At 66.8% G+C, this 57,435-nt stretch carries 50 protein-coding genes and 1 tRNA gene (2 of these 51 running past the window's edge); 17 read left to right on the top strand and 34 right to left on the bottom strand.

The features are described from left to right. Positions 1–608: the 3' portion of a threonine ammonia-lyase gene (locus AB7M35_RS00470; protein ID WP_453956337.1), read on the top strand. The gene continues 403 nt to the left of window position 1, outside the view; only the last 608 of its 1,011 coding nucleotides appear in the window; the start codon falls outside the window, past its left edge; its stop codon occupies positions 606–608. 115 nt (positions 609–723) lie between these two features. On the opposite strand, the gene dgcA is transcribed toward AB7M35_RS00470, so the two are convergent. Further along, complete coding sequence (dgcA, locus tag AB7M35_RS00465) at positions 724–1,707, bottom strand: N-acetyl-D-Glu racemase DgcA (protein WP_453956335.1); 984 nt, start codon at positions 1,705–1,707, stop codon at positions 724–726. Next, entirely contained in the window at positions 1,704–2,717 is a 1,014-nt protein-coding gene (dgcN, locus tag AB7M35_RS00460) for an N-acetyltransferase DgcN (RefSeq protein WP_453956333.1), read from the bottom strand. Before dgcN ends, dgcA begins: the two co-directional genes overlap by 4 nt. Before the next feature lie 148 nt (positions 2,718–2,865). On the opposite strand from dgcN, the gene AB7M35_RS00455 reads away from it, so the two are divergent. The 4 genes from AB7M35_RS00455 to AB7M35_RS00440 are packed head-to-tail and all read left to right on the top strand — an operon-like array spanning position 2,866 to position 7,437. Beyond that, complete coding sequence (locus tag AB7M35_RS00455) at positions 2,866–4,014, top strand: MlaE family lipid ABC transporter permease subunit (protein ID WP_453956331.1); 1,149 nt, start codon at positions 2,866–2,868, stop codon at positions 4,012–4,014. A gap of 2 nt (positions 4,015–4,016) precedes the next feature. Further along, positions 4,017–4,859, top strand: coding sequence for an ABC transporter ATP-binding protein (locus tag AB7M35_RS00450; protein WP_453956330.1), 843 nt, complete (start codon positions 4,017–4,019; stop codon positions 4,857–4,859). 5 nt (positions 4,860–4,864) lie between these two features. Next, positions 4,865–6,793: an MlaD family protein gene (locus AB7M35_RS00445; RefSeq protein ID WP_453956329.1), complete on the top strand. Its 1,929-nt coding sequence runs from the start codon at positions 4,865–4,867 to the stop codon at positions 6,791–6,793. A gap of 11 nt (positions 6,794–6,804) precedes the next feature. Further along, a complete protein-coding gene (locus AB7M35_RS00440) occupies positions 6,805–7,437 on the top strand; it encodes an ABC-type transport auxiliary lipoprotein family protein (protein ID WP_453956328.1) in 633 nt (210 codons plus the stop codon). Between the two features lie 69 nt (positions 7,438–7,506). Here the strand turns inward: AB7M35_RS00440 and AB7M35_RS00435 are convergent, their stop codons facing one another. Beyond that, complete coding sequence (locus AB7M35_RS00435; protein ID WP_453956327.1) at positions 7,507–8,583, bottom strand: imelysin family protein; 1,077 nt, start codon at positions 8,581–8,583, stop codon at positions 7,507–7,509. A 241-nt stretch (positions 8,584–8,824) separates the two neighbouring features. Between AB7M35_RS00435 and AB7M35_RS00430 the strand changes: the two genes are divergently transcribed. Both AB7M35_RS00430 and AB7M35_RS00425 read left to right on the top strand, forming a co-directional pair. Beyond that, positions 8,825–8,900, top strand: a tRNA-Lys gene (locus tag AB7M35_RS00430). A gap of 508 nt (positions 8,901–9,408) precedes the next feature. Beyond that, positions 9,409–11,067 (top strand): GGDEF domain-containing protein, encoded by a 1,659-nt coding sequence (locus AB7M35_RS00425; RefSeq protein WP_453956325.1) that lies wholly within the window; start codon positions 9,409–9,411, stop codon positions 11,065–11,067. Between the two features lie 51 nt (positions 11,068–11,118). Here AB7M35_RS00425 and AB7M35_RS00420 read toward each other — a convergent pair whose 3' ends face one another. Then, entirely contained in the window at positions 11,119–12,162 is a 1,044-nt protein-coding gene (locus tag AB7M35_RS00420) for a MerR family transcriptional regulator (RefSeq protein ID WP_453956324.1), read from the bottom strand. Positions 12,163–12,447: 285 nt separating this feature from the next. On the opposite strand from AB7M35_RS00420, the gene mprF reads away from it, so the two are divergent. Further along, positions 12,448–15,042, top strand: a complete 2,595-nt coding sequence (gene mprF, locus AB7M35_RS00415; protein ID WP_453956322.1) for a bifunctional lysylphosphatidylglycerol flippase/synthetase MprF — start codon at positions 12,448–12,450, stop codon at positions 15,040–15,042. 134 nt (positions 15,043–15,176) lie between these two features. After that, positions 15,177–16,379 (top strand): AcvB/VirJ family lysyl-phosphatidylglycerol hydrolase, encoded by a 1,203-nt coding sequence (locus AB7M35_RS00410; protein ID WP_453956321.1) that lies wholly within the window; start codon positions 15,177–15,179, stop codon positions 16,377–16,379. A 104-nt stretch (positions 16,380–16,483) separates the two neighbouring features. On the opposite strand, the gene AB7M35_RS00405 is transcribed toward AB7M35_RS00410, so the two are convergent. Further along, entirely contained in the window at positions 16,484–17,827 is a 1,344-nt protein-coding gene (locus AB7M35_RS00405; RefSeq protein WP_453956318.1) for a porin, read from the bottom strand. Between the two features lie 309 nt (positions 17,828–18,136). Between AB7M35_RS00405 and aroQ the strand changes: the two genes are divergently transcribed. Together aroQ and AB7M35_RS00395 are read left to right on the top strand one after the other, a co-directional pair. Continuing rightward, positions 18,137–18,577, top strand: coding sequence for a type II 3-dehydroquinate dehydratase (gene aroQ, locus AB7M35_RS00400; RefSeq protein WP_453956317.1), 441 nt, complete (start codon positions 18,137–18,139; stop codon positions 18,575–18,577). 119 nt (positions 18,578–18,696) lie between these two features. Further along, positions 18,697–19,866, top strand: a complete 1,170-nt coding sequence (locus AB7M35_RS00395) for a Gfo/Idh/MocA family protein (protein WP_453956314.1) — start codon at positions 18,697–18,699, stop codon at positions 19,864–19,866. A gap of 114 nt (positions 19,867–19,980) precedes the next feature. Here the strand turns inward: AB7M35_RS00395 and AB7M35_RS00390 are convergent, their stop codons facing one another. Further along, positions 19,981–20,145 carry a DUF1328 domain-containing protein gene (locus tag AB7M35_RS00390; RefSeq protein ID WP_453956312.1) on the bottom strand — a complete coding sequence of 55 codons (165 nt, stop codon included), beginning with the start codon at positions 20,143–20,145 and terminating at the stop codon, positions 19,981–19,983. A 115-nt stretch (positions 20,146–20,260) separates the two neighbouring features. Next, complete coding sequence (locus AB7M35_RS00385; RefSeq protein ID WP_453956309.1) at positions 20,261–21,067, bottom strand: response regulator; 807 nt, start codon at positions 21,065–21,067, stop codon at positions 20,261–20,263. Between the two features lie 171 nt (positions 21,068–21,238). On the opposite strand from AB7M35_RS00385, the gene AB7M35_RS00380 reads away from it, so the two are divergent. Next, positions 21,239–21,493 carry a hypothetical protein gene (locus tag AB7M35_RS00380; protein WP_453956308.1) on the top strand — a complete coding sequence of 85 codons (255 nt, stop codon included), beginning with the start codon at positions 21,239–21,241 and terminating at the stop codon, positions 21,491–21,493. Between the two features lie 54 nt (positions 21,494–21,547). Here the strand turns inward: AB7M35_RS00380 and AB7M35_RS00375 are convergent, their stop codons facing one another. From AB7M35_RS00375 to AB7M35_RS00365, 3 genes are all read right to left on the bottom strand, one after another. Continuing rightward, entirely contained in the window at positions 21,548–23,239 is a 1,692-nt protein-coding gene (locus tag AB7M35_RS00375) for a phospholipase D family protein (RefSeq protein ID WP_453956306.1), read from the bottom strand. Positions 23,240–23,593: 354 nt separating this feature from the next. After that, positions 23,594–25,474, bottom strand: coding sequence for an HWE histidine kinase domain-containing protein (locus AB7M35_RS00370; RefSeq protein ID WP_453956303.1), 1,881 nt, complete (start codon positions 25,472–25,474; stop codon positions 23,594–23,596). A 259-nt stretch (positions 25,475–25,733) separates the two neighbouring features. Next, the gene (locus AB7M35_RS00365; protein WP_453956302.1) at positions 25,734–26,063 is read right to left on the bottom strand and encodes a hypothetical protein; all 330 of its coding nucleotides are present in this window, start codon (positions 26,061–26,063) and stop codon (positions 25,734–25,736) included. Positions 26,064–26,259: 196 nt separating this feature from the next. On the opposite strand from AB7M35_RS00365, the gene AB7M35_RS00360 reads away from it, so the two are divergent. Further along, on the top strand, positions 26,260–27,030 hold the full coding sequence (locus AB7M35_RS00360; RefSeq protein ID WP_453956299.1) for a Crp/Fnr family transcriptional regulator: 771 nt from the start codon (positions 26,260–26,262) through the stop codon (positions 27,028–27,030). A gap of 78 nt (positions 27,031–27,108) precedes the next feature. Here AB7M35_RS00360 and AB7M35_RS00355 read toward each other — a convergent pair whose 3' ends face one another. From AB7M35_RS00355 to AB7M35_RS00340, 4 genes are all read right to left on the bottom strand, one after another. Next, the gene (locus tag AB7M35_RS00355; protein ID WP_453960544.1) at positions 27,109–27,591 is read right to left on the bottom strand and encodes a YciE/YciF ferroxidase family protein; all 483 of its coding nucleotides are present in this window, start codon (positions 27,589–27,591) and stop codon (positions 27,109–27,111) included. Between the two features lie 64 nt (positions 27,592–27,655). Beyond that, the gene (locus AB7M35_RS00350) at positions 27,656–27,814 is read right to left on the bottom strand and encodes a DUF3309 family protein (RefSeq protein WP_453956298.1); all 159 of its coding nucleotides are present in this window, start codon (positions 27,812–27,814) and stop codon (positions 27,656–27,658) included. A 159-nt stretch (positions 27,815–27,973) separates the two neighbouring features. After that, positions 27,974–28,171, bottom strand: coding sequence for a CsbD family protein (locus AB7M35_RS00345; RefSeq protein ID WP_453956295.1), 198 nt, complete (start codon positions 28,169–28,171; stop codon positions 27,974–27,976). Positions 28,172–28,370: 199 nt separating this feature from the next. Next, on the bottom strand, positions 28,371–29,414 hold the full coding sequence (locus AB7M35_RS00340) for a YihY/virulence factor BrkB family protein (RefSeq protein WP_453956292.1): 1,044 nt from the start codon (positions 29,412–29,414) through the stop codon (positions 28,371–28,373). Positions 29,415–29,611: 197 nt separating this feature from the next. Here AB7M35_RS00340 and AB7M35_RS00335 point away from each other — a divergent pair, with 197 nt between their 5' ends. Then, the gene (locus tag AB7M35_RS00335; protein ID WP_453956289.1) at positions 29,612–29,872 is read left to right on the top strand and encodes a DUF7218 family protein; all 261 of its coding nucleotides are present in this window, start codon (positions 29,612–29,614) and stop codon (positions 29,870–29,872) included. Positions 29,873–29,961: 89 nt separating this feature from the next. Here AB7M35_RS00335 and AB7M35_RS00330 read toward each other — a convergent pair whose 3' ends face one another. Beyond that, positions 29,962–30,522 carry a type 1 glutamine amidotransferase domain-containing protein gene (locus AB7M35_RS00330; protein ID WP_453956286.1) on the bottom strand — a complete coding sequence of 187 codons (561 nt, stop codon included), beginning with the start codon at positions 30,520–30,522 and terminating at the stop codon, positions 29,962–29,964. 229 nt (positions 30,523–30,751) lie between these two features. Here AB7M35_RS00330 and ku point away from each other — a divergent pair, with 229 nt between their 5' ends. Together ku and ligD are read left to right on the top strand one after the other, a co-directional pair. After that, positions 30,752–31,666 (top strand): non-homologous end joining protein Ku, encoded by a 915-nt coding sequence (gene ku / locus AB7M35_RS00325; protein ID WP_453956284.1) that lies wholly within the window; start codon positions 30,752–30,754, stop codon positions 31,664–31,666. 6 nt (positions 31,667–31,672) lie between these two features. Further along, positions 31,673–34,276, top strand: a complete 2,604-nt coding sequence (ligD, locus tag AB7M35_RS00320; RefSeq protein ID WP_453956281.1) for a DNA ligase D — start codon at positions 31,673–31,675, stop codon at positions 34,274–34,276. 22 nt (positions 34,277–34,298) lie between these two features. On the opposite strand, the gene AB7M35_RS00315 is transcribed toward ligD, so the two are convergent. Beyond that, positions 34,299–35,294, bottom strand: a complete 996-nt coding sequence (locus AB7M35_RS00315) for a phosphotransferase enzyme family protein (protein ID WP_453956279.1) — start codon at positions 35,292–35,294, stop codon at positions 34,299–34,301. A gap of 283 nt (positions 35,295–35,577) precedes the next feature. On the opposite strand from AB7M35_RS00315, the gene AB7M35_RS00310 reads away from it, so the two are divergent. After that, positions 35,578–36,858, top strand: coding sequence for a glycerate kinase type-2 family protein (locus tag AB7M35_RS00310; RefSeq protein WP_453960543.1), 1,281 nt, complete (start codon positions 35,578–35,580; stop codon positions 36,856–36,858). On the opposite strand, the gene AB7M35_RS00305 is transcribed toward AB7M35_RS00310, so the two are convergent. The 18 genes from AB7M35_RS00305 to AB7M35_RS00220 all read right to left on the bottom strand — a co-directional run. Beyond that, positions 36,845–38,029: a YbfB/YjiJ family MFS transporter gene (locus AB7M35_RS00305; RefSeq protein ID WP_453956277.1), complete on the bottom strand. Its 1,185-nt coding sequence runs from the start codon at positions 38,027–38,029 to the stop codon at positions 36,845–36,847. The two genes, AB7M35_RS00310 and AB7M35_RS00305, sit on opposite strands and share 14 nt — an antisense overlap. A gap of 288 nt (positions 38,030–38,317) precedes the next feature. Then, positions 38,318–39,166: an ABC transporter permease gene (locus tag AB7M35_RS00300; protein WP_453956274.1), complete on the bottom strand. Its 849-nt coding sequence runs from the start codon at positions 39,164–39,166 to the stop codon at positions 38,318–38,320. A 15-nt stretch (positions 39,167–39,181) separates the two neighbouring features. Beyond that, positions 39,182–40,477, bottom strand: coding sequence for an ABC transporter permease (locus tag AB7M35_RS00295; protein WP_453956271.1), 1,296 nt, complete (start codon positions 40,475–40,477; stop codon positions 39,182–39,184). A 220-nt stretch (positions 40,478–40,697) separates the two neighbouring features. Then, positions 40,698–41,795, bottom strand: coding sequence for an extracellular solute-binding protein (locus AB7M35_RS00290; RefSeq protein WP_453956268.1), 1,098 nt, complete (start codon positions 41,793–41,795; stop codon positions 40,698–40,700). A gap of 85 nt (positions 41,796–41,880) precedes the next feature. Further along, positions 41,881–43,014 carry an ABC transporter ATP-binding protein gene (locus AB7M35_RS00285; protein ID WP_453956266.1) on the bottom strand — a complete coding sequence of 378 codons (1,134 nt, stop codon included), beginning with the start codon at positions 43,012–43,014 and terminating at the stop codon, positions 41,881–41,883. A 238-nt stretch (positions 43,015–43,252) separates the two neighbouring features. Further along, complete coding sequence (locus AB7M35_RS00280) at positions 43,253–44,545, bottom strand: peptidoglycan DD-metalloendopeptidase family protein (protein WP_453956264.1); 1,293 nt, start codon at positions 44,543–44,545, stop codon at positions 43,253–43,255. A 166-nt stretch (positions 44,546–44,711) separates the two neighbouring features. Then, a complete protein-coding gene (locus AB7M35_RS00275) occupies positions 44,712–45,392 on the bottom strand; it encodes a protein-L-isoaspartate(D-aspartate) O-methyltransferase (RefSeq protein ID WP_453956262.1) in 681 nt (226 codons plus the stop codon). Between the two features lie 34 nt (positions 45,393–45,426). After that, entirely contained in the window at positions 45,427–46,191 is a 765-nt protein-coding gene (gene surE, locus AB7M35_RS00270) for a 5'/3'-nucleotidase SurE (protein WP_453960542.1), read from the bottom strand. Between the two features lie 7 nt (positions 46,192–46,198). After that, positions 46,199–47,479 carry a serine--tRNA ligase gene (serS, locus tag AB7M35_RS00265; RefSeq protein WP_453956260.1) on the bottom strand — a complete coding sequence of 427 codons (1,281 nt, stop codon included), beginning with the start codon at positions 47,477–47,479 and terminating at the stop codon, positions 46,199–46,201. Positions 47,480–47,525: 46 nt separating this feature from the next. After that, positions 47,526–48,335 carry a twin-arginine translocase subunit TatC gene (gene tatC / locus AB7M35_RS00260; RefSeq protein WP_453956258.1) on the bottom strand — a complete coding sequence of 270 codons (810 nt, stop codon included), beginning with the start codon at positions 48,333–48,335 and terminating at the stop codon, positions 47,526–47,528. Beyond that, complete coding sequence (gene tatB, locus AB7M35_RS00255; RefSeq protein ID WP_453956256.1) at positions 48,332–48,865, bottom strand: Sec-independent protein translocase protein TatB; 534 nt, start codon at positions 48,863–48,865, stop codon at positions 48,332–48,334. Before tatB ends, tatC begins: the two co-directional genes overlap by 4 nt. A 47-nt stretch (positions 48,866–48,912) precedes the next feature. Then, positions 48,913–49,152: a twin-arginine translocase TatA/TatE family subunit gene (locus AB7M35_RS00250; protein ID WP_453956254.1), complete on the bottom strand. Its 240-nt coding sequence runs from the start codon at positions 49,150–49,152 to the stop codon at positions 48,913–48,915. A 161-nt stretch (positions 49,153–49,313) separates the two neighbouring features. Continuing rightward, complete coding sequence (locus AB7M35_RS00245) at positions 49,314–50,432, bottom strand: ABC transporter ATP-binding protein (RefSeq protein WP_453956252.1); 1,119 nt, start codon at positions 50,430–50,432, stop codon at positions 49,314–49,316. 120 nt (positions 50,433–50,552) lie between these two features. Next, positions 50,553–52,094 carry a putative bifunctional diguanylate cyclase/phosphodiesterase gene (locus AB7M35_RS00240; protein WP_453956250.1) on the bottom strand — a complete coding sequence of 514 codons (1,542 nt, stop codon included), beginning with the start codon at positions 52,092–52,094 and terminating at the stop codon, positions 50,553–50,555. A 200-nt stretch (positions 52,095–52,294) separates the two neighbouring features. After that, positions 52,295–52,930: an SMC-Scp complex subunit ScpB gene (gene scpB, locus AB7M35_RS00235; protein ID WP_453960541.1), complete on the bottom strand. Its 636-nt coding sequence runs from the start codon at positions 52,928–52,930 to the stop codon at positions 52,295–52,297. Positions 52,931–52,965: 35 nt separating this feature from the next. Further along, on the bottom strand, positions 52,966–53,769 hold the full coding sequence (locus AB7M35_RS00230; protein WP_453956247.1) for a segregation and condensation protein A: 804 nt from the start codon (positions 53,767–53,769) through the stop codon (positions 52,966–52,968). A 4-nt stretch (positions 53,770–53,773) separates the two neighbouring features. Beyond that, a complete protein-coding gene (gene nagZ / locus AB7M35_RS00225; RefSeq protein WP_453956245.1) occupies positions 53,774–54,805 on the bottom strand; it encodes a beta-N-acetylhexosaminidase in 1,032 nt (343 codons plus the stop codon). A 201-nt stretch (positions 54,806–55,006) separates the two neighbouring features. Then, positions 55,007–57,435: the 3' portion of an SPOR domain-containing protein gene (locus AB7M35_RS00220; protein ID WP_453956243.1), read on the bottom strand. The gene runs 1,216 nt beyond the window's last position; 2,429 of the gene's 3,645 nt are visible here — the last part of the coding sequence; the start codon falls outside the window, past its right edge; it ends in the stop codon at positions 55,007–55,009.

Below are 57,435 nucleotides of genomic sequence, written 5' to 3'. Positions count from 1 at the left end.
GCGCCACCCAGGACCGCGACGCCGTGACCCGGGCGCTGGCCGACGAACTGGGTGCCACGCTGGTCCACCCTTACGACGATGCCGGCGTGATCGCCGGACAGGGAACGATCGGGCTGGAAATCGCCGAAGACTGCGCCGCCGCCGGCATCCGCCCGGACGTGGTGATTGTACCGGCGGGAGGTGGAGGACTGGCCGCCGGCACCGGTCTTGCGATCAGCCATGCCATGCCGGGGGTGACCCTGGTCACGGCCGAGCCAGAAGGGTTCGACGACTATGCGCGATCGCTCGCCGCCGGCAGGCATGTCGCCAACGAGCGGATGTCCGGTTCGCTCGCCGACGCCATCCTGACGCAGACGCCCGGCAAGCGGTCGTTCGCGATGAACCATGGGCGCTACGCCTACGGCACGGCGGTGAGCGACGACGACATGCTGGCGGCGGTCGCCGTTGCGGCGAACGAGCTGAAGCTGATCGTGGAGCCCGGAGGCGCGGCCGCGCTTGCCGCCGTGCTGACCCGCAAGGTCGACCTGCAGGGGCGGACCGCGGTCGTGGTCGCCTCCGGCGGAAACATCGACCCGGCGATGCTTGCCCGCGCCCTCGGCGTTGGCTGACACCGCGTGAACCGCCAGCCTCTCCGATCACTGATCGGCGACCGAAAGGCCAGCCAGGTCAATTGGTTGAGATGACTTCCTCGCAAAAAGCCACCGAGGCCGCGTGCCCCATTCGTCAGCCCCAGAGCTCCGGCTCGGGCGGATGGAGAAGCGACCCCTCGAAGCGCAGGCCCGGTTCCCGGTCGCGCGCGAGAAGCAGCGGCCCGTCGAGATCGACGAAGGCCGCCTTCTGGGCGCAGAGCACCGCCGGGGCCATCGCCAGCGACGTAGCCAGCATGCAGCCGACCATGACGGTCAGCCCGAGCCGCTCCGCCTCCTGGACCATCGCGAGCGCTTCGGTCAGGCCGCCGGCCTTGTCGAGCTTGATGTTCACGGCGTCATAGCGCGCCGTCAGCCCTTCGAGCTCCGAGGTCACGTGGACGCTCTCGTCCGCGCACACCGGCACCGGACGGCGCACCGTCGCCAGCAGGCCGTCCCGATCCGCCGGCAGCGGCTGTTCCACCAATTCGACGCCCGCATCGGCACACGCGGTCATCGCATCGAAGTAGGTGTCCCGGCTCCACGCCTCGTTGGCGTCGACGATCAGGCGCGCGTTCGGCGCACCGGCGCGCACCGCCTTGATGCGGGCGACGTCTCCGGGACCACCGAGCTTGACCTTGAGCAGCGGACGATCGGCAGCGGCTTCCGCCGCGGCGCGCATGGAGTCCGGATCGCCGAGGCTCAGCGTGTAGGCAGTCGTTAACGGCTGCAGCGATGACAGGCCGGCCGCCTCGAACGCACGGATGCCGGTCACCTTCGCCTCGACATCGAACAGCGCACAGTCGATGGCGTTGCGCGCGGCGCCGGCGGGCATGGTCTTGCGCAGTGTTTCCCGGTCGAGACCGGCCGCGATGCGTTCAGCCATCACCTCGATGTCGGCGACGACGCCCGCCACGCTTTCGGCGTAGCGGGAATAGGGAACAGCCTCCCCCCGCCCGCGGTGCTCGCCATCGGTAATCTCGGCAACGACCACCGTCGCTTCGGTCCGACTTTCCCGCGAGATCCGGAATTCGCCGGCGATCGGGAAGGTCTCGACCTTGACTGTCAGGGATCGGGTCATGAGGTCGGGAATCTCGCCTTGATCTCTTCGACGATGTCGTCGACGCCGAAGCGGACCGGGTCGGTCGCGGGAAGATTGTACTCGGCGGCGGTCGCATCGAGAACCGAGCGCGCTTCGGCCTCGCTCAGCGCCGCCGTGTTGATGGCGATGCCAACGCAGCGGATTGCCGGATTGGTCAGGCTGCCGCAGCGCACGGTGAGATCGATGACGTCCCGGATCGACGGCAGCGGATGCTGCACGCCCCGCATCTTGGTGCGTGTCGGCTCGTGGCAGACGACGAACGCATCGGGCTGCGCCCCGTGCAGCAGCCCGAGAGACACCCCCGCGAACGACGGGTGGAACAGCGAGCCCTGCCCTTCGATGAGATCCCAGTGTGCCGGATCGTTGGCCGGCGAGATCCACTCGGCGGCGCCGGAGATGAAGTCGGCGACGACCGCATCGATCGCGGCCCCCCGGCCGGAGATGAAGACGCCCGTCTGACCGGTCGCGCGGAAATCGGCGTCGAAGCCGGCCTCCCGCATGCCACGCTCGAGCGCTAGCGACGTATACTTCTTGCCCACCGAGCAATCGGTTCCGACGGTCAGCAGGCGGCGGCCCGGCCGCTTGGTCCCTTTGCCGGTGGCAAAGCGCTCGGTCGAGTGGCGCACGTCGACCAGCCGGCGCCCCAAGCGCTCCGCGGTCTCGCGAATTTCCGGCACGTCGGCCAGCTTCTGGTGAAGCCCGGTGGCAACATCGAGCCCCGCTTCGAGCGCCGCGACGATCGACGACACCCAGTGCTCGGGCAGAACGCCACCGGCATTGACGGCACCGACGACCATCGTCTTGGCACCTGCGCGCGCGGCGGCGGCGGCGTCCATTTCCGGCAGCCCGGCATCGGCCTGGCAGCCGGGAAGCCGCCACTGGCCGACGCACCATTCGCGTCGCCAGTCGACGATGCCCAGGCCGGTCTTGGCGGCCAGCGCGTCGGGGACATCCCCCAGAAACAGAAGGTACGGGTTTTCGAGTTCCATGAAGCGAACCAGGTTTGGGAGGAGACACTGTGTCCTTGCGCCTCTCGACGCAACGCGTGCGAAACACTAACACTTCGCAGAGGGTTTGCCAGAGGTCGGAGCACGCTGCGTTTCCGTCCGACGGTCGGCTGACCAACAAAGGCGAATGATGAACGTTCAGTCCGTCCCGGAGACAGCACGGCTTCGTGTCGAGAGCGGCAACGCGGACATGCCGGACATCTTCGTCGCCGGTCCGTGGACGCTGTATCACGCCCGCCATGCGGAGGATCTGATCGAGGGCGTCGAGCTTGAGGGCGCCCAGTCCGTATCGATCGACCTCGACGGTGTCACCGAGCTGGACACCGCCGGCGCCTGGCTGATCCACCGGATGCGGGCCGGACTGGAATTCCGCGGCGCCCGGGTCGAACTCGTGAACGTCGACGAGCGCTTCGCGCCGCTGTTCACCGAAATCGAGAACCACGTGCCGCGCCAGTGGCAGCCGCGCCGCGCCCGCTACTCGATCCTCAACACGCTGGAAGCGATCGGCCGCCAGGCCGAAACAATCTTCAAGGATTCCGTCGCCGTCGTCAGCATCCTCGGGGCGTTCGGGATCGGGCTGGCCGCGGCGCTGTTCAATCCGTCGCGCCTGCGCGGCACGTCCATCCTCGCGAACTTTGACCGCGCCTGCCGCGGTGCCGTTCCGATCGTGGCGCTGATGTCGTTCCTGATCGGTCTGATCATTGCCCAGCAGGGCGGCTTCTATCTGCGGCAGTTCGGCGCGGAGACCTTCGTCGTCGATCTGGTCGGCGTGCTGGTGCTGCGCGAAATGGGCGTGCTGCTGACCGCCATCATGGTCGCGGGCCGGTCGGGCAGCGCCTACACGGCCGAAATCGGCTCCATGAAGATGCGCGAGGAGATCGATGCGCTGAAGGTGCTCGGCCTCGAACCCGTCGAGATCCTGATCATCCCGCGGCTGATCGCGCTGATGCTCGCCCTTCCCCTGCTCACCTTCGTGGCCGATATCGCCGCACTGGCCGGTGCCGCGCTCGTCTCCTGGGTCTACATGGCGATCCCGCCGGAGACCTTCCTGCAGCGCCTGCACGAGGCCGTCAGCATGGAAGAGCTCATGGTGGGGCTCGCCAAGGCACCGTTCATGGCGTTGATCGTCGGCCTGATCGCCTGTGTCGAAGGCCTGAAGGTCGGCGGCAGCGCGGAATCGCTGGGCCAGCAGACGACCAATTCGGTGGTGAAGGCCATCTTCATGGTCATCGTGGTCGATGGCCTGTTCGCGATCTTCTACTCGGCATTGGGGATCTAGGCATGGTTGGACAGACCCCGGCGCCGGACCAGTCCGAGGAGCCCCAGGCGCCCCCGCAAAGCCCAGATCCGGCCGAAGGCGGAAACGGCCGCGACATCATCCTGAAGGCCCGGGGAGTAACGGTCGGATTCGGCGACTCCCTGATTCTCAAGGATCTGGATCTGGACGTCTATCGCGGCGAAATCCTCGGATTCGTCGGCGGTTCGGGGACCGGCAAGTCGGTGCTGATGCGCACCATCCTGCGGCTGATGCCCAAGCGGGCCGGAACGATCGAGGTGTTCGGCAAGGACCTCGACAAGCTGTCGGCGACCGACCTGTCAGAAGTCGAGCAGCGCTGGGGCGTCCTGTTCCAGATGGGCGCCCTGTTCTCGTCCCTGACGGTGAAGCAGAACATCCAGGTACCGATGCGCGAACACCTGGACCTCAGCCAGCGCCTGATGGACGAGCTGGCCCTCCTCAAGCTGGAGCTTGTTGGCCTTCCACGCGAATCGGCGGAAAAGTTTCCCTCCGAACTTTCCGGAGGCATGATCAAGCGTGCCAGCCTCGCCCGGGCCCTCGCGCTCGATCCGCAACTGGTATTCCTCGACGAACCGACGTCGGGACTGGACCCCATCGGCGCCGGTGATTTCGACGCCCTCATCGGGAATTTACGCGACACACTGGGACTTACGGTCTACATGGTCACTCATGATCTCGACAGCCTCTACACGGTGTGCGACCGCATTGCGGTGCTCGGGGAGAAGCGCGTCTTGTTAACGGGAACGATCGACGACATGCTGAAGTCTGATCATCCCTGGGTCCGCTCCTATTTCCACGGCGTCCGTGGACGGAAGCTCGCAGGTTGAGCTGAATGGAAACACGGGCCAATTACGTCGCTGTCGGACTGTTCGTATTGCTGGTGCTCACCGGCGCGCTCGGTTTCGTCTACTGGCTCTATTCGGCCGGGAACACCACCCAGCGCACGGCGATCGAAATCCTCTTCCACGATCCGGTGACCGGCCTCGCCGTCGGCAGCCCCGTGGTGTTCAACGGCATCCGCATCGGTGAAGTCAGCCAGCTGGGGTTCGTCAGCGCGGATTCCCCGACGGTGCTGGCGCGCGCCCAGGTCGACCGGAACGCCCCGATCAAGAAGGACACCAAGGCCGAACTCGGTGTCCAGGGCCTGACCGGCGTCTCCTACGTGTCGCTGTCGGGCGGCGATTCGAACTCCCCCTCGATCTTCGTCGGTGACACCGTGCCTGAGATCACCGCTCAGCGGTCGGCCATCCAGGATCTGCTCCAGGGCGCCCGCGACATCCTGGTGAAGACCGATTCCACGATCGGCCAGATCAACGCGCTGATCGAGGAGAACAAGGACAAGATCTCGCGCACCGTGTCGAACGTCGAGACGTTCTCCAACGCGCTTGCCGAGAACTCCGACAACATCGACCGGCTCCTGACGGACATCAGTGACGCTGGCGCGGCCATCGCGAAGGTCGCCCCGCACGTGGAATCGCTCGTCGAGCGCGCCGACAGCCTGGTCGCCGAAGTGAAGCCGGAAGACGTCCGGCGCATCACGTCCAACGTCGTCGACTTCACCGACCGTCTCGGCGAATTCAGCGGTCAGCTGACGCAGGTGGTCCAAAGCGTCACCTCGGCCGCCACCGACCTGCAGCAGTTCGCCGCGGGACTGAACACCTCGCTCGAAGACGTGAACGCGCTCATTACGGCGGTCGATCCGGCGACCATCCGGTCGATCCTGGAGCAGGTGAACAACGTTGCGACGGCCGTCGGCCAGCGGCGCGACGACATCGACAGCTTCATCGCCGCCGCGAAGACGAGCGCCGAGAACATCAGCTCGATCTCCCAGTCGATCAAAGGGCAGAACGGCGATATCGAGGCGATCATCGCCTCCACGCGCAGCGCCACCGAGCGGGCCAATGCCATCGTCGGCAGTCTCCAGCCCGCCGCCGATCAGGTTGGCCGTGTGATTGCCGCCGTGAACCCAGAGTCCGTGGAAACCATCGTCAGCCAGCTTCGCTCGCTGTCGACGGTGCTGGGCGGACGCAGCCAGGATATCGACCGCTTCATCACGGACGCCACGGCCAGCGCCGACAATGTCCGCGCGGTGACCCAGTCGTTCGCCGACCAGAACGGCGACATCCAGGCGATCATCGCTTCAACCCGAAGCATCACCGAACGCGCCGACACGTTCGTCGCCAGCCTGCAGCCGAGCGTCGACCGGCTGGACGGCCTGCTGGCAGCCATCGATCCCGCGGAGGTCCGCACGATCGTCGCCAACGTCCGCGAGGTGACGCAGGCGATCGCAGGACGCACCGAGGACATCACGGCCATCATCGCCAATGCCAAGGAGACCTCCGCGAGTGCGCGGGCCTTCGCAGACAGGCTTGATGCCCAGAAGGATACGATCGATCAGGTTGCGAGCAACGCACGCGAGATCACCGACAAGCTGAACGCGGCGTCGACGCGGGTGAACTCGATCGTCGACAACGTCGGCAACATGGTCGAAGGCGATGGCCAGGGCCTGATCAAGGAAGCCACCGAAGCGGCCCGCGCGATCAAGGTCGTCGCCCAGGCGTTCGAGGGCCGCGCCGGCACGATCTCTTCCGGGCTCGAGCGGTTCTCGACCACCGGAGTGGATGATTTCCGCGGCGTCATGACCCAAGCCCGCCAGACGCTTCTGGAAATCGAGCGCGCCTTCTCCAACATCGACCGCGACCCGAGCCGCGTCATTTTCGGCGGGCCGAACGGTCCCCGCTACCAGCCGCAGAGACGCTAGGATTGAGCACGATGGCTGAGTTTCCGTCCGCCCGTCCGAGTTCGCGCGCCATCCGACGCGCCCTGCTCGCGCCGTTCCTGGCCGCCGGCCTTGCGGCCTGCGCTACGTTCGGCGGCGGCAATACGGTCAAGGCGATCTACACGCTGTCGGCGCCGGACGAGATCGCCAACCTGCGTGGCAGCTCCAGCGCACAGATCCTGATCGCCACGCCGATGGCGCTGGACGCGCTGAACACCAATCTGATCGCCGTGCGCCCTGGCCCCTCCACCCTCTCCTACTATCCCGACGTTCAGTGGGCCGACCGGCTGCCGAACGTCTTCCAGGCCATCCTCTCGAATGCGTTCGAGAACACGGGACGCGTGAAGGCCGTCGGTCTGCCGGGCCAGAGCTTGCTGATCAACTATCAGATCGTCACCGAGATCCGCGCCTTCCAGGCAGAGACGGCAGGCAGTGACACCGCGCTTGTGGAAGTGTCGGTGAAAATCCTCGACGACCGGACCGGCCGCGTACTGTCGAGCCGGATCTTCCGCGGCGAGCAGCCGATCTCGGGCGATTCGGTCGGGACGGCAGTCAACGGTTTGGATACCGCCAACAAGGCGGTGGTCGACCAGATCGTACGCTGGACGCTCGACACCATCGGCTGACGCCGCCCCCGGTCGCCGATACGGCGGCCGCTGCCTCTTCCACACAGGCTGCGGCCAAGACAGAAAGCGTTACTGCGGCGCCCCGTCGGCCGGATCGGGTGCGATCTTGAGGCGCTCCAAGAGGTCCTTGGCGGCAAGCCGCGCGGCTTCCAGTTCCGATTTTGCCTGCCCGATCGCCTCCAGATCCTTGTCGGAAAGATTGTCGCCGTCCTCGGCCTTTATCGAGGCGATGGCCGTGCCGGCCGCCGCGATCGACGTGGAGACGCTTTCGGCGGCCTCCTTGGCGGGCGGGTCGATCGCGTTGGCGAGATCCGTTGCCTGGAAGAATTGCGAAAGGCCTCTGATCTCCGCCTGAAGATAGAGAAGCACCATCGGCTGGCGATCGAAGGGCCCCGACACGACGGCCGCCTGGTCGGTGGTCTTGACCAGCGCCGTGGCGAGGCGATCCTCCGCCGTGCCCGCGCCGCGAACGAACGTATCGAGGATCTCTGCGAGGGCAGCATCGGCCCGCCGGTAGGCCGGATTGTCGGCGGCCGGCGTGGCGAGCCAGTCGCCGTAGCCGCCATCCTTCGCCCACTCCGAATCAAGCGCGGTCGAAATGGCCTTCACGTTCGCGGCGACGAGCCCTGCGAACCGGCATGATTCGACGAATCGATCGCTTCCGGGTTCGGCGGGCGCGGCGACGAGCAGGCGTTCGAATGCCGGCAACCCCTGGATCTGCGGCGATTCCTGAGCAAGCGCGCCCACGTCTTCCGGACCGGACTGGGATCCGTCCTGGCCGGTGATCGGTGTCGGATCAGCCTTCGATTCGGTCGAGGCATCGATCGGAACCGGCGTCTTCAGCCGCTCGAGCCGTCGGTTCACATCGGCCGGTCCGAAATCCAGGAAGGCGACGGCGCCGAGGGCCTGGACGGTGCGCTGGAAGCTCTCGTCCACAGCCCCACGCGTCGTGTCCGACGGATTGGCGCAGTAGCGCACGGTGGCCGTCTGCAGGGCGTTGGCAGCGTCCGCAAGGGCGCCGTAGCCCGGCCGGATGTATCCCTCGACCACGCCCGACAGAACCGCCTCGATCGGCCGATTGAACTTGGGTTCAGCGGCATCGGCAGGCCGTGCGGCAGCCATTCCCGTCACAAGGACGACGGCCATCGCCCGTGCCACTCGTCCAGGTGCCATCCAGGTTCTCGAACGCGTCACAGTCCACCCAACTCTCGCCCGCTAGAAATCGACCCATTTCTAGACGATTTTCGCTCGCTTGGAGAAGATGTGGTTTCCGAGCGCCGGGTGGGCCCCGGAAACGAGGCGCCGAGCGCTTGTCCTTGTGGAAAAACGAACATGCGCTGCTGCCTCTTGCGCCATCCGGCTCGGCACCCTATACGAATGCCTTCCCGGGCGCATAGCTCAGTTGGTAGAGCAGCTGACTCTTAATCAGCGGGTCCACGGTTCGAGTCCGTGTGCGCCCACCAAATTCCGGGAAATCAATGGCTTGAGGGCACCTGCGTGCTCTATCCGCGCCATTGGATCGAGGGGCTCCGGCCCGTCGATCGTCCCTCGCAGACGGTACGCCTCTCGCCTCAACGGCGATCGAGGCGTACCCTTGCTCCCCCGATCGCCCGCCTCCGTTTCCGGTCGCCGACCCGTTTCGCTGCCGAGCCGGTTTCTGATTCCCGCCTGCGGCCTTTTGGCCATCTCGTCGCTTCCCGTCGTGCGGCAAGCTCTGGACCAGCCTCGACGGTCTTAGTCATCCAGATCTTGACGACTTTCCCGCTGGTGGGATGCGACGTGAGGCAACCGGGATCGTGTGGAGGCTCAGGCGCGGGATCGAGCGGTCGCACTGCACACACTGAGTCGTCGGTTTCGGAATTGGCCAGGCGAATGAGTGCATTACCCAAGCCTCTGCAGGACATACGATACCGCTCGGGCCGGACGGGCGGCGGTCGTCTCGGCTCGAATGCAAAGCTTCGCCGATCTGCCGTGGCCTGGTTCGCGGTGCTGCTTGCCGGCTCCCTGTCGCTTCTCGGCCTGGGCATCTCCGTGATCCACGACCGGGAAAAAGCGCACCGCATGGCCGAGCTGGAGGCCGGTGAGAAGCGAATCGCCAGCGCGCAGTTCTTGGCGGTACGGGATCATCTGAAGCTCATCCGCTCCGACGTCCTGTTTCTCCGCAACGAGTACGAGTCGGTCCTCAACGCCGGAGACGGCGACCCACGCAACGCGGCCACCGAGATTGCCGAGCGGTATCGCAACTTTTCGCGGTCGAGAGAGGCCTACGACGATCTGCGGATTATCGCGCCCTCCGGCAAGGAAGCCGTCCGCATCAACAGGTCCGGCGGCACGTCGATCATCGTCGAGGCCGCCGAGCTCCAGGACAAGTCTGGCCATCCCTATTTCGCGCCGATCCAGAACCTGGACTACGACGAGGTTTACATCTCTCCGCTGGACCTCGGTACGCAAAGCGCGGGCGGCGACGCCTCGGACCCGCCAACGCTGCACGTAGCAACGCCGGCACGCACCTCCCCTGACGGATCGGTGGCGTCGATTGTCCTGAACTATCGGGCGGACCCGATGCTTTCCTCGATCAAGGAGGCGGCGGAGCTATCGACCGGTGACCCGGTCATGCTGGATTCCAGCGGAAACTGGCTCGTGCCGCCCGCCCCCCTTCGGAAGGGCGGATTCACGCTGCCGGACGGCAACGAGGAGCCCATGCCCGCCGGGTATCCGGCGACATGGGCGGCGGCGCAGACCGAGACGTCGGGACGGGCGCTGACTCCCGAGGGCCTGTTCACCTTTCAGGTCATCGCTCCCCTCGACGACGCCGCGGCCAGTCCGGACGTCGGCGCGGACACGCCGTTCTCGCCCCGCTCGGGTCCCGCTTCCGCCGACGGCCATGTCTGGTTCGTCGGCACGTTCGTGCCCGCCGACAGCCTCGATGACGAAATCGACGAGCCGGCGGGCGCCGCCCACATCTACATGGGCCTCATTCTCGTGCTGTGCGTCGCGGGATCCGCTGCCGGCGCGATCGCGATCGCAGAGAGTCGCAACTACCGCCGCACGCTCGAACGGCTCGCCACAGAGGATTCGCTCACCGGCCTGGCGAACCGCCGCGCACTCGAGGCGCGGCTCGCGCAGGAAATCGAGTTGTCACAGCGCAAGCGGCGGCGCGTCACCCTCGCCTTCCTCGACGTCGACGGCTTCAAGGCCGTCAACGACGAGCTCGGCCACGCCGTGGGTGACCAGGCGCTCGCTGATATCGCCGACGTCATCGAGGCGAACGTGCGCAGCTACGACGTGGTCGGGCGATTCCGAGCAGGCGAGCGGGGCAGCGGAGCCCCTCTCACGGCGCGCATTGGCGGCGATGAGTTCGTCATCATGTTTCCGGACTCCTCGGGCCCCGAGACGGCGCGTTCGGTCCTCCACCGAATCAGCACCGGCGTCGGTGCGCTTTCCTGGGATGGGCGCCGCGTGAGCCTCAGCGCCGGAATCGCCACCTACCCTGAAGACGGGACGACGGGCGACGCCCTTCTGCGCGCGGCTGACCACGCGATGTACCAGGCGAAGACCTCTGGCAAGAACCGCGTGGTCGTCGCTGCCGAAGCCGCCCTGGCGGGCGCCCCAGAGGGATCATCAGTCTGATACGACGTGCCCGAAGCGCAGTCTGCCCGCCATATCTCACAAGGATCTCCACTAACCGTGACCGGCGGTGCCCGCTGCGGGCCGGGAGGCGATCACCCCCTCTGTCCGCGCCCGCACGTCCGGCGTGGCCAGGCAACCGACGAGCATCTCGAAGCCGGGCGCACCGGGAAAGGGTTTTACGAAAGCCGGCGGAGCATGGTTCGCCGGACAGAAGATGACGGCTTCCTCCTTTCCGAGAGCCGACACATCCAGGATCGCGCTCGACCGCGTCATCAGAACGATCGGCCTAGCCGCATCTGCCGTGGCACGGAGATGGCTGATCAGCGCCTGCTGGGTTGCCCTGTCGAGGCCCTGCTCGATCATGTCGACGACGAACGCCGTCGGCTGCGGATCCTCCAGAAGCCACATCAGTCCGGAAAGACCGGGGCTTTCGCTGGCCCCCTCGTCACGCATCCGTGCCAGCGCGTACTCAACGCGGGACCTGCGCGAGGTGTCGGCGCCCGCTGCGGCAGGGAGTACGGGCTCGCCTTCTCCGGCACGGTCCATCCCCAGGAATGCCGCGCCCGGAATTGCTGCGGCAATGCATTTCGCCAGCCGCGTCTTGCCCGATCCTAGCGGCCCGACGAGATAGGTGAGCGCCCGGGTACCGGCCAGATCGAACCGTTCGCCATTCCACGGCCAAGGGAGGGACAGCGTGAGGCCCGCCACCGCGGGCGGGAGCCGGCCCCGTTCAGACGCGCTCGCCGTGTCGTCGCGCGCGACCCGCTGGCGCATCGTCCGCACCCGCTCGATGACGCCCTCCAATTGGCCGACGCGACCCGCGAGGGCCGCTTCATGAGCAATCAGCGCGCGCTCCATCCGCTCCTTTTCCCCGCCGAGGAGGCGCGCGATGTCCGAAAGGCCGAAGCCGAGGGTCCGCAGTTCCGCAACCTCCGCCGCGCGCTCCATCTCCTCCGGTCCGTAGACACGCCATCCGGCCCGGGTGCGCGGCGGACTGAGCAACCCGCGCTCCTCGTAGAGGCGGAGCGCCTTTGCGGAAACGCCGAGCCGCTTCGCGGCATCGGCAGCGGTCAGGAATTCGGCGAGCGGGCGCATGAATCACCTCGTGCTATCGGTCCGCACCTCTTATCCGCCCGGCCCCAGGGGCCGGGTCAAGCAGGTCAGCGAACGGGCAGCATATCGACGCGCTGCCTACTCCCTGGGCAACCGTTCTTCCGTTGCGCGCCTCGACAGCGTATTCATGCCTCACCAATTGACCCCTGGGGCATCTTCGCCCGTGTCACATGCCGCCGAACGATGCGATGACCGGCTGTCGAGATCACCCAAGCGACCGAGCGCTCCACCCGTGAACCGATCCATGACCCGAGCCCAGGTGGCCGTGTGACCACCATCGTCTCGACAGTGAAATCACGGTTCCTGTGCGCCGCTCAGAATGCGCGCGTCCGCCAGGTCGCCGGGTCGCTCCTGCTCATCCTGGTGCTCGTGCTCATCGCCTTCGCGATCCACGGTCTCGCGAGCGACGTGAGCTATGGAGACGTTCTCAAGGCGGTCTCGCGCGTCACCTGGCATGATCTGGCGCTGGCGCTGCTCTTCACGGCCGCGAGCTTCCTGGCGCTCAGCTTCTACGACGTGTCGGGGCTGCAGTTCGCCGGCCACCGCCTGCCCTATGGCCAGGTGCTGCTGACGTCGTTCTGCGCCTACGCTGTCGGGAACACCGCCGGTTTCGGCCCGTTGTCCGGCGGTGCCGTGCGCTACCGCTTCTACACGCCGCTCGGCCTCGGCCCCGAGCAGATCGCCAAGGTGATCGGGTTCATCACCGCCGGGTTCGGGCTCGGGGTCGCGATGACCGGCGCGCTCGGCGCCATCTTCGCCGCCGGCGTCGTCACGCACGAAATCCACATTCCCCCGACGCCCCTGCGCATCCTCGGCGCGATCGTGCTCGTGCTGGTCTGCGTTCCGGTGGTGCTGGCACTCAGGCACGAACGCAGCATGCGCCTGTGGGGCTGGTCGCTGCCGCTTCCCTCGGCCGGCCTGCTGGTCCGTCAGCTCGTCATCGCGTTCGTCGAAATCGTCCTCTCGGGCGCGGTCCTGTGGGTGCTCCTGCCGCCGCACTCGGTAGGGTTCGTGCCGTTCATCGCGGTTTACAGCGTGGCGATCGGCTTCGCGGTCCTGAGCCACATCCCGGCCGGGCTCGGGGTCTTCGAGACGATCGTCGTCACGGCGCTGATCGGCAAGGTGCCCGTCGACCGCGTCCTGGCCGCGCTGGTGCTGTTCCGGATCGTCTATTACGCGCTGCCGCTCGGGCTCGCCGCGATCCTGATCGTGACGCTGGAAATGCGGCGCGCCGCCACCGGCATTGCCGCGTCGTCGCTGGTCGCCTCAGTCGGACGCCTTGCGCCCACCGTCGTCGCAGCTCTCACCTTCCTGACCGGCGGCATGCTGGTCCTCTCCGGCCTCACGCCGGCTGCGCCCAGCTACCTCCACGTGCTCGCCAACTACATTCCGCTTTTTCTGGTCGAAAGTGCCCACTTCCTGTCGAGCCTGCTCGGCATGGTGCTGATCGTCTCGTCCCGCGGGCTCCTGTTCAGGCTCGACGGGGCCTGGTGGGTGGCAACCGTTGCCGCGGCGCTGGCGCTCGCCTTCGCTCCCCTGAAGGCCCTCGCGTGGACCGAAACCCTGGTCCTCTGCCTGCTCCTCGTGACCCTCGTCCTCTCCCGCTCGGAGTTCGGCCGCCGGTCGTCGCTGCTCCACGACAGCCTGAGCTGGCGCTGGTCGCTGGCCGTCGCGACGATCCTCATCGGATGCGTCGCGGTGATGCTTTTTGCCTACCGTGAGATTCCCTACTCGTCGGATCTCTGGTGGCGGTTCGAGTTCTCCGCATCCGCGCCGCGCAGCCTCAGGGCGGCGCTCGGCATCGCGCTGGCGACAACGCTGTTCTCGGTGTGGACGCTGACGCGACCCTGGACCGGACCATCGACCCGACCGAACGCGGAAGAGATCGCGCGGGCGGTCGCGATCCTCGAAAAGCAGCCGAATCCCGACGCCAACCTCGTCCGGATGGGCGACAAGAGCCTGCTGTTCTCCGACGACGGAACCGCCTTCATCATGTTTGCCCGCCAGGGGCGGTCCTGGATCGCCCTGTTCGACCCGGTCGGGCCGAAGGAGGCATGGCCGGGACTGGTGTGGACGTTCGTCGAGCTCGCGCGCCAGCACGGTGGCCGGGCGGTGTTCTACGAAGTCGGACCGGACAGCCTGGCGCTCTATGCCGACGCCGGGCTCACTGCCTTCCGGCTGGGCGAATTCGCACGTGTGAACCTGCCGACGTTCACGCTGGAGGGCTCCAAGCGCGCCCCCCTCCGCACGGCGCTTCGGAAGGGCGAGCGGCTCGGACTGAACATTTCGATCGTTCCGCCCGAGAACGTCGCCGGCGTGATCGACGACGTGCGGGACGTGTCGAACGCCTGGCTCTCCCACCACAAGGTGCGCGAGAAGGGATTCTCGCTTGGTGCCGCCAGCACCGATTACGTCGCTACCCAGCCGGTCGCCCTCATTCGCGACGCCGACCGCGTCATCGGTTTCGCGACGATCCTTGCGACGGAGGTGGGCCACCAGGTCTCAATCGACCTCATGCGCGTCCGCCCCGATGCTCCGAACGGCACCATGGACTACCTCTTCCTGGAGCTGATGCTGCATTACAAGGCCGCGGGCGTCACCTGGTTCGGCCTCGGGATGGCGCCCTTGTCCGGTTTCCCGGAAAGCACGGCGACGTCGATCTGGAACCGCGTCGGACGGGCGGTCTACGACCACGGCGAACGATTTTATCATTTCAAGGGACTGCGCGGCTTCAAGGACAAATTCGGGCCGCAATGGCAGCCGCGCTATATGGTCGTCGCGGGGGGCATCAATCCGCTGCTGGCGCTCGCGGACGTGACGGTCCTGATCGGCGGCGGCGTACGTGGCGTGGTGTCGAAATGAACCGCCTTCGGGCCCTTGCCGTCGTCCTTCTCCTGTCAACCCTCCCCTTCCAGACCAGCCAGCCCTCGCCTGCCCAACCCGCCCCGCTCGCCAGTGCGCGGATATTCCAGCCGAAGCAGGCGGTGGAGGCGGTCGTGGCGCTCTTTTCGGGGGGAGACGGCTGGCAGACGAGCGACGAGAAAATAGCGGAAAGCCTCGCGGACGCCGGAGCGATCGTCATCGGGGTCGATACGCCGCAATATTCCGCGGCGGTCGACGCCGCAAGCCAGCAGTGCGCCTATCTGGTCTCCGACCTGGAAGCCATGAGCCACACGCTGCAGCGCTCGGCGGGTGCTTCGGACTACCATACGCCCGTGGTCGCCGGCCGCGGTGCGGGCGGCGCCGTTGCCCTGGCAATCGCGGCGCAGTCGCCGGCCGACACCATCGGTCACACGGTCGCGCTGGATCCCGACCTTGCCGTCGGCATCGCGACCCCGCTCTGCACCAGGGCCCCGCGAACCGACGTCAACGGCCGGTCGGTCTACGGCCTCACGCCCGGCCAGCTCCCGGATCCGATCGACGTTATTCTGGCGCCCGGACAGGACGCGGACGGGGCTGCCCACATCGACGCCCTCATCGCGAGCGGTTTCCCGATCGCCGTCGACAGGCGGGATGACAGCGACGCCGCCTTCGCGGCCCGCCTGCACGACCTGGTCGCACGGCCGGCGCCCGCCGATGCGCTCGACCTTCCGATCACTCCGTTGCCGGCCACCGCCAAGGTCGATGCCCTTGCCGTGGTCTATTCGGGCGATGGTGGATGGCGCGATCTCGACAAGACCATCGCGGGGATCTTCCAGCAGGAAGGCCTTCCGACGATCGGCGTCGATTCGCTCCGCTACTTCTGGTCCCGGAAGTCGCCGGGGCAGGTCGCGTCCGATCTCACGCGACTGATCGACAGCTACACCTCAGCCTGGGGCGTCCAGCATGTGCTGCTGGTCGGCTATTCGTTCGGGGCCGATATCCTGCCTGCCGCCTACAACGCGCTCGACGCCGCCCATCGCGACAAGGTCAGCCAGATCACCCTGCTCGGCGTCAGCTCCGCCGCAAGCGACGAGATCTCGGTCTCCGGGTGGCTGGGCTCGCACCCGGCCGGCGCCAGCCCCACCCTGCCCGAGATCGCCAGGATCGATCCGGCCAAGATCCAGTGCGTCTACGGAACCGACGAGGACGACACCGCCTGCCGCCGCCTTGCCGGCAGCGGCGCCGAACTGATCGAGACCAAGGGCGGCCACCATTTCGACGGCGACTATCCGAAGCTGGCCTCGCTCATCCTCGAAGGCCTCAAGCGGCGGCTCTAGAGCCCTGTCCGATCGGACCGAAAAGGCTCCGGGCGTCCCACGTCACCGAGCGGACCGCGGGATCGTCTCTTGGCCGAGCGGCGATCTCGCTTGTCGGGTAACGATCAGAACCAGCGTTCCACCCGGAACAGCATCGCAAGCTTCTGGGCGACGTCGATGGCGGCGTCCTCATGGTCCAGATACTGGTATTCGCCCGCCAGGCCGAACGTGAGGTTCCGCGCCATCGTGTAGGTGAGAGCCGCCTGCAGGTCGTACTGGGTGAAGTTGGCGCTCGCGGCACCCGCCGTGACATCGCCGAGCGTCTCGTTCTCGAACCGTGACCAGGCGCCCTGCACCGCCAGATTGGCGTTGCGGATATCGACGCCCAAGCCGGCCGAAACCGAATAGGACGTGGACAGGTCGAGATCGCCGGAGGCCGGGTCGTAGGCCGCATCGAAAGCAAGCGGATTGCCGTTCGGCAACGCGTACCAGCTCGAATGCGCGTACGCCGGCGCACCCACCGCATAGGTGCCGGTGAGGACGAACTTCATCTGGAGCGGCAGGTTCGCGGTGAGGCCGGCGCCCGCGGCCCAGCCCACTCCGCCTGACGGCGTAACGCCGTCAGAGCCGGTGCTGTCATTGTAGGCGGCGTTGACCTGATGGGCCGCGCCCATCACCTGGGCGCTGCCCCACGACCGGTCGAGCTTGAGGCGGGCGATCGCGTCCGGCCATTTCGTGCCGCCGTAACCGTTGCCGTCGGGCCCGTAGTCAACGTCGCCGGGCGTCACGAAGGCCGGCGTCGGAACGCCCGTGTACGGATAGAGCGCGATGCCGAGCCGACGCTCGTTCGACGCCTCGACCGAGGCCGTCAGCGACAGCCCTCCGGGCAGCGACGCCGTGTAGGCGGCAACCTGCGTCTTCAGGTCCGACTGCCCGGGAGTGAACACGTCGGCCCACGTCAGATAATTCGCCGCATCGTAGAAGGACTGGGTGCGACCGAACGTGAAGCCTGCGAAGTCGATCTGCGCGTAGTCGACCGACGTCGCGGCCTTGTTGGTGTTGTCGTTGGTCCAGTAGGCCTTGAAGGCCGTGGTCACCGGGCCGAGCTCGGTGTCGCTCCGGGAGTCCAGGTGGATGTAGGCGCGAGACAGCCAGTTGGTCGAAGAGCTGTTGCGGTCCGGACCGCTGAGATCCCCGCTGTTCAGATAGCCCTGGTATTCGGCGCGCACCCTGCCGTGGATGTGGAGGCAGGTGGAGGTGCCGGGGACCATGTAATAGCCCTCGCCCGCGGCCGAGCAGACACCGACGTAGGACACGGCCAGGGGTTCCGGAAGGAGATCGGCTGCAACCGCGCTCCCCTGGAACGGCCCGATCGCAAAAAGACCCGCGACCGCCGCCCCCCATGCCGCCGACAACAGAGGGCGCTCCTCCCGCCGCCCAGTTCGGAACTTGCGTTCGCGCCGAAACATCGGCGCTCGATCGCCTGTCGCCATATTCCCCTCCCATCGTCGTCTCGCCGCCGCCGGTTTCCGGCTTGCGGCTGACGCGCCCCGGCCGGAATGATACTCCGGCAAACCGGTGTCGTATCGGCGTGCGTCGCGATTTGTGCCGAAAACAACTGCATTCTTTGGAGAATTGAGGATGCAACGGCGGGCCGATGGCCTCAGGACTGCAGGCAGCCGCTTTGGGATGGTGCCGGAGACCTTCGGCGACTAGATTTGCGACCACCACCGCGCGCCATGTCCGCCCCTGCCCTTAGCCTTGGATCAAACCTCCCGATGCCACACCTTATCGATGTCCTGAACGGGCCGAACCTCAACCTGCTCGGCCAACGCCAACCGGAAATCTACGGCAGCGAGACGCTGGCGGACGTCGAGGCCCGCTGCCGGTCGGTCGCCGGGACGCTCGGGCTGGAAATCCGGTTCCGGCAGTCCAACGGCGAGCACGAACTCGTAGATTGGATTCAGGAAGCCCGAACGACCGCTTCCGGCATCGTCATCAATCCGGCCGCCTACAGCCACACCTCGGTGGCCATCCTCGACGCGCTGAGCGCCTGCACGTTTCCTGTGATCGAAGTTCACATCTCAAACATCCACAAGCGCGAGAGCTTCCGGCATCATTCCTACGTCTCCCAGCGCGCGGACGGCATCATCGTCGGGTGCGGCACGCAGGGCTATGACCTGGCGCTCCGCCGCATCGCGGTGCTGATCGGCCAGTAACGCCTGGGAATTTCCCTGCCGTCCGGGTTCCCGTTCGTGGCGTCTTCCGGGTACGCTGCACCAGCAGATTGTGGGCGCCCTGTACCGGGGTCGCGGCGATGCTGGTCCAGGGGGCTTCAATGGAAATCCAGGGACATCGGGACGAGATGTCCCGCCGCATCCGGCTCGGGATGGTCGGCGGTGGCCAGGATGCCTTCATCGGCGCCGTGCACCGCATCGCCGCCCGGCTCGACGACAACTACGTTCTCGTCGCGGGCGCCCTGTCCGCCAGCCCGGAAAAGGCAGTCGCATCGGGCCGCGCGCTCGGGCTGTCCGAGGGGCGGATCTACACATCCTTTGCCGAGATGGCGACCGCCGAGGCGGACCGCTCCGACGGGATTGAGGCGGTCGCGATCGTCACCCCCAACCACCTGCACGTCGAGATCGCGACCGCCTTTCTCGAACAGGGAATTCATGTGATCTGCGACAAGCCGCTTTCGGCGTCGCTGGGCGATGCGAAGGCCCTTGCGGGCATGGTCGAACGAACGGGACTGGTCTTCGCGCTCACCCACACCTATGCCGGCTACCCCATGGTTCGGGAGGCACGGCAACGGATCGCGGATGGCCAGCTCGGCGACATCCGGGTCGTTCGCGTGGACTATGCGCAGGACTGGCTTGCCGAGCCGATCGAGGAGAGCGGCCAGAAGCAGGCGGCCTGGCGGACCGATCCGGACCAGGCCGGCGCAGGCGGATCCATCGGCGATATCGGCACCCACGCCTTCCATCTGGCCGGCTTCGTGTCGGGTCTGACCGTCACCTCCCTCGCCGCCGATCTGACGTCGTTCGTCCCGGGTCGCCGGGTCGACGACAACGCCCATGTGCTCATGCGGTTCGAAGGCGGCGCGCGCGGAATGCTTTGGGCGAGCCAGATCGCGGTTGGGAACGAAAACACCCTCTCCCTGCAGGTCTACGGAACGCGGGGCGGCCTCACATGGTCACAGGAGGACCCGAACCGGCTTTGGGTGACCCCCATCGGCGAGCCCACCCAACTGATCACGCGCGGAGGCGCCGGAGCAGGTCCGGCCGCCAACCGCATCTCCAGGATACCGGCCGGTCATCCTGAGGGTTATCTCGAGGCGTTCGGAAACATCTATGCGGAAGCGGCGCGCGCCATTCGCGCGGCGCGGTCGCTCGAGCCGATCGACACTGAGACCAGCTTTCCCACCATCGAGGACGGCGTCCGGGCAATGGCCTTCATCGAGGCCTGCGTCACGTCCAGCAGGCGCAACGCGGCGTGGGTCGATCTCTGACAAGGCCGGTGTTGTGTCCTGCCGTGGACGGGACACAATAAAAAAAACGGCCGGGTGATAGATCACCCGGCCGTTGTTGGACGATCCTAAAGGATCGTCGATCCTGTCGGTGCGTCAGGCGCGCCGGACAAGATGCATGATCACGGAGATCACAAGCGCGACGAGGAACACGAAGAACAGGATCTGGGCGATGCTGGCGGAAGCGCCCGCGATGCCACCGAAACCCAGAACACCCGCGATAATCGCGACGACAAGAAAAATGAGAGCCCACTGCAGCATGTGTCGTTCTCCTCAGCAATAAGTCATTCGGCAGGAAGAACGCAGCGGAACCGAAAAGGTTCTCAATTATTTCACCGGCAGGCCACAAAAAGTCCGATCTCCCGCCGCACCCGCCTCATTTGCCGGTTTCCCGGTGCCGATCAGCGTACGCCTCGTCGCTCCAGTCCGCATCCCGAAAGAACAGCACCACGCTGAGCATGGCTCTCAGTTCCTCCGGCTCGTAGGGCTTGGTGATCAGGTAGGTCGGCTCGTGAACCGCCCCCGTCAGCAGGCGCTGCGGAAACGCCGTGACGAAGATCGTTGGAATGCGGGACAGGGCTTGCAGCTCGGCGACGGCATCGATGCCCGAGCTGCCGTCCGCCAGTTGCACGTCCGCCAGGATGAGCCCGGGACCGGTCTTTCGCGCAAGGATCACCGCCTCGCGGCGCGTTCTTGCCACGCCGACGACCTCGTGGCCGAAGCTCTCTACGAGCGCCTCGATGTCCATCGCCAGGATCGGCTCGTCCTCGATGATGAGGACGGTGGTGCCGATCTGCTTCGCGATCTGCTGGCCCGCCTCTGTGAGAAACGTCTCCACGTCGCCGATGCCGACATTCAGGATCGAAGCCGTCTGCGGGATGCTGAAGCGCTCGAGCGACGTCAGCAGGAAGGCGTTGCGCGCATTGGTGGACATCGCCCCGAGCGCCCGGTCGTGCATGTGGCTTCGGGCTCCGTCGACGGCTCCGGCCGGTCCGTCGAACGAGAGAAAAAGGCGGAACAGCGAAAGGAGCGCCTCGGACAGGTCGTACCTGCCCGGCTCGTCGAGGATGGAACGAAGGCAGTCGGCAACTCTTTCGTCACCGGCGCTCCGACTGCCATGCACGGCCCGGGAAAACCGCCGGAGCGAGGGGACATGCGGCGCGACCACGTCGGCGACGGACATAACACTCGACCTCACGGGAGACGACAAGCGAACGGACAGGCAGGCACGGCGGGCCATCTCCCGGTCGGGGCGATGTATCCGCGTCAATTAACAATGTTAACTCGGAACGATATCAGGGACACAACGTTCAATTTCCGAGACGCGTGCCGCTCAGAAACGCGTGAGGTGATTATGAAGTATCAGAACCATACATCAGGTGCCTATTCGGAAGAACGGGACCGAATTGCAAATGGCAGAGGGCCGGATACTGCGGATGCAGGCGGTCCGGGCCTCGACATGAACCTTCAGTCGCATCTCGGCCGCACGTTGCGCCGTGTCTACGAACCGGAGGTGGGCGGGTCCCTTCCGCAGGATCTGATGGATCTGCTCGAGCAGCTGGACTCTGTTCCCGCCTACTCGCGCGGCGACGCTTCCCGCCATTCGTGACGGGGAAACGTTGCAGTTCGCCAAGATCGTCGACGCACTCATACCGGGGGTCAGTCAGAGATAGACCTCCGGTATGAACCGCTGAAAACGAGCGAACCTTGCAGCCGCGCCCAGCTTGTAGGGCACCACAAAACCGCTTCGATCCTCCGGCTCGACGCCGAGGTTCTCCGTCGCCACCGACTTCCAGAGCTCCAGCGGGCTGGCCGTTTCGGGACGGTAAGCGTCTCCCAGGTGACCCGAGAACAACGCATCCCTGAAATCACGGATCCGCTCGTCGTTGGTCCAGTCGAGTGCCAGCTCCGTGTCCATCCGGAAGCTCCGGCCGTTGATGTTGGCCGACCCGACGATGGCGCGCGCGTCATCGACGATCAGGACCTTCGAATGCGGGTAAACGATGCCGCTTCCGAAGGCGCGGGCACGCCCCTTCAGTCCTGGCTCCGCAGGCGTTCTCCCAACCATCGAGAACAGCCCCACCCGATCGCCGGAGAGCTTCAGCAGGCGGCGCAAGGCCTTCACCTGCAACCACTCCCCAAAGCGCATGTCCGGCCCGGTCTTGCGTTCGAAGGCCACCATGTCGGGCGCCATCGGCAACACCACGATGACCTCCAGATCCGGCTGTGCCGCAACCCGCCGTCCGATCTCCTCGGCGATGCGGCGCAGGCGGAAGAACTGGTTTTCGATGTAGATCAGCCTGTGCGCCCCTCGAATGGCATCGATGAAGGCGGCCTCGATTTCCGCGACGACAGGCATCGGCGAGATCGCGAAAGGCCCCTCCCGGACGACCGAGCCGGTGCGCACGAGCCGGATCCGCGCGTCGGTCGGCAGCAGGTCCGGTTCGTTCGCGACCGCTTCGGGACGCCCGCCCGGGATCAGGTTCGGCACCTTCTGGTGATCGTGTCCCGGGGGAAGATGCAGTCCCGCTACGAGATCCCCACCACCGCCATAGCGCGTCACTTCCCGGTTCCAGAGCCCGATGAAATGGCGGTCGACGTCGCGAGCGACCACCCCGTCGACCCGCAGGCTGACATCGTGCCAGGTCTCGGCCGCCGGCAGACTGTGTTCGGGATCGTCGTAGCGCCGCTCGTCCACGTCGATCCCGCCGACGACCGCGGCTTCCCCGTCGACCACCAGCATCTTCTGGTGGTGCGTCGCCGGCCACATTCGCATGGGAGACAGGACGCGTGGCCGTCCCTCCAGAATGTTGTAGCGGATGCCCGGGGACGTATGCGCTTCGGGATTGCTGCTGAGCAGCTTGTTCAACTTGATCCGAACCGCGGGCCAGAGCGCCGAGCGAACCGCGGGCCCGAGCTCACCCTCGTGCAGGGCAATCAGAAGATCGATCGAGCCCGGGCAGTCGTCTGAAAGTTCGCCGGCGCGGTCCAGCAGCCGGAGCCCGTTGGACCAGCCGACACGGTGAAGCTCGTGGGCCAGCACGGGCTCGAAGTCCGCAAGCAGCACGCGCACCTGCACGCCCCGCTCGGCCGCATCGATGAGCACGTCCCCCCAGTCCGTCAGATTGCGCTCGACTGCTTCCTCCGACCGCGTCTTGGTCGCCGGATCGAAGATGCGAAAGGAAAGATGCGCCGTCCTGGTGGCGCCGATCACCAGTCGCTCCATCTCCGGATAGGCCGCACTTGCCTCGATCAGCGGACGGACGTCACCGACGCTTCGGTGCGGATACGCCGGGCCGAACCCAAGCGGCGCCGGCTCGGCCTTGGATGTCTCCGACGTCCTCGATTGCGGCATGTGGGCCTCGGTTCGCGAGCTTGGATCTTGTGAGTGGCCGCGCCTGACCAGCGGCAGCGTGGCATCGTGCCGGCCCATCGTCACCCCGGATTCTAGCATTCTTCAGCCCGGATTTTGCGGCAAAGGCCCCCGCGGCCCGCACGTCAGCACGGAGATGATAACGCGCTAGACGCGAATACGTTTCCCCGGCACAGCCAGGGAGAAAGATTGCGCGATCCGAACGCCTGCTTCGCCGGATGGCGGGAGGCGCGTCAGCTTCTCCGGCGGAGCAACACCGGCTTCGCAGGCCAAGGGCCCGCGTTGCTCTATTGGCCGGGCAGGCATCGCATCCCTGCCGGGATCATGCGGCGCAGATCACCCGAGCACGGGCTGGGGGTCGCGCTCCTCGTCCACCCGCGGACGGATCTGATCGAGCGGAATGCGGAAGACCGCCCGGAAGCCATCCGGGGCAAATTCCAGATCGATGTCCGCCTCGAGCGAACGCGCCACATTGCGCTCGATGACGATGCGCCCGAAGCCCCGACGTGTGGGGGCGGTTACCGGCGGACCGCCCTCCTCGAGCCAGCGCAGCTCCAGGATCGATGCTGCCTGGTCGATGGTCCACGTGACGAGCACCTTGCCCACCTCGTTCGACAGCGCCCCGTACTTGGCGGCGTTGGTGGCGAGCTCGTGCAGGGCGAGGCTGAGGGTCTGCATCGCGTCGGGCGAGAGCTTGATGTCCGGCCCTTCGACGATCACGCGGTCGCCGTCCTCGGGCGTGTAGTGCCCAAGCTGGCCCGCGACGATGTCGCCCAGGCTCGCACCGCTCCAGTTGCCGGCAACCAGCAGATCCTGGGCACCCGCGAGCGCGCGCACGCGCTCCCCGAACTTTTCCAGGAACTCCTTCACCGAGTCCGCCTGCTGGGCGGTCTGGCGCGCGATCGCCTGGACCACGGCAAGGAGGTTTTTCGACCGGTGGCTGAGCTCGCGCATCACCAGCCGCATGCGCTGCTCGTGATCCTTCCGCTCGGTGATGTCGACGGCGGCGCAGATGACGCCGCGCAGTTCGCCGTCGGGTGCGAAGTCGGGTTCTACGGTCAGCACGTACCAGACGACCTCATCGCCGATGTGGACGCGCACCTCGGCCGACTGCACGTCCTCGCTCTCCATCGCCGCTTTCTTGAGCCCGATGATCCGGGACCGCTCGGGCTCGGCGTAGAGATCCTCGTCGGTCTTGCCGATGACCGGCCCGCCGTAGTCCGCCGACCAGTTCGACCACGTGTACCGAAGATCCTTGTCCTGGCTGAACACCAGGATCTCGCTGGAGCGGAGCGCCAGATTGAACCGCTGGACGGTCGCCGAGAGACGGCGGCTGAGATCGGCGCGCATCGCCTCCAGGCGCTTCGCCCGGGTGATGTCGATCGCCGTTCCGACGACGCCGCGCGCCCGCCCCTCGACCGCCGGCGACGGTGTGACGTCCATCCGGAACCACGAGGTCGAGCTCCCCTCGGGGATCTCGATCTCGAACGTCTCCGACTCTCCCGTTTCCAGGACATGCTGCTTGTGTCCGGTGATCGTCGAGCGCGCCGGTTCCGGGATCAGATCGTCGTCTGTCTTGCCGACCACCTCATCGACGCTGAACCCGAGCCGCGGATTGTGGACCCACGTGTAGCGAAGCTCGGAATCCTGCGAAAACACGGTGATCTGGGCGCCGCTCGTCGCCGAATCGTAAAGCTGTTTCACCTCCCGCAGCTCCGAGGTGCGCTGGGCCACCTCCCGCTCGAGATTGGCGCGTGTGGCTTCCAGTTCCTGGTAGGCGCGCTTGCGGGCCTCCACTTCCTCGATCAGCTGGCGGTTGATCGCTTCCGTCTCCGTGATGGAGGGCAGGCGGGTCAGCGCCGGCAGCAGGCGCCAGACAATGACTGCGGTCAGAACCGAAATGATCGCCGTCGCCGCCTTGAGCAGCCCCTGCAATCCGTAGGCGGGAACCCAGAGCGTGAAGACGGAAGCCAGGTGCGTCAGGGCGCAGGCAAGAATGAATGTCGCAAAGAGCACCACCACCTGGCCGGTCTCGCCGGTCAGGTCTCCGCGGCGGCGTGCCAGCACCAGGATCGCCACCGGTATCGCGAAATAGGCTGCCGCGATTCCGGCGTCGGAGACCGCGTGCAGGGCGACGAGGTCCGGCCGCCAAAGCAGACAGTAACCGTGGGGCATGAAGGTTGCCGCCCCGAAAAGGTACTGAAGGATGGAGTCCATCGGGTGTGCCTTTGCCCTTCGTTCTGCCGCGCGACGCGGTCCTGCTACATCATTCCGTGACGCCGAACGACACCGTCACGCACCGGACGCGCCCGGGCACGGTTCGGTCGTGCCGTGCGGGCGTTCGGAGACCACCGCGCAATCGCCTCACAATAGACACGCACGAACGTCGGGGACAGCGTGGCCACGGGCAAGGACAAACGCAGGGCGTCCCCAACATGCTGAGCATGCCAGGGCGACCTGACGGGGCCGGCAGCAATCAGGAAACGAGCATGCCGAGGCGCTCCAGCGCGTGCCGGGTGCCCTCCGGAGTGAACGGAAGCGGAATGACTTCCGCGTCGTCATTGTTGGCGGGCGCAGAGGGAGCCATGTATCGCAGGATGGGAACCCCCATCGCGCGAAGCGTCGTCTCCAGCTTGTCCCGTTCGGCGGACGGCGTCAGCGAGACGACCGCCAGCTGGGCATCGCCCGACACACTTGCTGCGAAGGCGTCTTCGGCACTGCGGGCCAGCAGAACGGTCCACGAGAGGTTGGCGTTGCGCACGAACGCGTCGATGTCGAGCGCGAGCTTCTCATCATCAACGGCCAAAAGGACTACGAACGGGACTGGGTTCACTTCGTCATACCCCTTTTGGTCCGATACTGGCGGACATCCGCCATAGGCGCCCGAAGGGCCAATCGGAAGGAGACGAAAAGTCCTCGACCCCGCCTCCCATATGCGCGAAGTTGGCACGCATTTGTCAGGCCGTCTTTTAACAATCACACCCGGCGCGAAGAGATTTTAGATGCGCACGGAAGGATCCGTGTCTCCAACGCGAAACAACCGGTTCAGGACGCCCTGCGCGGCGTGCCCGTTGCGCAGCCGTGCGACCTTCCGCGACTTCGAGCCGAGCGAACTGGAGTTCGTGGAGTGGTTCAAGCGCGGCGAGCTGAGTGTCGAGGCAGGCGCCCCCATCGTCCAGGAAGCGACGTCCAGCGCGCATCTGTTCACGATTCTCGAGGGCTGGGCCTTCCGCTACAAGACGCTGCCGGACGGCCGGCGGCAGATCCTGAACTTCGCCATGCCCGGCGACCTCATCGGGCTGCAGACGTCCGTTTTCGAGACGATGGACCATGGTGTCGAGGCTCTCTCGCAGATGACGCTCTGCGTGTTTCCGCGGGACCAGTTCAAGGAGCTCTACACACGCCAGCCGTCGCTGGCCTTCGACGTCACCTGGCTTTCGGCCAACCAGGAGCGTCTTCTCGACGCCCAGTTGCTGACCGTCGGCCGGCGCAATGCGCTTGAGCGCGTGGCCTACGTGGTATGGCACCTTTTCAGCCGGGCCCGGGATCTCGGAATGACGCGCGGCAATCGGCTGGCATTCCCCCTCACCCAGCAGCATCTCGCCGACACCCTCGGCCTGTCGCTCGTACACACCAACAAGACCATCAAGCGCCTCCGCGCCACAGGCTGCATCCGCTGGAACGAGCGCTGGCTCGAGGTGGACGACGAGGCTCACCTGAAGTCGATCGGCAAGGTGGACGACGTTTCGAAGCGCCCCCGACCGTTCCTCTGAATATTTCGGCCAGACGCGACGGCGCCCGCGTTCGATGGAACGCGCGCGCCGGGGACCGCTAGGCTCGGCCGGGACTGATCAGGCAGCCTGCTGATTGAGCCCGCCCTCGGCCAGCGCCGAGAGCTTCTTGTCGGCGGCATATTCCTGATCGAGATTCGCCTGCAGCAGCGGCACCGCCTGATTGATCTTCAGGCGCTTCGCCCAGGCGACCAGCGTGCCGTAACGGGTGATCTCGTAATGCTCGACAGCCTGGGCCGCGGCGATCATGCCGGCGTCGCGCGCATCCGCGTCGGTCGCCTCTTCCATGATCTCCTTGCCCTCTTCGAGAATGCCGTCGATCGCTTCGCAGGTCACTCCGCGGGCCTTGAGGCCCAGGATCTCGAAGACCTTCTCGAGATTCTCGATCTGGGTCTCGGTTTCCTCGCGGTGATGCTCGAAGGCTTCGCGAAGCTGGTCCGAATCCGCCTTGCGCGCCATCTTCGGCAGCGTCTTCAGCACCTGCTTTTCGGCATAGTAGATGTCGCGCACGAAGTGCACGAACAGGTCGTTGAGCGTCTTCATAGCCATGATCTTGTTCCTTGGATTGCGTCGTTCGGAATTCGTCGAGAAATGAGCCGCGACCTGGCTAAATTCGTCCAAGCAGCAGCAGGATCAGCAGAACAACGAGGATCAGTCCGACGATACCGCCCGGCGCGTAGCCCCAGCCGCGGCTGTAGGGCCAGGTCGGCAGCGCGCCGATGAGAAGAAGAATGACAACGATGAGCAAGATTGTGCCGAGCGTCATTGAGTGTTCTCCGAAAGACGCCCTTCAGAACTGTGCTGAAGAGCCGTTGTTCCCGTCTGAAGCGGGTTTTCATGGAGGCATTGATCTTGTGGCGCTGGGAGCCAGGCCGCAGACAGACGTCGCCGCGCCCGGCAAGGGGCGCGGCGGATGGTCAGGCGCCTAGTGGCGCTTCAGCCAGTCGTCGATCTGGTTTTCGGCTTCTTCCTTCTCGACGCCGTAGCGTTCCTGGATCTTGCCGGCGAGGCGCTCACGATCGCCTTCGATGACGTCCATGTCGTCGTTGGTGAGCTTGCCCCACTGGGTCTGCACGTTGCCCGTGAACTGCTTCCACTTGCCTTCGATCTGATCCCAATTCATGAGTCATCCTTTCCGGGCGCGGTCATCCAACCGGATGCCTTGCATCCGCCGGACTTCGCCACTGTGAAAATGTTGCTAACAGAACCTTCAGAAGCGACACCGAACCGCCTCTTCGGGTAGAAGAACGATCTCATCCACTTTGAGTTCCGTGTATTTCGGCCGAAGGTCGCCTTTTTACATCTGCGGCAAGTTTGTGACGTCAATCGTCGGAGACCGCGCCCACGGTGTCGGCGACATGCGCTCCGCGCTGCCCCATCGGCCTGTCGGGACCGACCGTCGTGTCACGCGCCGTCTGGTGCTCGATCTCCGCGTTGATCTCCGCGCCGGCCAGGAAGATGTAGACCGCCGCGTAGATCCACAGCATCAGGCCGATCGCGGCCCCCAGCGATCCGTAGGTGGCCGTGTAGTCCGCGAAGCGCGAGAGATAGAACGACAGGCCAAGCGCCACGGCGATCCACAGCGACGAGAACAGGACCGATCCCAGCGAGATCCAGTTCCATTTGGCGTCGCGACGGCTGGGGCCGACCCGGTAGAGGATCGAAGCTGCCGTCACCATGAGCACGAAGAACAGCGGCGCCGAGATCAGCCGCATGATGAATTCCGTCTCCTCGCTGAAGCCGAGGGCCGAGAGCAGCAGCGGCAGCACGATGATGATGTTCACCACCAGCACCGTCACGATGATGATGCCGATCGTCACCAGGAAGCCGGTCGAGTAGAGCTTGAAGATGGAGCGCTTCTCCGCCTCGCCGTAGGCGACGTTCAGCGACTGGAACAGCGCGAGCACCGCGGAATTCACGCTCCAGAGCGCCACCGCGATGCTGGCGATCGCGGCGATCCCCAGGCTTCCGCCGCGGACCTGGGTGATGCGGTGCAGTTCCGTCGACAGAAGGCTCAGCGCATCGCGCGGGAGATAGCCGGAGAGAAACTGGATCTGGTCCTGGAGCGAGCTCGCGTCGGTGACCAGCCCATAGATGGAGACGAGCGCCACGATGGCCGGAAACAAGCCCATCATCGCGTAGAAGGTGACCCCGGCGGCAATCAGGCCGATGCGATCCTGAATGATGCGGTGGTAGACGCGCACCAGAATGTCCCGCCAGCCGCGCCACGGAATCTCCGTTGGATTGTCAGCCGTGCGGCCCCTCCCCCGAACCGCCACGGATTCCGGATCGTCCTCGAGAATTCCTTCGTTCGTGATGGGTTCGTCGGCCGCGGCCTGGCCGCGATCCGTATCCGAAGTCGCCATGTCTCGTCGCCCTCTCGGTCTGCCCTTGGTTAGATGAACGGTGCGCGCCGACGGACGTTCCCGATCACGCCTGTCCCGGCGCCGCGGATCGCGGCGACCCTGCCTCCCGCCGGGCTTGGGAACCGGGCCGCGGGTCGGCGGTTTTCCCAGCGCACGACACGTGCACTCGCACAAACACCCGAAGCAGGAGACCCGACATGGCGAAGTCTCACGGCAAGCAGATCAAGGACGACGAGCTCTATGAGGAGCTGCGCAAGCAGGGAAACAGCAAGGAAAAGTCGGCCCGGATCGCCAACGCGAAGGCGGCGGGCGACAAGCCCTCCAGCAAGGGCGGCAAAGCCCCGCCCTACGAGGAATGGTCGAAATCCGATCTCTACGATCGAGCCCGGGAAATCGGGATCGACGGACGATCCAAGATGTCAAAGCCGGAGCTGGTGTCTGCGCTCCGGTCCCACTGAACGAACCTATTCCATAAAAAACGGCGGCCGCACCTGCGACCGCCGCCCTTTTTTGCTCAGGTTGGCACCCGGCAAGCGCCGGGCTGCCCTTACGCCGCGTGGCGCTCGTGGCGGCCCTCCTGGACCTCTTCGATGATCTTCGCGACGAAGGCGTCGAGGTCGCCCGGCTTGCGCGAGGTGATGATCCCCTCGGAAACCACGACCTTTTCGTCCTTCCAGATGGCGCCGGCATTTTCGACGTCCGTGCGGATCGAATGGTAGGAGGTCATCTCGCGGCCCTTGACGGCGCCCGCTTCGACCAGAAGCCACGGGGCGTGGCAGATCGCGGCAACCGGCTTGCCACTCGAGATGAACGCCCGAATGACCTTCATCGCATCGTCGTCTACACGCAGCAGGTCCGGATTGATCTGGCCGCCCGGCAGCACGATCGCGTCGTAGTCGGAGACCGACACGTCGGCGATCTTCTTGTCGGCCTCGGCCTCGCGGCCCCAGTCGCTCTTGTCCCAGCCCTTGATGGCCTTTCCGTCAGGCGTCGCGACATGCACCGTCGCCCCGGCCTCGCGGAGCTTGTCGCGCGGGACTTCCAGTTCGGACTGCTCGAAGCCGTTGGTGGAGACGATGACGATCTTCTTGCCACTGATGCTGGACATGACACTCTTCCTTCTTCCGTGATGCGCCCGCTGCAGCGGCATCGGATGCCGAGCGCGGACGTCTTGGGTTGTCTGCCGAACGCTGGTCCCTCGGTCACGGTTCCAAAATCGATCGTGATCGTCTGCCCGGCGAACCAAACCGCCCGGTCGGCGTTGATTCGCTTGGCATCTCGACTGGGAAAGCCGTCAGGCGCGGGCCTTGGCGGCCGGCTGACAAGGAGAAGACCCCATGGCTCCCTCGCGCCCCATCTGGAGCGGACAGATCCGGCTCGCGCTCGTGGCCGTGCCGGTCAAGCTCTACAGCGCCACGCGATCGAGCGCGAAGCTGTCCTTCCACCAGATCCATGAGCCGAGCGGCAAGCGGATCCGCTACGAAAAGATCGTCCCGGGCATCGGCCCGGTCGAGCGCGATGACATCGTCAAGGGCTTCGAGATCGAGAAGGGCAAGTACGTTCTCGTCACCGAGGACGACATCGACGACATCAAGATCGACGCCAAGAAAACGCTCGAGCTCGTCCAGTTCGTCGATGTCTGCGAGATCGATCCGATCTACTATGACCGCCCGTATTATGTCGTTCCCGACGACGAGCTTGCCGAAGACGCCTTCCGGGTCCTGCGCGATGCCCTGAAGAAGACCGGCAAGATCGGGCTCGGCCAGTTCGTGATGCGCGGCCGCGAGTACGTCGCAGCGCTCAAGCCGTGCGGCGCCGGGCTCATGATCGAAACCCTGCGCTTCTCCGATGAACTCCACCGCGCCACCCCGTATTTCTCCGGTCTCAGCGACGAGAAGTCCGACGACGAGCTCGTGTCGATCGCCGAGCAGCTCATCGAGCGGAAATCGTCGGCCTTCAAGGCCGACGCCTTCAAGGACCGCTACAACGATGCCCTGCGCGAGCTGATCGAGCGGAAGGCGAAGGGCCGCAAGACCGACGTCGCCGTCGATGAGGACACCGCCGACAGCGGCAAGGTGGTGGACCTGATGGCGGCGCTGAAGAAGAGCCTTGGCGAAAAGCCGAATGCCAAGTCGCGGGCCGGTGGATCTTCCGCCAAGACACGGACCCCCGCGAAGAGCAGCAAGTCGGCGGGCGGCGCCAAGGACGCCAAGGCCAAGCCCCGCGCCCGCAAGACGGCCAAGGCAGCCTGACGCGCGATGGCCGATCTCTCGATCTATCGATCGAAGCGCGACTTCGCGAAGACCAGCGAACCGTCCGGCGACGGCGAGGCGCCGGCCGACGGCTTCTTCGTCGTTCAGAAGCACGCCGCCCGCCGCCTCCATTACGATTTCCGGCTGGCGATCGGCGGCGTTCTCGCCAGTTGGGCCGTCACCCGCGGTCCGAGCCTCGATCCGTCGGAAAAGCGGCTGGCGGTGCGCACCGAGGACCATCCCCTCGACTACGCCGATTTCGAAGGCACCATCCCGAAAGGCGAATACGGCGGCGGCACGGTCATGGTGTGGGATCACGGACCGTTCGTGGCGGAGGGCGATCCGGCGACGGGACTGAAGGAGGGGAAACTCGCTTTGACCCTGGCCGGCCAGCGCCTGAAGGGCGGTTTCGCACTCGTGCGGATGGCGAGCCGCCGCAATGGCGACAAGGGCCGGGAGAACTGGCTGCTGATCAAGAAGGACGACGAGACCGCCACCACCGACGAGGTGCTCGATCAAGCGAGCAGCGTCACCACCGGGCGCTCGATGGACGACATCACCGCGGGCAAGCCAGCCCGCGCGAAACGGGCGATCGCGAAAAGCGCGTCGCGGCTCGCCACCTCCAAGGCGCGTGCTTCGAAGGAGTCAGCCCCCAAGGCCTCTGCGAAATCCGCACCTAAGGGCAAGCCGCCGGCCTTCGTGGCGCCGCAGCTCGCCACCCTGGCCGACGATGCGCCGACCAGCGACGGCTGGATTTATGAGACCAAGTTCGACGGCTACCGGATGATCGCCGCCTGCGACCACGGGTCGGTGCGCTGCTACACGCGATCCGGCAAGGACTGGACCGAGAAGTTCGGACCCATCCCCGCCGCCCTGGCCGCCCTCGACTTGCCCGACACGCTCCTCGATGGCGAGGTCATCGTCTCCGACCCGTCCGGTCGCAGCGACTTCGGCGCTCTGCAGCGCGCCCTGAAGGAAGACCCCTCCGCGCTGTCCTTCATGGTCTTTGACATCCTCCGCCACGATGGCACCGATCTGCGCGGCAAGCCGCTGGTGGATCGGAAGGCGACTCTTGAAAGCGTCCTTCCCGCCAAACCGAAGGCACCCATCCACCTGTCGACCTACATCGATGGCGATGGCTCGCGGATCTCCCGCCTCGCCTGCAGCCGCGGCTTCGAGGGCATCATCGCCAAGCGCGCCGACGGCCGCTATCGCTCGACCCGCAGCCACGACTGGCTGAAGATCAAGTGCGTAAAACGCCAGGAGTTCGTCATCGGCGGCTGGTCGCCCTCGACCAAGGCGCGGGCGTTCTCGTCGCTGCTCCTCGGCGTCAACGACAATGGCAGGCTGCGCTATTGCGGAAGGGTGGGCACCGGCTTCGACGGCGACCTGCTCGAGGAGATCGGCAAGCGTCTTGCCCGCCATGCGCGCAAGACCTCCCCCTTCGACGAAGTGCCGGCCGCGATTGCGCGCTCCGCGCACTGGGTGAAGCCGGTGTTGGTGGCTGAGGTGTCGTTCGCAGAGACGACCCGCGACGGCTCCGTTCGCCATGGCGTCTTCGTGGGGCTGCGGGACGACAAGCCGGCGTCCGAGATCGTCGCCGAAACACCCTCGCTCAGGCGCGCGATGGAGGACGATCAGGACGCGCCCCGGCCGCCGAAGCGCGGTCGCGGATCCAGAAAAGGGGATGGTCCGGCAATGAGCAACGAGGAAATCCAGGTGGCCGGCGTCCGGCTCACCCATCCCCAGCGGGTGCTCTTCCCCCAGATGAATGTCACGAAGAAATCGCTGGCTGAGTATTTCGACGCGATCGCCGACGTGATGCTGCCGGAGATCGAGGGGCGCGCGGTCAGCCTGGTGCGCTGCCCCGAAGGCCGCGAGAAGGCCTGCTTCTTCCAGAAGCACGCCGGCGCCGGCCTGCCGGATGCCTTCGACACCAGGCCGGTCAAGGAGCGCTCCGGCACCACCAAGGACTATCTGGTCATCAATTCGCGCGAGGCGCTGGTCGCCTGTGCCCAGGTGGGCGCGCTCGAGGTGCACATCTGGGGCAGCCGTCTCGACCGTATCGAGCGCCCCGACCGGATGGTGTTCGATCTCGACCCGGACGAGGCCTTCGGGTTCAAGGACCTCAAGGCGGCCGCCGTGGATCTAGCCAAGGTGCTGCGGTCGGCTGGGCTGGAGAGCTACCCGCTCCTCACCGGGGGCAAGGGCATCCATCTCGTCGTTACGCTGGAACGGCGGCTCGACTGGGAGGACGTCACGACGTTCGCCCGCGGCTTCGCGGCCAAGATGGAAGAGATCGACCCCAAGCGCTTCGTCGCCTCGATGGCCAAGAAGAAGCGGACGGGCAAAATCTTTATCGACCATTTCCGCAACCAGTTCGGCTCGACGGCCATCGCACCGTTCTCCCCGCGCTCGCGCGAAGGCGCTCCCGTCGCGGTTCCGGTCTCGTGGGACGCCCTGGCCGACATCGCCTCGGCGAATGCGTTCAGCGTCGCCGACGGCGGCAAGGCGATCGCGGAACAGGCCGCCGCATGGCCAGCCGAAAAAGATCGCCGGCAGCGCCTCACCGCGAAGAGCTTCGAAGCCCTCGGCATCGACGCGCCCTGAAGGATCACGCCTCCGAACCCGGTCAGCCGAAGCGCGCCAGATAGGCCTCGGCGAGGTCGCACGACACGGACGCGAAGCGCGGCGCCAGGTCGCGCGCAAGGTCGGTCTCGGCGTGCGATCCGATCCAGGCCAGCAGCGCCAGCCGGCGTAGCATGACGAACGTCGGGATCTCGCGTTCGTCCTCGGCGGGCAGTTCCCGGACACGCCGATATCCCTCCAGCCAGGCGTCCGTCCATTCCGGCACCTTCGGATGATCCTCGACGAACGAGAAGGCGGTCGCCACGTCGTACAGGAACCAGCCCCAGCCGCTGTCGTCGAAGTCGATCACCCGGGTCTCGCCCTCGTGGACGAGAAGGTTGGCCAGCCGCACATCGGCGTGGATCAGGCCGTAGCGCTCCCTGCCCTTGCCGTAGCGCCGCAGCCGGTCCCGCAGCGTCGCCTCCAGCCGGGAGAGAACCGCCTCGGCGCGCGCATCGACGTTGGGGCCGTCGCGCCAGTGCCCCCACGTCGGCGTTCGGCCGAGGATCGCTTCCTCGTCCCAGGTGAGACGTTCGAAGCCCGCGGGAGGCCGCCATCCCATCGCGTGGCCGTGCAGACGCGCCGAGATCTCGCCCAGCCGCAGCAACGGCGCCGACAGGTCGTCGCCCACCTCCGGCTCGCACCCGTCGATGTACTCGAACATCACCAGATGCCGCTCCGGCGCGCCTTCGGTCGGCCTCAGCGCGACAATCCGCTCGCCGCCTTTGCCCGCGATCACCGGTGGCGTCGGAACCCCGGCATCCCGCCGCAACGCATGCATCCAGGCGAGCTCGCTCTCGATGGCCCTGCGCGTGTGATAGCCCACACGATGAACCCGCAGCACCGAGCGCCAGCCACCCGGCGCCGTGACCAGATAGGTGGCGTTTTCCGACAGGTTGATCAGCCGCACATCGGCGGCCGCGGGCACGTCCCACATCGCCAGGGAGGCCCGCGCGAACGCCTCCAGCGGGTCGGTTGGCAGCGGGTCGGACAGCGGCAAGCGACAGGGTCCCGTTGGTCGGAGAAGCGGCGAATAGCGAACCGGGCCGAGGTAGACTCGGCGATTCCGCCCGACCGTCGCCTCCCGCCACCCGGGCGTCAATCCCCCGGGACGGAGGGCTGGCCGGGAGCGCGCCATCGCTGCGATCCTTTGACAGGCGCCGTCATCCGGCCAAGAAAGGGATCAGGCTGTCGCCGCGCCGTCGCGATCCGCCCTCGGCCGTCGCGACCGGTCGCCGCCGTGCCAACTATGCCTCGGAGCCACTGACGTGACCTCAGCCACGATGCCAACGGCCGATACGCTCGAGACGAGCCGTCAGCTGCTCCGCCGGCTCTTCGACGTCGCGGTTGCCCGGGCCCATCCGGATCACTGCCTCTCCCCCCACCTGCCCGATCCGCCCAAGGGTCGAACGGTCGTCATCGGGGCGGGCAAGGCATCGGCCGCGATGGCGCGTGCGCTGGAGGCGGCCTGGTCCGGTCCGCTGGAAGGGGTGGTGCTGACACGGCGCGGCCACGGCGAACCGACCGACCGCATCCGGATCGTCGAGGCGTCCCACCCCGTCCCGGATGCCGCCGGCGAAGCCGGGACCCGGGAGCTTCTGGCCGCCCTCGACGGCCTTACCGCGGACGATCTGGTCGTCGCGCTCATCTCCGGCGGCGGCTCGGCGCTGCTCGCCGGCCCGCCGCCCGGCGTGACGCTGGAGGACATGCAAACGCTCGCCCGCCTGCTCCTCAGGTCGGGCGCTCCGATCTCCGACATGAACACCGTGCGCAAGCACGTCTCGACGGTCGCCGGCGGCCGCCTCGCGCTAGCGGCCCGCCCTGCCCGGCTGGTCACGCTGGCGATCTCCGACGTGCCGGGCGACGATCCCGGCGTCATCGCGTCGGGCCCGACGGTGGGCGACGCCACCACGGCCGCCGATGCGCTGGCGGTCCTGAAGGCGTACGGCCTCGACGTGCCGGCATCGATCACCCGGTGGCTCCGCGAACCCGGTGCCGAAACCCCGAAGCCGGACGACCCGCGGCTGGATCACGCCACCTACCGGATGATCGCCACCCCGGCCCTGTCGCTGCAGGCTGCGGCGCAGGCATGCGAGGCGGCAGACTATCGGCCCGTCGTGCTCGGCGACCGGATCGAGGGCGAGGCCCGCGAGGTCGCCAAGGTGCTCGCGGCGATCGCCATCTCCTGCGCCGAGCACGGAACTCCGGCGAAGCCGCCCTGCGTCGTGCTTTCGGGCGGAGAGACCTCGGTCACGGTGCGCTCGGACGGGCGCGGCGGCCGCAACGTGGAGTTCCTGCTTGGCCTGGCCATTGCCCTGGAAGGGCGCGCCGGCATCACCGCGCTTGCCGGCGACACCGACGGCATCGACGGCTCGGAGGACAATGCCGGCGCGCTGGTCGACGAGACGACGCTTGCGCGGGCCCGCGCCCTCGGGCTCGATCCGCGCGATTTCCTCGCGCGCAACGACGCTTACTCGTTCTTCGAGGCGCTCGGCGATCTCGTCGTGACCGGACCGACCCGCACCAACGTGAACGACTTCCGCGCCATCCTCATCGCGCCGTAAGTGGCTTCTGGAAGGCGGCCAGCGCACCCGCGAGAATGAGCGTCGCTCCGGCGATGATCAGGCCGAGCGTCAGGTCGGAGGTCAGGTCGGAGATGTAGCCGGCCGCGACCGGGCCGATCAGCTGGCCGACGGCGAAGATCGTCGTGAACAGCGCGATCGACGAGCCCCATTGGGCCTCTGGGAGGTTGTTGCGCCCGAAAGCGGTGACCGATGCCGGCCCCATGAAGAAGCAGCCGCCGAAGACGAATGCCGAGGCGAGCGCGCCCATCGGTCCCGGCACGAAGATCGGCAGCAGCGTGCCGACACCGGTGGCGGTGCAGGCCAGCGCCATCGGCGTGCCGCCGGAGTAGCGCGCCAGTATCCCCCGCCACAGGATCGGCGAAGCCATGACCATGAATCCGATCAGCGACCACATCGAGGCGATCAGCACGGCCGAGGCCTGCCCTTCCCGCATCCAAGCGACCACGAAGGTGAGGTAGACGATGTACCCGACCGCGAAGAGGAAATAGGCGATGAGCTCCAGGCTCATCGCCCGCCACGGGAGCCGGGCCGGCCGGATCTTGCTCGGACCGCCGTCGACCGGCGAGACCGACAGCACCGCCCAGATCACCGGCCCCATCGTCGCGAGGCTCGCGAGCCCCATCCCCCGCCAGACCATCGGCCAGGAATGGACGGCCCCGTCGAGGACCAGCGGAATGCTGGCGCCGGAAATCAGCATGCCGATGCCGCCGCCGCCGAAATAGAGTGCGATCGCGAGCGCGCTGCGCAACGGCTGCCCGCGGAACACCGCCGACACCATCGCCCCGCCGGCGATGAAGGCCGGAGCGCCGCCCACCCCGGCGAGCACCCGCCACACCGTCAGGAACAGGAAATCCCGGGTCATGCCCGAAAACAGGAGCGCCAGCGCGGTCAGCAGCATGCCGCCGGCAAACATCCGCCGCGACCCGACGCGCGAGATCAGCGTCAGCGCAAGGAGCGCACCGATCAGATAGCCGAGCGCGTTCGCGGTGTTGATCCAGCCCGCCTGGGTGTAGTTCCAGCCGAGGTCGATCCGCATGGCCGGCAGGATCAGCCCGTAGGCGAAGCGGGCAAACCCGTTGCTGACGGCGGGGGCAAGCGCAAGCGCGCCGACCAGAAGCCACCGACGCGTCGTCGCATCATCGTGGGGCATTCAGCGGCTGCCCCGTGCGGGCGTCGCCCTGCGCACCGCGCGGGCGACCGTCCCGTCCACACGACATCCCATGCCGTGCCCTCCCCGTCGTCTTGTTGATGCCGGCCGTTCCGTCGGCCTGGCTTGGTCATCGTGGTGGGATTGAAGACGCGCACACGGCCGCTGTCCAGCAGCACAACCGGATACCTGCCATGCGGGCGACCATGCCCGCACGAATTGCAGGAACAAGACGACCGAGCCCAGGATGTTCAGGAGGTTGGCAGGCCGCGGGAGCGGCCCGCCGGGCAATCAGTTCTTGATGCCGCGCAGTCGTTCGCCACGCCGCCGCATGAGCTCCATCACCGTCAGCAGCAGGATCGAGAACGCCACCAGGATGGAAGCGAGCGCGAGGATCGTCGGGCTGATCTCCTCACGCAGGCCGGAGAACATCCGCACCGTCATCGGCGTCTGCTCCGGGCCGGCCAAGAAGATCACCACCACCACCTCGTCGAGCGACGTGATGAAGGCGAACAGCGCACCGGCGATGACGCCGGGAAGCAGCAGCGGGAGGATGATCTTGAAGAACGTCGTGAACTGGTTGGCGCCCAAGCTGGCGGATGCCCGCAGCAACTGCTCGTCGAAGCTCGACATCGCCGCCGTCACCGTGATGACCACGAACGGCGCGCCCAGCACCACGTGCGCCAGGATGATTGAGAAGAACGTGTTGGCGAGGTTCACGCGCGCATAGAACGAGAACAGCGCCGCCGCCGTGATGATCAGCGGCACGATCATCGGAGAGATCAGCACCGCGGTGATCGCGGCGCGGAACGGCATGTGGCGCCGGCTGAGGCCGAGGGCCGCGAGCGTTCCGAGCGTCGTCGCCACGATCGTCGACGAGATCGAGATGATGAACGAGTTGCGGATCGAGAAGAGCCACTCCTCGCTGCCCAGCAGATCCCGATACCAGCGCAGCGAGTAGCCGGCCGGATCGAAGGTCAGCATTTCCTTGGTGAACGTGAAATACGGCTCCGCGTTGAACGAGAGCGGCACGATCACGATGATCGGGAAGATCAGGAACAGGAAGATCAGCGCGCAGATCACCCGGTAGGAGTAGTACCAGATGCGCTCGCCGGTCCCGGCGTACGGAGGAAGTGACATGTCCTGGCCCTCCCTCTAGCCGAACTTCAACCGATCGACGCCCACGAGCTTGTTGAAAGCCCAGTAGAGCACCAGAACCGCGACCAGCAGGATCGTCGCCAGTGCCGCCGCGAGGCGAAGCTGGGCCGTCGAGCCGGTCATGTTCTGGGCGATCAGGTTCGAGATGAAAATACCGGTGTCGCCACCCACCAGGGCGGGCGTGATGTAGTAGCCGATGGCCAGGATGAACACGAGCAGCACGCCCGCGGCGAGCCCGGGAATGGTCAGCGGCATGTAGACGGTCACGAACGCGCGGGTCTGGGTCGCCCCCAGCGACCGCGCGGCACGCATGTACGACGGCGGGATCGTCTTCATCACGGAGTACAGCGGCAGGATCATGAACGGCACCAGGATGTGCGTCATGGCGATGATCGTGCCCAGCTGGTTGTAGATCATCCGGAAGCGGCCGCTGTCGTCGATGACGCCGAGCCACACCATCATGTCGTTGATGACGCCCTGCTGCTGCAGCAGCACGATCCAGGCGGATGTTCGCACCAGAAGCGATGTCCAGAACGGCAGAAGCACCAGGATCATCAACAGGTTCGACGTCTTCAGCGGCAGCGTCGCCAAGAGGTGGGCGATCGGGTAGCCCAGCACGATGCAGAGCGTGGTGATGAGCAGGCTCATCCACGCCGTCCGCATGAACAGCAGCCGGTAGACCTGGTAGGATTCCGGCCGCTCGACGATCTCGCCCTGCGGGGAATATTCGAAATCGAATGCGAGCAGGTAGTAGACCGGCGTCAGCGTGCGGGTCTCGCGCTTGATCAGCCGCCAGAACTCAAGGCTCTGCCAGTCGTCGTCCTCCGCGATGAACGCGTCCCGGTAGGGCGGGGTCATCTCGTCGAGCTGCCGCGCCGTCCCCAGAACGGTGGAGCGGGCACCGGGTATCTCGCGGTTGATGCGGGCCGCCGCGCGACCGAGCGTCCGGTCTTCCAGGCCCACCTTCATGTCGTCCGCCATCGCGGCGAACACCTCTTCGGGCGGCACCTCTTCACCGTCCCACGACTGGATCGCCGCGGCCGTGTTCGGCAGATACTCGGAGACCTCCGGGTTCACCACGGAGCGCGAGATCATCTGCACGATCGGGACCGCGAAGGTGATCACCAGGAACGCCAGAAGCGGCAGGACGAGATAGAAGGCACGACGCCGGGCGCGGGCTTCGGCGCGCCTGAGGGAGACCTTGAGAGGCGTACCGTCGACCGTGGTCAGCGGCGCGGAGGAGCTGTCGTCTCCGCCGTCAGGTCCGTGACTTGCCGCATACGTGTCGGTCACCGTCGGCTCCTTGGTAAACGCCGCGCCACGACCGCCTTGCGATCGGGCTTCACTGTCGTCCGGGAAGGGTGCCGGGCCGAACCGGGCGGCTCCCTTCGACAGGCTCTATCCAGACTTGAAAACCTTGGGGGATCGGGCTGCGGACCACACGTCCGCGCTGCGATCGAAGGCCGGGCGCAGCGGCTTGCACCGCGCCCGGCCGTTTTCGTGTCAGTTCAGACTACTTCGCGAGCCAGGCGTTGAACCGCTCTTCGAGCGAGTCGCCGTAGTCGGCCCAGAAGTCCGTGTTGAACTGGATGGCGTTCTCGAAGTTCTCCGGCGACGTCGGCATGTGCGGCTTCATGTCGATGTCGGTGCCCTCGTACGTCGAGACCATCGGGACGGACGACTTACGAGCCGGCGCGTAGGAGATGTACTTCGCCTGATCGGCGAGCCGCTGCGTATCGGTCGCGAAGTAGAGATAGTCCTTGATCAGGTCCAGCTTGTCCTCGTTGTCGACCGGAACGACCCAGCCGTCGACTTCGAACATCTGGCCATCCCACATGATCTTGAACGGCTGGTCTTCCTTGACCTGCGCGTTGAAGATGCGGCCGTTGTAGGCCGTCGCGATGGCCGCCTCGCCGTCGGCGAGCATCTGCGGGGGCTGCGCGCCTTCCGACCACCAGATCACGTTGTCACGGATCTCGTCGAGCTTGGTGAAGGCGCGATCCTGGCCTTCCTTGGTGGCGAGGACATCATAGACGTCCGCCGGAGCCACGCCGTCGGCGATGAGTGCCCACTCGAGGTTCTTCTGCGGGATGTTCTGCAGAGCGCGCGTGCCCGGGAACTTCTCCACGTCCCAGATGTCGGCGATCGTCTCCGGCCCACCGTCGGGGAAGGCTTCCGTGTCGTAGGCGAACATCGTCGCGTAGAGGATCTGCGGAACGAAGCAGTCGCCCAGCGTGCCCTCGATGAAGTCCTTGCTGGCAGGCGTGCCGTCCGGCGCCGGCGCAAGCCACTCGTCGGCCGGGATCTCCATGATCAGGCCTTCGTCACACGCCCGCTTGGCGTCCGACTGCAGCATGTCCACGACGTTCCAGGTCACGTTGCCGGCTTCCACCTGCGAACGGATGCCGGCGAGCGCCTGTGCGGACTTGTCTTCCTGCAGGATCTTCGTGCCGGTCTTCTCCGAGTAAGGCTGATGGTACGCCTTGTCCTGGGAGTTGGTGTAGGCGCCGCCCCACGAGACGATCGTCAGCGTCTTGTCCTGGGCGTGCGCCGCCGTGATGGCGACAACGGAAGCCGCCATCGCGAGGGTAATGCTCTTCGCTTTGGTCATCACTTCTGCTCTCCTTGCTTTGTAGTCCGCGAATTCACTGAAAACGGGTCCGAATGACCCTCAGACCCGACCGCCTTGACAGCGATCAGGCGATCTCGATCGGATCGAGTGCACGACAGTCGGAAGCGTGCCAGCCGACCTTCGTCGTCTCGCCTTCCCTGAGATCGTGCTCATCGTGCTTGTTCGGCACCTTCACGATGAAGTCCTCGTTCCCGGCCACACCCAGCCGTGCGCGGATGTGGTCGCCGAGAAAGATGAGCTCGATGATTTTGGCATCGAGTACATTGGTGTAGTCGGACGACGGCAGGATCTCGACGCGCTCCGGCCGCAGCGACAGCGTCGTCCGGGTGCCGGGTCCGCCGATGTTCACGGCATTGGCCGTGACCGTCTCGCCGTGGTCGAGCTCGACGACGCATTCCTCGCCGCTCACCGACTTGACCGTCCCCGACAGCTTGTTGTTCTCGCCGATGAACTGGGCGACGAACGAATTCATGGGATGCTCGTAGAGATCCTCCGGCGTCGACAGCTGCTGGATCTTGCCGTCGTTGAACACCGCGACCCGGTCCGACATCGTCAGCGCTTCGGTCTGGTCGTGGGTCACGTAGACGACCGTCACGCCAAGGGTCTCATGGATGTGCTTGATCTCGAACTGCATCTGCTCCCGCAGCTGCTTGTCGAGGGCCCCCAGCGGCTCATCCATCAGGATCAGGTTGGGTTCGAACACCAGCGCCCTGGCCACCGCCACGCGCTGCTGCTGTCCGCCCGAAAGCTGCGCCGGACGGCGGCTGCCGAAACCGGGCATCTCCACCATCCCAAGGGCTCGGTCGACGCGGGCGTCGATCTCGGACCGCGACTTGCCGCGAACCTTCAGGGGATAGGCGAGGTTCTCCGCCACCGTCATGTGAGGGAACAACGCGTAGTTTTGGAACACCATCCCGATCCCGCGCTTGTGAGGCGGGACGTTGTTGATGGGAGCACCATCCAGGAAGATTTCGCCATGGGTGGCCGGTTCGAAACCGGCGAGCATCATCAGGGTAGTCGTCTTGCCGGAGCCCGACGGCCCGAGCATCGTGATGAACTCGCCCCTCGAAATATCAAGATTTAGGTCTTTGACGACGAGTGTTTCACCGTCGTAGCTCTTCTGGACACTGTCGAATTGGACTGTGGCCCCGGCCTCATTGGCCGTGACTTCATGTGCTGATGTCGCCACTGTTCCCACGCGCGTTGGTTCGCTTTCGCTTAATCACGCATGGGTGGGGTCCTCAGGTCAACCCCCGGGGCCAAATCCGCCCACGATCCCGCCACATTTCAGCCGCAACCCATGAGTGCGGTGAAGTCCCGCGGAACGCATTCCGGCCTGCAAAAACAAAGGCCTGACGGAAGCGGTGAACGCTTCCGTCAGGCTCTGCGGCATCAGCCGTGTTCCAGAGGTGCTGTCGTTTCGCTCGCGGCCGAACCTACGCACCAGCCAGGTGCGGCAGAGGATCGACCGGCTGCGATCCCTTACGCAACTCGAAGTGGAGCTGCGGCTGCGAGACGGAGCCCGTCGTGCCGGCCTTGGCGATCACCTGGCCGCGCTGCACCGTCTCGCCGCGCTTCACCAGAAGCTCCTCTGCGTGCGCATAGGCGGACACCCAGCCGTCCTTGTGCTGGATCAGCACCAGGTTGCCGTAGCCCTGCAACTCGTTGCCGGCATAGATGACGGTGCCCTTCTCGGCGGCCTTGACCGGCGTGCCTTCCGGCACCGCAAGGTTGATGCCGTCGTTGTTGGTGCCGTCGGACTGCTTGCCGAAGCCGGAGACGATGCGTCCGCGGACCGGCCAGCGGAAGCCGTCGGCGCCCTCGGAGGTCGGCGGCGCCTGCTTGGCAGCGGGTTCCTCGGCGGCGTCGGTCTGCGTCACCGCCGCGCCGACCTTGCCGGCCTCGGAGGGAAGCGAGGCGACCTGGACTTCCTTCGGCTGTTCGGTTGCCGCCGCCGGCTGCGTCCCCTCGTCGATCGCGGCCTTCTGCTGGTTCAGGCTCGTTTCCGGAGCGCCGGTCGCGACCGTCTCGGTGGGCGTTGCGGAAAGGGAACTGGCGCCTGAGCCGCCCGGGATCTTCAGGGTCTGGCCGACGCGGATGGTGCCGGTCGAGGCGATGCCGTTCGCCGCCAGGAGCTCGTTCGGGGTGACGCTCGTCTGCCGTGCGATCGACCACACCGTGTCGCCCGGCTTGACCGTATAGGTGCCGGGAGCGCCGGTGCTGGGCATCGATGCCGCAGGGGTGATGCTGGCGGACTGCACCGGCGGGTTGGTCGAATAGGTCGGGATGACGATCTTGCTGCCCGGCTGCAGCTGGGTGCCGGCGGAGATGCGATTGGTGACCGCCAGCACGTCGGCCGGCACGCCGTAGCGGCGGCTCAGCGAATCGATGGTGTCGCCGTACTGCGCAGCCACGGTGGTCCCGCCCGCCGTCGTCCAGCCCTTGTGATTGATGACCGGTCCAGCCGTGCCGACCGCCCCGCTCGACAGCGCGGACTGCTGCTGGAGCGGCGCTGGCGCCGACCCGGGAAGCGATCCGGTCGCGAACTGGTCGTCCGGACTGCCGCCGAGCAGCGCCTGCTGATTCGGCGTCGAGCCGGCATAGATCGGCCCGCCGGTGAAACGGGATACGTCGGAGCTGCAACCGGCGGCGAAGGCTGCAACGAGCGTTACTGCAACCGCCCGGCCAACCGTACCGTTACCTCTGCCGTTCGAGACGTGCGAGAACATCGATGGCCACCCTGCGTCAGAAGTGTGATTCCATCGTTAGAAAACACGGGTAACGTTGACGAAGGTTTAAGCGGGTCGGAAAAATCCGGACCAATCGCGAAAGATGCCGGCAATCCCGGCGCCGCCAGGTCACGGATTTGCGCGGTTTGCGGATACGGCCGTCTGGTTAAAGCTGCTCGGCAACGCCGTGGATCATCGGCACGAACCGCACCGCGCAGATGAAGCTCTCCACCAGTTGCCCTTCCAGACGGGTCACCTTCATCAGGTCCTGCACCGCCCCTGGCGGGCCGACCGGAATGACCAGCACGCCGCCCTCCCCGAGCTGATCGGTCAGCGCCTCGGGGATCGTCTCGGCTGCGGCGGTCACGATGATCCGGTCGAACGGCGACATCTCCGGCCACCCTTCGAAGCCGTCGCCGATCCGGGTGCGCACGTTGTCCAGCTTGAGTGCCTTGAAGCGGTCTTCGGCGTATCGCATCAGCGAGCGATAGCGCTCGATCGTGTAGACCTCGCTGGCGAGCCGCGCCAGGACGGCGGCCTGGTAGCCGGAGCCGGTCCCCACTTCGAGCACCCGGTGGTGGGGCTCGATCTCCAGCGCCTCGGTCATCATCGCGACCATGGTCGGCTGCGAGATCGTCTGGCCGCAGTCGATGGGCATCGCCCGGTCGGCATAGGCGAGCGACTGGTGGCGCGACGCCAGGAACAGGCGGCGCGGTATGCTCTCGATGGCGCCGAGCACCCGCCGGTCCCGCACACCGTTCGAGCGCAGCTGGAGGATCAGCTCGGCAAGCGCGATCCGGTCGGCCTCGGTGGGCTCGCCGTTCAGGGGTTCTTCTTCGTCAGCCATCGGGCACCGGTCCACCCGCGCCCGTGTGGTCGGATCAGAGACCGCCGAGCGCCTGTTTCATGTCGTCGAGAACTCTGTGGGCCGTCAGGTCCATGCGCAAGGGGGTGACCGATATGTAGCGGTCGCGAACCGCCGCGAGGTCGGTCCCCTCGCCCGGCTGGAACGGCCGGCGCTGGAAGCCGATCCAGTAGTAGGGGTTGCCGCGCCCGTCGTGCCGCTCGTCGACCGACAGCATGGCCTGGTCGCGACGGCCCTGGGTGGTCACCTTCACGCCGGCGATGGCATCGGGTGCCGCGTCCGGGACGTTGACGTTGAGGAGGACGTCGGCCGGAAGGTCCATCGCGAGGATCTTGCGGACCAGCCCCGGACCGTGCGCCACCGACGTCTCGTAGCGCGGCTCGGTGCCCTCGGCGTGGTTGTAGGACTGGGAGAACGCGATCGACCGAACGCCGAGGATGGTGCCTTCCATCGCGCCGGCGACCGTCCCGGAATAGGTCAGGTCGTCCGCCAGGTTGTGGCCCCGGTTGATGCCGGACAGCACCAGGTCCGGCGCCGCGTCCAGGATCTGGCGGATCCCCATGATCACGCAGTCGGTCGGCGTCCCGCGCACGGCGTAGTGCTGGTCTGCGACACGGCGCAGCCGCAGCGGATCGTTGACGGTCAGCGAATGGGATGCGCCCGACTGATCCGTCTCCGGTGCGACGACCCAGACATCGTCGCTGAGTTCCTTGGCGATCTCCTCGAGCGCCCAGAGGCCCGGCGAATGGATGCCGTCGTCGTTGGTGACCAGAATCCGCATTTTCACCTCAAGCTCGGTCGATTGTCTCGATGCCGCCCATGTAAGGCTTCAGCACCTCGGGAACGGCGATCGAGCCGTCCTCCTGCTGGTAGGTCTCCATAACCGCGATGAGCGCACGGCCGACCGCGACGCCGGAGCCGTTCAGCGTATGGACGTAGCGCGTCCCGCCACCGTCTTCGGGCCGGTAGCGCGCATCCATGCGCCGGGCCTGGAAGTCGCCGCAGACCGAACAGCTGGAAATCTCGCGATAGGCCTTCTGCCCCGGCAGCCAGACCTCGATGTCGTAGGTCTTGCGGGAGGAAAATCCCATGTCGCCGGTCGACAGCGTCAGCACCCGATAGTGCAGGCCGAGCCGGCGCAGGATCGTCTCGGCGCACGCCGTCATGCGCTCGTGCTCGTCCTGCGCCGCCTCGGGCGTGGTGATCGACACGAGCTCGACCTTGTTGAACTGATGCTGGCGCAGCATGCCGCGGGTGTCGCGGCCGGCTGAACCGGCTTCCGACCGGAAGCACGGGGTGAGCGCGGTGACGCGCACCGGCAGATCTTCCGCGTTCAGGATCTTCTCGCGCACGAGATTGGTCAGCGGCACTTCGGCGGTCGGGATCAGCCAGCGCTCGTCCGTCGTCGCGAACTGGTCCTCTGCGAATTTCGGCAGCTGCGCGGTGCCGAACAGCGCGGCGTCGCGCACCAGAAGCGGCGGCTGAACCTCGGTGTAGCCGTGCTCGGTCGTATGCACGTCCAGCATGAACTGGCCCAGCGCGCGCTCGAGCCGCGCGAGCCCGCCCTTCAGGATGACGAAGCGCGACCCGGCGAGCTTCGAAGCCGTCTCGAAGTCCATGAGGCCCAGCGCCTCGCCGAGCTCGTAGTGTTCCTTCGCCTCGAAGCCGAGCGCCGCCGGTTCGCCGTCGCGGCGCACTTCCACGTTGGCGCTTTCGTCGGGCCCGACCGGCACGTCGTCGAACGGCACGTTCGGGGTGGCGGCGAGAATCGCCTGCAGCTCGGCCGCGGCGACGCGCTCAGCCTCTTCGCCGGCCTGGATCTCCGCCTTGAGGTTGGCGACCTCGGCCATCAGTCGCTGCGCCTCGGCCTCGTTGCCGGAGCCCTTGGCCTGACCGATCGCCTTGGAGGCGGTGTTGCGGCGGGTCTGGGCCTCCTGCAACTGCTGGACGGCGGCCCGGCGCGTTTCGTCGAGGGAAATCAGCCGGTCGGCCAGCGGATCCATCCCGCGGCTGGCGAGCGCGCGATCGAAAGCGGCCGAATTGTCGCGAATCCAGCGGATGTCGAGCATCGGGGAACTCCGGGTACGTCTCGGAAAGGCCGGGCGAAGACGGCGGTCAGCCCGCGTCGTCGGCCTTCTCAGCCTCCGCGGCTTCGGCAGCCCTTCGGGCTTTCGACCGCTCCACGTACCGGACCGCGATGATGGAGATCTCGTAGAGGAGCATCGCGGGCACTGCAAGGCTGATCTGGCTGATCGGATCAGGCGGAGTCAGAACCGCCGCGAGAATAAAGGCGATCACCACGGCATACTTGCGCCGGCGCCGGAGGTCGGCCGCCGTGAGCAGCTCCACCCGGGCCATCAGCGTCAGAATGACCGGGAGCTGGAAGACGATGCCGAACGCGAAGATCAGCACCATGATCAGCCCGAGATATTCGCTGACCCGGGGCAGCAGCTGGATGCTGGCCTTCCCCGCCCCGCCATCCTGCTCCATGCCGAGGAAGAAGTTCATCGCCAGCGGCATCACCAGGAAATAGACGAGCATCGCGCCGATCATGAACAGGATCGGCGTCGCGATCAGAAACGGCAGGAAAGCACCCCGTTCGTTGCGATAGAGACCCGGCGCGACGAACATGTAGATCTGTACGGCAAGCACCGGAAACGCCAGGAACAGCGCCCCAAACAGCGCCAGCTTCAGCTGGGTGAAGAAGAATTCCTGAGGTGCCGTGTAGATGAGTTCGATCGTCTTCGACGCGCCGGCCGCGCGCTCGTACGGCACGACCAGGATGTTGAAGATGTCGGAGGCGAAATAGAAGCAGACCACGAAGGCGATCGCGATCGCGATCAGCGACTTGATGAGGCGCCCGCGCAGCTCGATCAGGTGGTCGATCAAGGGAGCCTTGGAGGCGTCGATGTCGTCCTGACTCATGAACGCGGTTCGCTTTCGACGGTGCTGTGCCGCGGTTCGGTCACCGGCAGCGCCGTCTCGGCATCGCCGGGCACGGCCTGGGGAGGCAGGGCATCGGGCGTCACGGCGGACGGCGCCGGCTTGGGTTCGGCGGAAGCTGCGTCGGGAGTGGCGCCATCTTCAGGCGGCGTTGCCGCCTTGGCCGGCTCGTCGGCGGCAACCGTCGTCTCGCCGGACGCATCCGCGCCCGCTCCGTTGGCCGCCCCGGCCTTTACCGGCTCCGATTTGGCTTCGAAGTTCGGCGACGCCTTCTTGGTCGGATCGATGGAGGTCACCGCCGCCAGATCCTTGCGGATGTCGTCGACGTTCGCCTGCCGCTCCGCCTCGCGGAGCACGTCGTTGAACTGCGATTGGAAATCGTTCGCCATCCGGCGCATCCGGCCGACGGTGCGGCCGAACGTCATCAGCATCGATGGAAGCTCTTTCGGGCCGACCACAAGGATGGCGACCACCGCGACCACGAGTATTTCGGTCCAGCCGATATCGAACATGGGAATGCGCCTCGGGTCGGGCCGCGACGCCGGTTAAACGAGAGGGATCAACCGGCCTTCGACCGATCCTCCGACTTCTCGCTGTTCATGGTCGGCGAAGGGGTGTGCTCGATCGTCTTGCCGGACGCCGTGGTCTTCGGTTCGTCGTCCTCGTCGTCGGCGAGCCCCTTGCGGAAGCTCTTCACACCCTTGGCTACGTCACCCATCAGATCGGAGATCTTGCCGCGCCCGAACAGGAGCACGACGATGACGGCGATGATGAGAAGTTGCCAGACACTGACACCCATGGGCGAAACGCTTCCCGTTGACTGGCCGACATGCCGAAGTCGGCTACTTGGATCGGCACTATTTCAAAAACAGGCGCCCCCCGCAATGGCGCAACCACGCCATACATGGGTAGGTCTGCCCATCCACGCACCGACTTGTGTCCGCCTCAAGGCAAGGTCGGTCACGGATGAGGAAATGCGAGGAAGCCGTCCGGGGCGACGCGGACGCGGACCTCGTCTCCGCCCGGAGCCGTCCCCGCCGGGACCCTGACCACCAGCGCCCGCGCCAGCCCCTCGACACGGAGATCCAGGCGCTCCACCTCCCCCAGGAACCGTCGGGCGACGACGACCGCGCCCACGCCCTCCCCGCTCACGTCGGAGAGCCGCAGCGCATGCGGACGGATGGCCACGACGGCGCGGGTGCCGTCGGCCGCGTCGCGCACCTCCACCGGTCCGAGCGGCGTACTCGCAAGGCCGCCCCTGACCGTGGTCTCGATCTCGTTCAGCTCGGAGAAGAAGCGGGCCGCCTCAAGGTCAACGGGCCGGCGGAACAGCGCTTCCGGCGGGCCGGCCTGGACCATCCGGCCGGCGCGCAGCAGGGCGATCCGGTCGCCGATCAGCATCGCCTCCTCCGGATCGTGGGTCACGATCACCGCCGTCGAGCCGGTGTCCTTCAACAGCGCCAGCGTGTCGGTGCGGACCTGGTCGCGCAGCGTCCTGTCGAGCCCGGAAAACGGCTCGTCCATCAGGAGCACCCGCGGTTGCGGCATCAGGGCGCGCACCAACGCCACACGCTGCTGCTCGCCGCCCGAGAGCGCATGGGGATAGGTGCGCTCGTACCGGCTGATGCCCATCCGGCCCAGCGTTTCGCGCGCGAGCTTCAGCGCCGACGCGCGATCGCGGCGATCGGCTCCGAACAGCACGTTGTCGAGCACGGTGAGGTGGGGAAACAGCGCATAGTCCTGGAAGACCAGGCCGAGCCCCCGCGCCTCCGCCGGCACGAACGTGTCCGGACCGGCCACCTCGTGGCCGTCGAGAAAGACGCGGCCGGCGCTCTGCTGCTCGACGCCGGCGGAAATTCGCAGAAGCGTCGTTTTGCCACAACCGGAGGGACCCAGAAGACAGAGGATTTCGCCCGCCTCGACCGAGAACGACACACGATCGAGCACCGCGCCCTCACGGTACCGGTGCGACACCTCTTCGAAACGCAGGCGCGGCTCCGCCACGGGGTGCGCCGCGGTGGAAGCTCCGCGCGCCCGATCGACGAAAGGCTCGCTCTTCAGGGTCGTCTCTACCGACACATCGGATCCTTCGCACATGGCGGCGGGCCTCGTTGCCGCCGCAGTGGACCGGTTCCTATCCTATTCGCGCGGCGGAGCAAGTTTCGGCCTCGCCGGCGCGGCGTTCAGACGCGGCGCGTGTCAGGCGTCCTGCCGCCCCTGGAATGCCTCCAGCGCCGCCTCCAGGTCGTGGGCGGCGACAGGTCGAACGAACTGGTAGCCCTGGCCGAACGGGCACCCCTGTTCCTTCACCCATTTGGCTTCCTCCGCCGATTCGATGCCTTCGGCGATGGTGGCCAGCCCCAGCGCCTGGCCAAGCCCGATGATCGACGTGACGATCTTGCGGCTCTCCTCGTCCTCCGACAGGCGGTGAATGAACGACCCGTCGATCTTGACCGTGTCGAACGGGAGCTCGCGCAGCTGACGCAGGCTCGCGTAGCCGGTCCCGAAATCGTCGAGCGCGATGCGGATGCCCTTCTTCTTCAGGGCGGCAAGCGTGCGCCGGGTCGACTCGACGTCGACGAGAAGCGCCGTTTCGGTGACCTCGATCTCGAGATACCGCGGATCGAACTGGTGCCGTTCGAGAAGCGCGATGATCTTCTCCGCAAGGAGCACATCGCGGAACTGGGACGGCGAGACGTTCACGGCGATGGGCAGCTTGATCTGCCAGCTGCGCGCGTCGATGCAGACCTGCTCCAGCATCATCGTGAAGACGTCGCCGATGAGGCCCGAATCCTCCGCAAGCCCGATGAACTGCTCGGCATCGAGCACGCCCCTCGTCGGGTGCTGCCACCGCGCAAGCGCCTCGATCCCCACCGGCTTCATCTCGGTGAGGTCGAACAGCGGCTGGTAGAAAGGGAAGATCTGACGGTCGCGCACCGCCGCACGCAGCTCGCGCTCCGTTTCCAGTCGCTCGTGCAGGATCCGACCCAGCGCCTTGTCGTAGAGGGCATAGGTGTTCCGCCCGGCCGCCTTGGCCTGGTACATGGCCTGGTCGGCCCGCTTCAGGAGCACTTCGGTGGTCTCGCCGTCGCCCGGATAGACCGCGATGCCGATGCTGACGGTCACGTCGGAGAAGGCTCCGCCCTCCGCCTCGAACGGCACGGCAACCGACGTCAGGATGCGCTGCGCGATCCTGAACAGCGCGTCCGTTTCCGGATCGGTGTCGATCAGGATGGCGAACTCGTCGCCACCCAGCCGCGCGAGAAAGTCCTTCTCGCGCAGCACCGAGGTGATGCGGTCCGACACCACCTGGAGCAGATGGTCGCCGGCGCTATGGCCATAGGTGTCGTTGACGATCTTGAAGCGATCGAGATCCAGAAGCAGCACGCCCAGCTGCTGGCCCTGGCCGCGGACCCGACCGAGCCGATATTCGAACTCTTCCTGCAGCAGCCGGCGGTTGGGCAGCCCCGTCAGCGCATCCCGGCGCGCCAGGAGCGCTGCGGTCTCCTCGGCCTTGCGTCGGTACCGGATTTCCCGCTGCAGATCCCGCGTGCGCACGATGAGCACGGCGGCGAGCGCCAGCGTCAGGACGAAGAAGATCGTGAACGCTTCGTCGATCTCGTAGCTTTCGTGCGATCGGCTGTACGCATACAGTTTGTCGAACGTATCGATGCTGACCAGTCCGATCTGAACGACAACAGCTATCCCAATAATGATCAGATAAATGGGACGAACACGCATCGGATCACTTCGCACCCTGGGCTTTTCCGGATTCGGAAAACTGGAATAGTCGACAGCAGCCAACGGATGCCCCTTTCCTGTTGCCGAGGCTGCTCCGCAAGAAGCCTCAGGGCGAAATGTGGGGCAATGAGCATAGTCGCAGACGATGTCGCGGAGCTTGCGTCTCGTCGTGGGCTATCCTGCAATGCGGCCCGGGCCGCCTAGTCCCACTCGCTTTCATCGGCGTCGAGCGGATCCTCGTCGTCGCCTAACGTGTCGGAATCATTCGGCATCGGGACGCGGAACCCGGGCGGTGGCGTGCCCTCCAGCAGTCCCGAACCCTTGAGTTCGTCGAGGCCGGGCAGGTCGTCGATGGCCTGCAGGTTGAAGTGATCCAGGAATGGCGCGGTGGTGCCGTAGGTGACCGGCCGCCCCGGACTGCGCCTGCGGCCGCGGATGCGGATCCACCCGGTCTCCAGCAGGACGTCCAGCGTTCCCTTCGACGTGGAGACGCCACGCACCTCCTCGATTTCCGCGCGGGTCACCGGCTGATGGTAGGCGATGATGGCCAGCGTCTCCAGCGCCGCCCGCGACAGTTTCCGCGGTTCCACCGCTTCCCGAGACAGCAGGAAGGCGAGATCCTCGGCGGTTCGGAACGCCCAGCCGCCGGCGACCTGCACGACGTTCACGCCGCGGCTCGCATAGGCGTGCTGCAGGTCCCTGAGCAGCGCCTGAACCTCCGCTCCCCGCGGCAGCCGCTCGGCCAGCATGTCCTCGGTCAGCGGCTCGGCGGAGGCGAACAGCAGCGCCTCCAGCATGCGCAGATGCTCCCGCCGCTCCCGCGACGACAGGTTCATTACGTTGTCGGCAAACAGGATCGGGTCGCTCTCGCTCACGGGCTCTCGTCCTCGTCGCGGGTCTTCAGGTAGATCGTCGCGAACGGCCCGCTCTGCCGCAGCTCCAGGCGCCCTTCGCGCACCAGTTCGAGCGACGCCGAGAACGTGCTGGCCAGCACGGTCGTCCGTTCCGACGGGTCGATCAGGAAGCGCTCGAACAGTTGCTCGATGGGCGTCCAGTCGGCGATGCGCCCGACCATACGCTCCAGTGCCTCGCGCGCCTCGGTGAGCGACCACACAACGCGCTTTCGCATGCGCACGATCGTCACCATCTCGCGCTGCCGCTGCGAGGCGTAGGCGTTCAGAAGATCGTAGAGCGATGCCTGCCAGCGCGTCTGGCGCCGCACGCCGAGCGGTTCCGGCGCGCCCCGCGCCAGCGTCGCGACGCCAAGTCGGGGACGGTCGAGCAGGTCCTCGGACGCCTTGCGCATGGCCTCCAGCCGCTTCAGCCGGAACGCCAGTTCGGCGGCCAGCTCCTCGCCGGTCGGCTCATCGTCGTCGGCGGGCTTCGGAACCAGCAGCCGGGACTTCAGGTAGGCGAGCCACGCCGCCATCACCAGGTAGTCGGCCGCCAGCTCCAGCCGGATCTTCTGGGCCGCCTCGATGAACGCCAGGTATTGCTGCGCCAGGTCGCTGACGGAGATCCGCGTCAGGTCGACCTTCTGGGATCGCGCGAGGGCAAGCAGCAGATCCAGCGGCCCCTCGAAGCCGCGAATGTCCACGTGGAGCGCGTCGGAGTCCGACGACGGCGGTTCGGTGCGCACCGGCGCGTCGAACGGATCGGCCGTCGGATCGCTCACGCCATCATCCTCCCGGATGCGCCCAGACGGGCTCGAGCAGCTCGGCCAGCCGCGCGCGCGCCGCCGCCACGTCGAACTCCGCCGGCGCCCGGCGCGCGGCAAGCGCGCGGTCGGCGCGCTCCAGCGCTGCACCGGCGAGCACCGGCACCGCTTCGGCAACGGCCTCCATCTCGTCGAGATGCCCGTTGCAGTGCAGGGCGAGATCGCAGCCGGCCGCCATCGCGGCCACGGCCCGGTCGCCGAGCCCGCCCGAAAGCGCCCGCATGGAGAGGTCATCGCTCATCAGGCAGCCATCATAGCCGATTGCGTGGCGAATGACGCGCTCGATCACGTCCGGCGACGTCGTGGCCGGGCGCACGGGATCGATGGCCGTGTAGACGACGTGCGCGGTCATCGCCAGCGGACAGTCGTTGAGCGCGCCGAACGGCACGAAGTCGCTGGACACCAGCTCGTCCCAGCTCGCCTCCACCACCGGCAGCGCCAGGTGGCTGTCGGAGCGCGCCCGTCCATGCCCGGGGATGTGCTTGATCACCGGCAGCACGCCGCCCGCCAGCATCGCATCGATGGCCACGCCGCCGAGCCGCGACACCACGTCGGGCCGGGTCGCGTAGGCGCGGTCGCCGATGATGTCGTGCGAGCCGGTCACCGGCACGTCCACCAGCGGCAGGCAATCGACGTCGATCCCGAGCGCATGCAGGTCCGATGCGATCAGCCGCGTCGCCAGCCCGCAGGCCTCAACGCCGGCGGACCGGTCGGCGAGATAGAGATCGCCGTAGACGCGCACCGGCGGATAGGCCGGCCAGATCGGCGGCTTCAGCCGCTGCACGCGGCCCCCCTCCTGATCGATCAGCACGGGAACGCGCCAGCCGAGGGCATCGCGCAGGTCCTCGACAAGCCCGTGGACCTGGTCTTCGTCGACGCAGTTGCGCTGAAACAGGATCACGCCCCAGGGTGCGGCTTCACGCAGGAAGGTCACCTCGTCGACCGTGAGGACGGGCCCCGCAATGCCGGTAATGAAAGCTCGCGTCTCGTTCACGGACTGCCCTTTTCTCGCGCCGATGATTCCCGCCTGCGACGGCGGCCTTCGATAGCGGAGAAGCGATGGGCGTGGAAGTCAACCGCGGCGGACCGCCGGATGCCGGTCCGGCCCCCTCCATGTCCCGTCACGGGACGGTCGGGTCCCGGAGTCGCCTCGGGACACGCCGGAGCTTTTCGCAGGCGAACCGGAGAACGGTCCCTAGTTCCGCCCGATGAAGCAGTCGCCGCCGGCCGCCTTCAGGTCCGCGCAGAGCTGGTTCGCCGCGTCGCGGGTCTGGGTCGGCAGCCGGACCCGGTAGAACGTCCCCCGGTCGCCGAGGTCGGCCGCCTGGATCGACGGCTCGCGCGATCCGAGAACGCTCGGGAACTTGCGCTGCAGCTGCTGATAGGCCGCCCGGGCCTGATCGGCGGTCCGCTGGGAGCTGACCTGCACGGCCCAGTCGCCCGTCGGGGCCGGCGCCGTCGTGGCGGCCGGAGCCGCGGCGGCGGTCTGCGTCCCCTGCGGCTGGTTGGCCCGCTGGTTCTGCGCGGCCAGGACCGCCGGCGACACCCGGTCGCCGACCGGCTGCTGGGCGGCGGGCCGCGACGGGCTCGGCAGCGTGCGCGGCGCCGTCGTGGCGGAGGCATCGGCCGTGTCGGTGCCAGGGGCATCCGGAACCAGCGACAGCGGCCCGCGCTGCTGGGTGGCGGGTGGCGAGGTCACGCGGCTGGTCGAGACCGTCCGGGTGCCTTCGCCAGTCGCCGGACGCGGAGCCGGAGCCGGGCTCGGCTGCGCCGCGATGCGCTCGGACGTGCGGATCGGCGAGAGAACCGGCGCGGACGCCGCCTCCGCGTTCGTCTCGGCCAGGGCGGTGTCTTCCTCGGTGGGAACCGTCACGCCCGGCAACGAGGTCTCGGAATCCTCCGCAAGGTTCGGCGTCTGCCCGCTGTCGGCGGCCGTCTGCGGAGCGTTGTCGGCCGTGGGGGTGGGCGACGTCGCCACCTCAGACGCCGCGTCGCCGCTCGCCGTGCTTTCGGCCGACGGAGCGACCAGCCCGCCGGTCTGCCCCTGGGCCGCGTCGAGCTCGTCCGCCGGGATGATCGTCCCGTCCGGACGCACGACCACCGTGCGCACGCGCTTGGGCAGCAGCGGCGACGAGATCGGGCTTTCGGCTCCCGCGCTCTGGGACGGATCGATCGGCACTTCCTGGCTCTGCACGAGCCGGCCGCTTTCGGAGGTGTCTTCGCCGACGCGGTCGTAGACCGTCTTGCCGCCATCGGTCTGGTCGGCGCCGTCCGCCATCACCTTGACGCCCTCGGCGTCGGCCTGGATCACCGGCGGCGGGCCGTCGGCCGCCTGCTCGGTGCCGGACATCAGGCTGTAGGCGGCATAGCCGCCGCCGACGAGAAGGAGCAGCAGGATGGCAGCCGCCACGGGCCGGCCCAGCTTGCGCCGCGGGCGCGCGGCAAGGCCCAGGCCCGCATCCATGTCGCTCAGCGAGTCCGGCGCCAGCGCGCGGCCCTCGTCGTCCCACTCGGGCTCGGCCTCGTCGTAATAGTCCTCGTCGTACTCCGCGTAGGTCTCGTCGCCCTCTTCATAGGGCTCGGCGTCGTCGTCCGCGGTCGCGGCGCCGGCGGGCATGGCATCGGAAGGCCAGTCCGAGCGCTCGAGCGCTGGCCGGCCTCCGAGCACGCGCGGCAGATCCGTCGCAGGTGCCTTGTTCCCGAACAGCGCATCCGCCAGCTGTTCCGCCACCGTCGAGCTGCTGTCGGAGGTCGCAGACACCGGGCCGGTCTTGGCCGCCTGCTGGGGGCCTGCGGGCCATGCGGTCCACGGATCGGACGCCCCGAAGCCGGGCAGATCGAAATCCAGGTCCCGGTCGCGTGGCTTGGCCGGCACCTCGGGTTCCGCCTGGGCGGAGTGATCGGAGCCCTTGAGGTCGAAGCGGAAATTCGGCACCGCGCGTCGGCCGCGGGAGGCCAGCTCCGGGAAGACCCTGGCCGGCGTCTCCTCGTCGTCGGCCGCTTCGGCCGCGATCGTGTCGTCGTCCGCCTCGCTGTCGGCGTCATGGGCAACTGTGTCTTCGTCGGCCTCGTCGGCCGCCTCGTCCTCTTCCGGATGAAGCGGTTGCAGATGCAGCTGGTCCAGGTCTCCCAGGTCCTGCTCGTCATCGGGCTCGGCGATGTCGATGGGCTCGAGCTCGAAGGGTTCGAGCGGCTCGAGCTCGAAGGGTTCGAGCGGCTCGCTCGGCTCGGATCGCTGCGACGGCTTGCGGAAATCATCGGCCGTGGCGGCCGGCGCCGTGCTCTGGAGTTCGAACTCGAAGTCCAGCTCGTCGATGGCGCTGGTATCGCCCAATTCGGCGCCGGCGTCGTCGCCCTCATCGAACAGTTCGTCGTCCTCGGCCGCGAGCAAATCGTCGTAGCGCGCGTCGTCGTCCACGCCGATGTCGTCGTCGTCGCCGTGTCGGGCGCCACCGACCGAGAGCGCAATGGCGTTCGCCAGTTCGTCCTCGTCGAGGGTCCAGCCGGCATCGGCTTCGGCCTCGTCGGTCCGCTCCGCGTCCGCCGCACCCTCGAGGTCTGCCTCGCGGTCCAGCTCGTCGAATTCGACCGTGCCCTCGTCGTCGATCTCGACGTCATCCGCCT

The sequence above is a fragment of the Amorphus suaedae genome (assembly GCF_053629675.1).
This window is presented reverse-complemented; position numbering and strand designations above follow the sequence as displayed.

Excerpts from the sequence above, each read along its gene's own strand:
- tatC (WP_453956258.1), bottom strand. The coding sequence starts at position 48,335 with ATGAGTCAGGACGACATCGACGCCTCCAAGGCTCCCTTGATCGACCAC.
- AB7M35_RS00375 (WP_453956306.1), bottom strand. The coding sequence starts at position 23,239 with ATGCCGCAATCGAGGACGTCGGAGACATCCAAGGCCGAGCCGGCGCCG.
- scpB (WP_453960541.1), bottom strand. The coding sequence starts at position 52,930 with ATGAACCTGTCGTCGCGGGAGCGGCGGGAGCATCTGCGCATGCTGGAG.
- AB7M35_RS00350 (WP_453956298.1), bottom strand. The coding sequence starts at position 27,814 with ATGACGCTCGGCACAATCTTGCTCATCGTTGTCATTCTTCTTCTCATC.
- AB7M35_RS00310 (WP_453960543.1), top strand. The coding sequence starts at position 35,578 with ATGCCAACGGCCGATACGCTCGAGACGAGCCGTCAGCTGCTCCGCCGG.
- AB7M35_RS00435 (WP_453956327.1), bottom strand. The coding sequence starts at position 8,583 with ATGGCCGTCGTCCTTGTGACGGGAATGGCTGCCGCACGGCCTGCCGAT.
- AB7M35_RS00340 (WP_453956292.1), bottom strand. The coding sequence starts at position 29,414 with ATGGCGACTTCGGATACGGATCGCGGCCAGGCCGCGGCCGACGAACCC.
- AB7M35_RS00355 (WP_453960544.1), bottom strand. The coding sequence starts at position 27,591 with ATGAAGACGCTCAACGACCTGTTCGTGCACTTCGTGCGCGACATCTAC.
- AB7M35_RS00240 (WP_453956250.1), bottom strand. The coding sequence starts at position 52,094 with ATGCGTGTTCGTCCCATTTATCTGATCATTATTGGGATAGCTGTTGTC.
- AB7M35_RS00330 (WP_453956286.1), bottom strand. The coding sequence starts at position 30,522 with ATGTCCAGCATCAGTGGCAAGAAGATCGTCATCGTCTCCACCAACGGC.
- AB7M35_RS00420 (WP_453956324.1), bottom strand. The coding sequence starts at position 12,162 with ATGCGCCCGCTCGCCGAATTCCTGACCGCTGCCGATGCCGCGAAGCGG.
- AB7M35_RS00300 (WP_453956274.1), bottom strand. The coding sequence starts at position 39,166 with ATGTCACTTCCTCCGTACGCCGGGACCGGCGAGCGCATCTGGTACTAC.
- ku (WP_453956284.1), top strand. The coding sequence starts at position 30,752 with ATGGCTCCCTCGCGCCCCATCTGGAGCGGACAGATCCGGCTCGCGCTC.
- AB7M35_RS00280 (WP_453956264.1), bottom strand. The coding sequence starts at position 44,545 with ATGTTCTCGCACGTCTCGAACGGCAGAGGTAACGGTACGGTTGGCCGG.
- AB7M35_RS00385 (WP_453956309.1), bottom strand. The coding sequence starts at position 21,067 with ATGTCCGTCGCCGACGTGGTCGCGCCGCATGTCCCCTCGCTCCGGCGG.
- AB7M35_RS00445 (WP_453956329.1), top strand. The coding sequence starts at position 4,865 with ATGGAAACACGGGCCAATTACGTCGCTGTCGGACTGTTCGTATTGCTG.
- AB7M35_RS00395 (WP_453956314.1), top strand. The coding sequence starts at position 18,697 with ATGGAAATCCAGGGACATCGGGACGAGATGTCCCGCCGCATCCGGCTC.
- tatB (WP_453956256.1), bottom strand. The coding sequence starts at position 48,865 with ATGTTCGATATCGGCTGGACCGAAATACTCGTGGTCGCGGTGGTCGCC.
- AB7M35_RS00290 (WP_453956268.1), bottom strand. The coding sequence starts at position 41,795 with ATGACCAAAGCGAAGAGCATTACCCTCGCGATGGCGGCTTCCGTTGTC.
- AB7M35_RS00305 (WP_453956277.1), bottom strand. The coding sequence starts at position 38,029 with ATGCCCCACGATGATGCGACGACGCGTCGGTGGCTTCTGGTCGGCGCG.
- AB7M35_RS00380 (WP_453956308.1), top strand. The coding sequence starts at position 21,239 with ATGAAGTATCAGAACCATACATCAGGTGCCTATTCGGAAGAACGGGAC.
- AB7M35_RS00250 (WP_453956254.1), bottom strand. The coding sequence starts at position 49,152 with ATGGGTGTCAGTGTCTGGCAACTTCTCATCATCGCCGTCATCGTCGTG.
- AB7M35_RS00440 (WP_453956328.1), top strand. The coding sequence starts at position 6,805 with ATGGCTGAGTTTCCGTCCGCCCGTCCGAGTTCGCGCGCCATCCGACGC.
- AB7M35_RS00450 (WP_453956330.1), top strand. The coding sequence starts at position 4,017 with ATGGTTGGACAGACCCCGGCGCCGGACCAGTCCGAGGAGCCCCAGGCG.
- dgcN (WP_453956333.1), bottom strand. The coding sequence starts at position 2,717 with ATGGAACTCGAAAACCCGTACCTTCTGTTTCTGGGGGATGTCCCCGAC.
- serS (WP_453956260.1), bottom strand. The coding sequence starts at position 47,479 with ATGCTCGACATCCGCTGGATTCGCGACAATTCGGCCGCTTTCGATCGC.
- AB7M35_RS00390 (WP_453956312.1), bottom strand. The coding sequence starts at position 20,145 with ATGCTGCAGTGGGCTCTCATTTTTCTTGTCGTCGCGATTATCGCGGGT.
- AB7M35_RS00360 (WP_453956299.1), top strand. The coding sequence starts at position 26,260 with ATGCGCACGGAAGGATCCGTGTCTCCAACGCGAAACAACCGGTTCAGG.
- aroQ (WP_453956317.1), top strand. The coding sequence starts at position 18,137 with ATGCCACACCTTATCGATGTCCTGAACGGGCCGAACCTCAACCTGCTC.
- AB7M35_RS00345 (WP_453956295.1), bottom strand. The coding sequence starts at position 28,171 with ATGAATTGGGATCAGATCGAAGGCAAGTGGAAGCAGTTCACGGGCAAC.
- AB7M35_RS00405 (WP_453956318.1), bottom strand. The coding sequence starts at position 17,827 with ATGTTTCGGCGCGAACGCAAGTTCCGAACTGGGCGGCGGGAGGAGCGC.
- AB7M35_RS00455 (WP_453956331.1), top strand. The coding sequence starts at position 2,866 with ATGAACGTTCAGTCCGTCCCGGAGACAGCACGGCTTCGTGTCGAGAGC.
- dgcA (WP_453956335.1), bottom strand. The coding sequence starts at position 1,707 with ATGACCCGATCCCTGACAGTCAAGGTCGAGACCTTCCCGATCGCCGGC.
- surE (WP_453960542.1), bottom strand. The coding sequence starts at position 46,191 with ATGCGGATTCTGGTCACCAACGACGACGGCATCCATTCGCCGGGCCTC.
- ligD (WP_453956281.1), top strand. The coding sequence starts at position 31,673 with ATGGCCGATCTCTCGATCTATCGATCGAAGCGCGACTTCGCGAAGACC.
- AB7M35_RS00275 (WP_453956262.1), bottom strand. The coding sequence starts at position 45,392 with ATGGCTGACGAAGAAGAACCCCTGAACGGCGAGCCCACCGAGGCCGAC.
- AB7M35_RS00370 (WP_453956303.1), bottom strand. The coding sequence starts at position 25,474 with ATGGACTCCATCCTTCAGTACCTTTTCGGGGCGGCAACCTTCATGCCC.
- AB7M35_RS00335 (WP_453956289.1), top strand. The coding sequence starts at position 29,612 with ATGGCGAAGTCTCACGGCAAGCAGATCAAGGACGACGAGCTCTATGAG.